Source organism: Cellulomonas jepli, assembly GCF_047229345.1.
GTDB lineage: Bacteria > Actinomycetota > Actinomycetes > Actinomycetales > Cellulomonadaceae > Cellulomonas_A.
Map to the genome: position 1 here is coordinate 1 of NZ_JBFTER010000027.1, position 49,029 is coordinate 49,029.

Here is a 49,029-nt window from a genome sequence, read left to right on the forward strand (position 1 = left end):
GTCCCCCGGCGACGTCCGGCGCCACGCGGTGCGCGCGCGGTGCGCGGCGGCGACGGCCGCGTCGACCTCGTCGGGCGTGGCGGGCACGAGCACGAGGCTCGGCTCCCCCGTCACCGGGCTCACGCGCTCGACCTCACGCTCCCCCGCACCGGTCACGAGGGCGCCGTCCACGTAGTGGGCCGTGAGCCGCGGGGTGGGCGCCCCGCCTGCGGTGGTCGTGGCGTCGGCGGCGGGTGCGGGCGAGGTCAGGGTCACGGAGGGCTCCGATCGGCTCGGGAGGGGCTCGGACCCGGCGCGTGTCCCGACCGGTCCGTGCGGTGCTGCTCGCACGAGCGTCGCCGAGACGGCCCCGCTCCGCCACCGCTGCACCCCGGACGAGCCGCACGGCGCCCCCGCGTGGGGCGAGCGGGCGTGAGCGGCGCGGACCTCAGCGCGCCGCCAGCACGTCCGCGAGCGCGAACCGCACCGGCTCCTCGAGCTGCGCGTACGTGCACGAGCCCGGGTCGCGGTCGGTGCGCCAGCGCCGGAACTGGGTCGTGTGCCGGAACCGGTCGCCCTCGAGGTGGTCGTAGGCGACCTCGACGACGCGCTCGGGTCGCAGCGGGACGAACGACAGGTCCTTGCCGCTGTTCCACCGGCTCGTCTCCCCATTGCGCGGCGTGCGCCCCGTGGGCTCCCCGCCCCAGGGGTGCGTCGCGAGGTCGGTGACGAGCGGCGCGAGCTCGGTCACGAGCTCCCTGCGGCGCGCCATCGTGAACGACGCCGCGACCCCGACGGACGCCAGCACCCCGTCGGGCCGGTACAGCCCGAGCAGCAGCGACCCGAGCGCGTCGTCGCCCGAGGTGTGCGGGCGGTACCCGGCGACGACGCAGTCGGCGGTGCGCTCGTGCTTGATCTTCTGCATGACGCGCTTGCCCGGCTGGTAGGTGGTGTCCGGGCCCTTGGCGACGACGCCGTCGAGCCCCGCGCCCTCGAACTGCTCGAACCAGTCCTGCGCGACGTCCGCGTCGTCGGTCGACGGCGTGACGTACACCGGGCCGCTCCCGCGCACGAGCCCCTCGAGGACCTGCCGCCGCTCGACGTACGGGCGGCCGGTGAGGTCGTCGTCCCCGAGCGCGAGCACGTCGAACAGCACGAGCATCGCGGGCGTCTCCTTCGCGAGGAGCTGCACGCGCGACGCCGCGGGGTGCACGCGCTGCTGGAGCGCGTCCCAGTCGAGCCCGCCGGTCGTCGCGGACGGCACGACGATCTCGCCGTCGACGACGCACCGCTCCGGGAGGTGGTCGAGCGCGTACTGCACGACCTCCGGGAAGTACCGCTGCATCGGCTTGGTGTTCCGGCTGCCGATCTCGACCTCGTCGCCGTCGCGGAACACGATCGCGCGGAAGCCGTCCCACTTGGGCTCGTACCATTGCCCCGCGGGGATCCTCGGGACGGACTTCGCGAGCATCGGGTCCACGGGCGGCATCACGGGCAGGCGCATAGCGGTCAGTCTGGCCCGCGGGTCGCCGGGCGGCCAGCGTCCGGAGCCGCCCGAGGGGGCGCGTCACCCGGGTCGCCCACCTCACGGGGGCCGGCGTCGTCGACCGGCCCCCGTGAGGTGCGCTCAGGCGACAGCGGTGCGGACCGTCCGCGCGGCCGTCGTCGTGCACGGGCCGAGGTCCCGCCACACGCCCCAGTCGGTGGCGCGCGGCGCCTCGCCCTGCGTCCACCACTGCGCCTGCCAGGTGCGGCCGGCGTAGGAGACGCGTGCGCCGCCCGTGTAGACCGCTGCGGCGGACCACGGCGTCGCGGCGCACGTGCCCGGGTCGGTGGGCGTGGGGGTGGGCGTCGGGCTCGTCGGGGTGGGGGTCGGCGTCGTCGGGGTGGGCGTCGGGGTGGGCGTCGGCGTGGGCGTCGTCGTGCCGCCGCCGACCTGGAGGTCGACGCAGCTGTAGAACGCCATCGCGGTGTTCGAGACGTTCCACCGCGCGAGCACGGTGTGCCGGCCGGTGGGCAGGTCCGTGAGCGTGTGGCTGATCGTCGCGGACGGCTGCGCGCCGCCCTGGTCGAACGTGCGGTGCAGCACGCCGTCGACGAAGTACTCCCAGGTGCTCGTGTTGTGCGCGGCGGTCAGCTTCCACTGGAACGTCGCCGAGCGCCCGACGGACGTCACGGGCCACGGCTTGCTCGCGTCGTCGAGGACGGCGAACTGGGCGTTCCCGCCGCTGCAGAGCTTCGAGCCCTTGGGCGCCTCGACGCTCTGCGGCTCGTACTTGACCTGACCGCAGTCGAACGGCGCCGCACCGGTCTTGCAGTGGTCCTGCCGGCTCGGGGGTGACGTGACCCAGCCGTGCGCACCGGCGCTGGTCGCGAGGCCGACGGGGACGGCCAGCGCCCCCACCACCCCACCCACCAGGACGGCACGCACACAACGTTCGCGGAATCGCTTCATCGGGACTCTCGCTCTCTGCTCGGGGGCGAACCAGGATGAGTCGGACGGGCCGATTTGTACGCACTGCTTACTAACCCGTCCCCTCCAGGGTCGCGCGCTCCGTCGCCGAACGCAAGCACCCGACGTTCGCCGACCGTTCACCGGAGGGGCCTTGACGGATACCTTGTGCACGATACAGTTGTGCTCGTTGCACCGGCTCGACCGGGGACGCAGCGGACCACCGATCACCACGAGGAGACGCACACCATGGGCTTCATCACCGTCGGCACCGAGAACTCCACGGACATCGAGCTGTACTACGAGGACCACGGCACCGGTCAGCCCGTCGTGCTCATCCACGGCTACCCGCTCGACGGGCACTCGTGGGAGAAGCAGACCGCCGCGCTCCTCGACAACGGTTTCCGCGTCATCACCTACGACCGCCGCGGCTTCGGGAAGTCGAGCAAGGTCGCGACCGGGTACGACTACGACACGTTCGCCGAGGACCTCAACACGGTCCTCGAGACGCTGAACCTCAACGATGTCGTGCTCGTCGGCTTCTCGATGGGCACCGGCGAGGTCGGGCGCTACCTCGGCACGTACGGCTCGGCGCGCGTCGCCAAGGCAGCGTTCCTCGCCTCGCTCGAGCCGTTCCTGCTGCAGACGGACGACAACCCGACGGGCGTCCCGGGGTCGGTGTTCGACGGCATCCGCGAGGCCGCGACGAAGGACCGCCACGCGTGGTTCGACAACTTCTTCGCCGACTTCTACAACCTCGACGAGAACCTGGGCTCGCGCCTGAGCGAGGCCGCCGTGCGCGGCAGCTGGAACGTCGCCGCGTCGTCCGCGCCGATCGCCGCCTACGCGGTCGTCTCCAGCTGGCTCACCGACTTCCGCGCAGACATCGAGAAGGTCGACGTGCCGTCGCTCATCCTGCACGGCACCGGCGACCGCATCCTCCCGATCGACGCGACGGCGCGGGAGTTCCGCAAGCGCCTCCCGGAGGCCACCTACGTCGAGATCGAGGGCGCGCCGCACGGCCTGCTCGCGACGCACCCCGACGAGGTCAACGAGGCTCTGCTCGCGTTCCTCGCGAGCTGACGCACCGCGGTGGCGGCCCGGGTTGACCGGGCCGCCACCGCGTCGGCCACCTACGATGGAGCTGCCATGACCACCACCCAGCCCTCCGGGGCGACCTCGCCGCGGCGCACGTGCGCCAGCGGCGTCCCGTCCGGCACGGTGCGGTCGTGAGCGCGACCACGGGGGGTGGGCGAGCGGTGAGCGACGACGCCACGACGCACGGCACGCGCGCGCGCCGGCCACGGGCCGAGGGCGTCCGCCCGGACGGACCGCGCCCCGACGGAGCCGCACCCGGGACGGACGGCGACGAGCCGGGCGCGCTCGAGGCGATGATCTGCTTCGACATCTACTCCGCGTCACGCAACCTCACCTCGGTGTACCGGCCGCTGCTCGACGATCTCGGCCTGACCTACCCGCAGTACCTCGTGATGCGCGTGCTCTGGTGCCAGGGCGAGCGCACGGTGCGCGAGCTCGTCGACGAGATCCAGCTCGACTACGGGACCCTGTCGCCGCTGCTCAAGCGGCTCGAGGCCGCCGGCCTCGTCGACCGCCGCCGCCGCGCCGACGACGAGCGCTCGGTGCTCGTCTCGCTCACCGCGAAGGGCGCCGAGCTGCAGCAGCGCAGCACCCCGGTGCCCGACGCGATCGGGGCCGCCCTCGACCTGACCCCCGAGGAGTCGGCCGACCTGCGCCGGCTGCTGCACAAGGTCAGCGCGAACACGCTCCGCGCCGCACGCTGACCCGCGCACGGCGGACGTGACCGGCCGCGGCCGCGGCCACGCCGCGCATGACCCCGTCACGGGAGGACCGGCGTCCGGCGAGGCGCCGGCAGCACCGCGCCCCTAGCGTGGCCTGACCACCCGTCGACGGAAGGCCCGGACATGGCCGCGCACCCCGCCCGCACGCACGCCGACCCGGTCACGCAGCGCGAGCCGTGGACCGCGCAGCCGGCGTCGACCCGCACGCGCCCCCGGACCGTGGGACGCCTGGCGCTCGGGGCATTCCTCGCCTTCGCGGGCGTCAGCCACCTCACCACGGCGCGTACGGAGTTCCAGGCGCAGGTGCCGACGTGGGTGCCGCTCGACCCGGACACCGTCGTCGTCGCCTCGGGGGTCGTCGAGGTCGCGCTCGGCGCCGCGCTGATCGCGGTCGGTGGCCGGCACCGCGCCCTCGTGGGCTGGGTCGTCGCCGCGTTCTTCGTCGCGATCTTCCCCGGCAACATCTCCCAGCTCGTGACGCGCACCGACGCGTTCGGCCTCGACTCCGACGCGGCGCGGGCGGTGCGGCTGCTCTTCCAGCCGCTCCTCGTGGTCTGGGCGCTGTGGTCGACGGGGGCGTGGCGCGCGTGGCGTGAGCACCGGGCCGGAGCCGCCGCCACCCGCTGACCCGGCGCCGGTCGGCCGGTGCCGCTGCGCACCCGTCGCCCGCGTGCGACGGTGGGACGGACCGGCCTGCACGGCGGACGACGACCTGAAGGACCCCCGTGGCGAACCGACTCGCAGCGAGCACGAGCCCCTACCTCCAGCAGCACCGGGACAACCCCGTCGACTGGTACGAGTGGGGCGAGGACGCGTTCGCCGAGGCCCGTCGCCGCGACGTGCCCCTGCTGATCTCGGTCGGCTACGCCGCGTGCCACTGGTGCCACGTCATGGCGCACGAGTCCTTCGAGGACGAGGCGACGGCGTTGCTCATGAACCGCGGGTTCGTGGCCGTCAAGGTCGATCGCGAGGAGCGCCCGGACGTCGACGCGGTCTACATGGCCGCGACGCAGGCGATGACCGGCCAGGGCGGCTGGCCCATGACCGTCTTCGCGACGCCCGACGGCGAGCCGTTCTTCTGCGGCACGTACTACCCGCCGCGTCCGGTCGGCGGGATGCCGTCGTTCCCCCAGCTGCTCCAGGCGATCGGGCAGGCGTGGGCCGAGCAGCGCCACGACGTCGAGCACAACGCGACCGCGCTGCGCCAGGCGCTCGCGTCGGCCACCCCGGCAGGCGCCGGCGTCCCCGCGCCGGTCGTGCACGAGGCCCTCGAGGCGCGCACCGCCGCGGCGCTCGACGCCCTCACGACCCAGTACGACGCCCGCTCGGGCGGGTTCGGCGGCGCGCCCAAGTTCCCGCCGTCCATGGTGCTCGAGTGGCTGCTGCGCCGGCACGCCCGCACCGGCGAGTCGCGCGCGCTCGCGATGGCCGAGGGCACGCTCGAGGCGATGGCGCGCGGTGGCATGGCCGACCAGCTCGGCGGCGGCTTCGCGCGGTACTCGGTCGACGCGACGTGGACGGTGCCGCACTTCGAGAAGATGCTCGACGACAACGCCGAGCTGCTGCGCGTCTACGCGCACTGGTGGCGCGCGACCGGCTCGGAGCTCGCCCGCCGCGTCGTCGAGGACAGCGCCGGGTGGCTGCTGCGCGAGATGCGCACGCCCGAGGGCGGGTTCGCCGCGTCGCTCGACGCGGACACCCGCGGTGTCGAGGGCCTGACGTACGTGTGGACGCCCCAGGACCTGGTGGACGTCCTGGGCCCGGAGGACGGCGCGTGGGCCGCCGAGCTGTTCGGCGTCACGCCGGCCGGCACGTTCGAGCACGGCACGTCGGTGCTCGAGCTGCGTGCGGACCCGGGGCCGGACGAGCGGGCACGGTTCGACGACGTGCGCACCCGCCTGCTCGCGGCCCGCGACCGGCGCCCGCAGCCGGGGCGGGACGACAAGGTCGTCGCCGCGTGGAACGGGCTCGCGATCGCCGGGCTCGCCGACGCGGGCGCCCTCCTCGACCGGCCCGAGTGGGTCGACGCCGCGGCGCGCGCCGCCGAGCTGCTGTGGTCCCTGCACGTCCGCGACGGGGAGACCGGGCCGCGCCTGACCCGCACGTCACGCGACGGCGTCGTCGGCCGCTCCCCCGGCGTGCTGGCCGACTACGCCGACGTCGCCGAGGGCTACCTCGCGCTCGTCTCGGCGACCGGTGACCCGGTGTGGTTCGAGCGCGCGGGCGCCCTGCTCGGGACGGTGCTCGCGCACTTCCGGGACGACGCCGGGAGCTTCTGGGACACCGCGGACGACGAGACCGACGCCGTGCTGGCCCGGCTGCAGCGACCGCAGGAGATCGCCGACGGACCGTCCCCCTCCGGGCCGTCCGCCGCCGCCGGCGCACTGCTCACGTACGCGATGCTCAGCGGGTCGAGCGAGCACCGTGAGGCCGCCGAGCACGCGCTCGACCGTCCGCTCGCCGTCTCGGGCAGGTTCCCGCGGGCGACGGGCTGGCCGCTCGCGCTCGCCGAGGCCGTGCTCGACGGACCGCGGGAGGTCGCCGTCGTCGGGCCCCCGGACGACCCCGCGACGCACGCCCTCGTCGCGGCCGCCCGCGCGGGGCTCGCGCCGGGAGCGGTCGTCGCCGTGGGCACCGGCACGGTCCCCGGGACCTCCGTCGGGGGCGCGGCGGGCCCGCTCGCCGTCGGCGACGCCTCCTCCGCTGCGGGCAGGTCTGCGCCCGCCGCAGGGTCCGAGGACGCGGTCCCGCTGCTGCGCGACCGTCCGCTGCGCGACGGCCGGCCCACCGCCTACGTGTGCCGCGGCTTCGTGTGCGACCTCCCGGTCACCGACCCCGCGGCCCTGCGCCGCTCGCTGGGGGCGCGGACGGACTGAGCCCCGGACGGCGCCGGCGGCGACGCCCGCGGCGCGGGGGGTCGGCCCGCTAGCGGTCGCGCTTCTCGCGCACCGCGCGCTGCGCCTCGAGGTTGTCCTGCCGCTCGCGCAGCGCCTGGCGCTTGTCGTACTCCTTCTTGCCGCGCGCGAGCGCGATCTCGACCTTCGCGCGCCCGTCGAGGAAGTACAGCGCGAGCGGGACGATCGTCTGGCCCTTCTCGCGCGTCTTCGACGAGAGCCGGTCGATCTCGGTGCGGTGCAGCAGGAGCTTGCGCTTGCGGCGCGGCGCGTGGTTGGTCCAGGTGCCCTGCGTGTACTCGGGGATGTGGACGCCCTCGAGCCACGCCTCGCCGTCGGTGATCTCGCACCAGCCGTCGATCAGCGACGCCCGACCGGCGCGCAGCGCCTTGACCTCGGTCCCGCTGAGCACGAGCCCCGCCTCGAAGACGTCCTCGATCAGGTAGTCGTGGCGCGCCTTCTTGTTGGACGCGACGAGCTTGCGCCCCGTGTCCTTCGCCATGACGGCACCCTCTCGTTCACGCACGTTCGGCGGATCTGCCGGTCGTCGAGCCTACCTCGCGCCCCGGGATCCGCCCGCAGGGATGACCGCGACCAGCGGGGCGTCCTCCGCCGGCGTCATGCTCGGGCCGGAGCCGGGCGTCACATCCCGAGCAGCGGCCGCGGGTTCGTCGTGTTGCCGTCGACGTAGACCTCGAGGTGCAGGTGGCACGCGGCGGACGTCCCGGTGTTGCCCGAGTACCCGATGAGCTGACCCTCGCTGACCTGCTGCCCACCGCCCACGACGAAGCGCGTCATGTGGTTGTAGCTCGACATGAGCGAGTTCCCGTTGACGAGCCCGTGGTCGATCATCACCTGGTTGCCGAACCCGAACCGGTACTGCGCCCACTGCACGGTCCCGGCGCGGCCCGCGTAGAGCGGGGTGCCGCAGTAGGTGCGCAGGTCGATGCCGGCGTGCAGGCGCACGTACCCGAGCGTCGGGTGCAGGCGCATGCCGTACTCCGACGTCACGTACGCGGGGCTGATCGACGTCGGGTTGCTGAACACCCCGCGCCCGATCGGTCCGCCCTGCGCGGGCGGCGCCGCGGGGGCCGGCTTCCCGGCGGCCTTCGCGGCGGCGGCGGCTGCCTCCGCCGCGGCCTTGGCGGCCGCCTTCTGCGCCGCGGCGATGCTCGCGAGCTCGGCGGAGATCGCGGCGGCCTCGGCGTCGATGCGCTGCTGCTCGGCCTCGGCCGCGGACTTCTGGGCCTCGATCGTCGCCTTCTTCGCGGCCTGCTCGACGATGAGCCGCTCGACCTCCGCCTTGCGCGCCTCGGCCTCGTCACGCGCCGCGTCGGCCTCGACGACCTTCTGGTCCGCCTCGGCCTTGAGCTCGGTGATGCGGGTCCGGACGGCCGTGAGGCGCGCCTGGCTGTTGCGGTTCTGCGCCTCGATCGCGCGCAGCTCGTCGAGCGCCTGCGTCTGCGTGCGCAGCGCGGTCGTCACGAGGCCGTACTGCGCGATGAAGTCCTCGGTGCTCTCGGCGTCGAGCACGATGTCCATGCTCGACGTGCCGCTGCCGCCCTTGTACGCCTCGCGGGCCATCTGGCCGATCGCGACACGGATCTTCTGCCCGCGCTCGGTGTCGGCGGCGATGGTCGCGCCGATCGTCGTCTCCTGCTCCTGCGCGTCGACGAGCCGCGCCGCGATGAGCTCGGCCTCGCGCTCGGTGCGCTGGAGCGTCTCCTCGGCGGTCGCGAGCTCGGCCTGCGCCACGGGCAGGCGCTGCTCGACGACCTGCAGGTCGAGGACGGCCTGCGCGAGCTCGGCGTTGATGCCCTCGAGGGACGCGGCGACGCGCTCGCGGGCGGCCTTGTTCTCGGCGGCCTTCTGCTCGGCGGCGCGGCGCTGGTCGGAGAGCGGGTCGGCGAACGCGGACCCGTGCACGGCCGCGAGCACGCCGAGCAGGCCGGCGACGCCGGCGGCGACCGCCCGGGTCACGAGGCGGCGCCGGGGACGCGCGTGCTGCAGGTCGGTCATGTCACACCCTCGTGTAGCGGCTGAGCGTCACGACGGACGAGATCGCGGCGAGGCCGATGGCGATCGCGACGAGGAACGGCGTCACGAACCAGACGTCCGCCGTCGAGACGTACGGGATCCACTCGACCGACGCGCCGAGCCAGTCCGTGACCAGATACTTCACGCCCACCCACAGCCCCGCGACCGCTAGGCCGGCGCCGATGGTCGCGGCGATCGCGCCCTCGAGCATGAACGGGAGCTGGATGAACAGGTTGGAGGCGCCGACGAGCCGCATGATCCCGGTCTCGCGGCGACGGCTCATCGCCGAGAGGCGGATCGTCGTCGTGATGAGCAGGACGGCCGCGAGCAGCATGACCGCGGCGAGGCCGGCGGAGAGCAGCGTCGCGCGGTTCAGCACGAGGAACAGCTTGTCGAACAGCGCGCGCTGGTCCTGGACCTCCTCGACGCCCTGCCGCCCGGTCAGCACGTCCGCGACGACCTGGTACTTCTCGGGGTCCGCGAGCTTGATCCGGTACGAGGTGTTCATGTCGTCGACGGTCGTCTCCGCCGCCCACCACTGGTCCGAGAACTGCTTCTCGAACGCCGCGAACGCCTCGTCCTTCGACTCGAAGTAGATCTTCTCGACGTACGGGTCGATGTCCGGGGAGTCGAGCGCGGCCTGGATCGCCGTCTTCTGCTCCTCGGTGACCTCACCGGCGGCGCACGTCGGCTCCGGCGAGTCCCGCGGGCACAGGAAGACCGACACCTCGACCTTGTCGTACCAGTCGCCCTTCATCGCGCCGATCTGCAGCTGCAGGAGCGCCGCGGCGCCGACGAACGTCAGCGACACGAAGGTCACGAGGATCACCGAGATGGACATCGACAGGTTCCGGCGCAGGCCGATGCCGATCTCGGAGAGGATGAACTGCAGTCTCACGGGGGTGCCCTCTCAGCGCGCCGAGCCGTACACACCGCGCGACTGGTCACGGACCAGCTCGCCGGAGGACAGCTCGATCACGCGCTTGCGCATCTGGTCGACGATCTCGTCGTCGTGCGTCGCCATGACCACGGTGGTGCCGGTCCGGTTGATCCGGTCGAGCAGCCGCATGATCCCGAGCGACGTGGTCGGGTCGAGGTTCCCCGTCGGCTCGTCGGCCAGCAGGATCGACGGGCGGTTGACGAACGCGCGGGCGATCGCGACGCGCTGCTGCTCACCGCCCGAGAGCTCGTGCGGGCGGCGCTTCTCCTTGCCCGCGAGCCCGACCATCTCGAGGGTGTCGGGGACGGTCGTGAGGATGTGGTGGCGCGGCTTGCCGATCACCTGGAGCGCGAACGCGACGTTCTCGAAGACTGTCTTGTTGGGCAGCAGGCGGAAGTCCTGGAACACCGCGCCGATCTGGCGGCGCAGGTGCGGGACCTTCCACGACGAGAGCGTCGTGAGGTCCTTGCCGGCGACGAAGACCTTGCCCGCGGACGGGCGCTCCTCGCGCAGCACGAGCCGCAGGAAGGTCGACTTGCCCGACCCGGAGGCCCCGACGAGGAAGACGAACTCCCCGCGCTCGACCTCGAGGTCGACCGCGTCGAGGGCAGGCCTCGCGCCGCGCGCGTAGACCTTGGTGACGTTCTCGAATCGGATCACGGCTCGGGGCCAGTCTCGGGGGCAGGGATGGGGTGCGTGCTCTGGCCTCGTCCACCGTAGGCAGGCCCGGCGTACGTTCGGCGCCAGACACGCCGCCGCCCCGGTGCCCCATCGAGCGCACCCGGGAACGTCACCCGGGGCGCGCGCCCGGTACGTCCCGGTCCGTGCAGGTACGTCACAGCGATGAGCCCATCCCCCTGTTCGTGCTCCCCTGCCGGTCGAGGTCTCTCCCCCTGTCGACCGGCGCACGCCCGTTCTGAGCGGTTCGCCCCTACGCGTCGGGCTGCTGCCCCCGGCGCCAGCGGATGCCGGCCTCGAGGAACCCGTCGATGTCGCCGTCGAACACCGCGGAGGTGTTGCCGACCTCGTACTCCGTGCGCAGGTCCTTGACCATCTGGTACGGGTGCAGCACGTAGGAGCGCATCTGGTCGCCCCAGCTCGCCTTGATGTCGCCGGCGAGGGCCTTCTTCGCGGCGTTCTCCTCGGCCTGGCGCACCAGGAGGAGGCGCGACTGCAGGACGCGCAGCGCGGCGGCCCGGTTCTGGATCTGCGACTTCTCGTTCTGCATCGACACGACGATCCCGGTGGGGACGTGCGTCATGCGGACCGCGGAGTCGGTCGTGTTGACGGACTGGCCGCCCGGGCCCGACGAGCGGAACACGTCGACCTTGATCTCCGACTCGGGGATCTCGATCGAGTCGGTCTGCTCGATGAGCGGGATGACCTCGACGGCCGCGAAGGACGTCTGGCGGCGGCCCTGGTTGTCGAACGGCGAGATGCGCACGAGGCGGTGCGTGCCGGCCTCGACGGACAGGTGCCCGAACGCGTACGGCACCTTGACCTCGAACGTCGCGGACTTGAGGCCCGCCTCCTCGGCGTACGACGTGTCGAGCACCGACGTCGGGTAGTTGTGGCGCTCGGCCCAGCGCAGGTACATGCGCATGAGCATCTCGGCGAAGTCGGCGGCGTCGACGCCACCGGCCCCGGCGCGGATCGTGACGACGGCCTCGCGCTGGTCGTACTCCCCCGCGAGCAGCGTGCGGACCTCGAGCTCCCCGAGGTCCTTGCGGATCCCGAGCAGCTCCGACTCGGCCTCGGCGAGCGTGTCGGCGTCCCCGCCGTCCTCGGTCGCCATCTCGACGAGCGTCTCCAGGTCGTCGATGCGCCCGCGCAGCTTCTGCACCCGGTCGAGCTCGGCCTGCGCCGCGGACAGCGCCGACGTGACCTTCTGCGCGGCGTCCGGGTCGTCCCACAGGTCCGGGGCCGACGCCTTCTCGGACAGGTCGGCGATCTTGACCTTCAGCGCCGTCGGGTCGCTCACGGCCTGGATGGAGTCGAGCGTCGTACGCAGGTCGCGGAGCTCAGCGGTGAAGTCGGTGGTGGCCACGGGTGTCGAGGTTACCCGCTCGGCCCGGGCTCACCACGCGCGGGCCGTGGACTCGGCCTCCAGCACGATGCCGTCGGACCACGGCGCCGTGACCCAGCTGACCAGCGCCGGCCGGACGAGGGCCCGGAGCCGGACCTGCGCCGACCTCCCGTCGACGGCCGCCGTGTCGACGAGCTCGAGGCGCACGAACCGGTCGCTGATCTCGGGGTTCTCCGCCAGGTAGGCCCGGGCAGCGCCCTCGACCGCGCGGTCCGTCAGGAGGATCTGCCCGCCGGACGTCGTCCCGCCGGAGGTCGACGGGTCGAAGTAGGAACCCGTCGAGAGCGCGTCGGCCGCCTCGAGCGCGGTCGCGTCGGCGGTGGCGAGCAGCCGTTTGCGGTCGAGGTGCACCCCGGTCGCCGAGACCACGACCGTGACGAGCAGGAGCGCGACGACGACGAGGCCGAGCGTGAGGATCGTCGTCTGGCCGTCGTCCGCACCGGCGCACCCCACCCAGCGCCTGCGCCGTGTCCGCGCCGTCACGACGACGCCCGGAAGGTGTCGACCGCCGCGACGTGGTGCCCGACGACGGGGACGGACAACGGGACCACCGACTGCACCAACGGCGGGACGAACGGGAGTGCGACGTCCACGGCGACCGACGTCGCGACGTCGCTGCCCGGCGCGAGGCACGGGCGGCTCGAGCAGGTGAGGGTCAGCGCACCGGCGGGGTCGACCTCGTCGAACCCCTGGTCACGCAGCGCGAGGCCCACCGACGCCAGCGCACGCTGCTGCCCGAGCAAGGCGTCGTCGGCCCGGACGTAGCTGCGGGCCGCCTCGCGCGCCGCGCCCTCGGCGGCGAACGTCGCCGCCTGCACCCGTCCGAGCACGAGCACCAGGTAGAGCACCGGCAGCAGGAGGACGAGGGTGAGGGCCAGGAACTCCACGACGGCGCTGCCCTCCTCGGACACCACGTGCGCGGGCTCGTCCGCGACGGCTGCGGCCCGCGCGGGCTCGGCCGCCTCGGTGGGCGTCGCGAGTCCAGCCACGGCGGCAGGCACCGCGGGGCCTGCCCAGACTGCGGACGTCACGGCGCCCGCCCCGACCGCAGACATCACGACGCCCGCCCCGACCGCAGACATCGCGGCGCCCGCCCCGGCTGGGGTCGTCACGGCGCTCGCCCCGGCCGCGGACGTCGCCGGGCCGGCTGGGGCTAGTGCCGGCGCAACCGGCCGTGGCGCAGCGACGGGAGCGGCACCGTGGCGGCGGGCCCGCCTCACGGTGCCGCGTCCTCGGCGAGCGCGTGCCCCCGGACGGTCAGAGCCCCTCCGGGCCCCAGGAGTCCCGCGACCGGCAGCGGTGCCGTCACCGTCACCTCGACGACGTCGAGCCCGTCCCACCGGGTCCGGACCGCCGAGACGTCCTGCGCGTACGCGTCCGACAGCGCGCTCTCGATCAGCGCACGGGTCCGTGCGACCCCATCCTGGGGTGCCCGGTCCGCGAGCGCCGCGTACCGGGCGCCCTCGGCCGCGCAGTCGACGAGCGTGCTGCGCACGTGCTGCACGAGCGTGAGCTGCACGACGCCGGCGAACAGCAGCGTGACGAGCCCGCCGACGAGCGCGAAGTCGACGACGGCGGACCCCCGCTCGTCGTCGCCTGACGCCGCGCGCACGCCCGCGCACCGCACCGTGCCGGGCACCCGGCTCACCGACCCCGTCACGACCTCAGGTACCCGGGCCCTGCACGCTCGACAGGGAGTCCTCGAAGACCTCCGCGAGCCGCGGCCCGGCGACCGCCCACAGCGTCACGACCAGACCGGCGGTCATGAGGGTCACGAGCACCCAGCCCGGGACGTCACCGCGGTCGTCCGCACCGGCGACGAAGCGCGCCCGGAGGCGCCGCAGCCCGCCGGTCCCCCGGTGCCCCTCAGGTGCCGTGGCGAGAGCTGCCGTCGCGGTGGGGCCGGACGGTGCGGCCGGCGGGCCTGTCCGGTCGAGCGCGCGGGTCGGTCTCATGGTTCTCCTCCAGGGTGCGCCGGTACGGGACCGGGGTGGCACGTGCACGTCGGCGCGGCTCATCGCCCGACGTTCAGGACGGTCATGCTCGGGAAGACCGCGAAGAGCACGGTCACGGGCAGGATGAGGAAGACCACCGGCACCATCATCAGGACCTCCTTGCGCCCGCCGGACTCCATGAGGACCCGGCGCCCGTGCTCACGGACGTCCTGCGCCTGGGCGCGCAGCACCTCGGCCAGGGGCGTGCCGCGCTCGACCGCGACCGCGACGCCGTCCGCGAACCGCGCGAGCGCAGGCAGGCCGGTGCGGTGCGCGAGCCGTTCCAGCGCGACGGTCAGCGGGGTGCCCGAGCGGGCGTCGGCCAGGGTCCGCGCGAGCTCTCCCGAGAGCTCGCCGCGGGTGGTCCGCACCACGCGCTCGAGCGCCCCGACCGCACCCTCGCCCGCGCTGACGGACAGGGCGAGCAGCTCGGCGACGGTCGGCAGCTCCGCGAGCAGCCGCGTCTCCCGCGCCGCGACCTGACGGGAGAGCTGGTAGTCGCGGGCCAGCGCACCGGTGGACCCGGCGAGCGCGACGAGGACGACGAGGGGCACGAGCTGCGCCCCGCGGGTGGCGGCGAGCAGCAGCGCGGCGAAGAGCCCACCGGCGAGCCCGAGCACGCCCCACACGACCTGGCCGGCCCGGAACTCCTCGACCGACTCGCGCCGACCGGCACGCTCGAGGCGCCGCCGGACGTCCGCCGTCGGGGAGCCGAACCGCGCGACCACGCGCACGCCGTCGGCCATCACGGGAGCGATGAGTCGCTCGAGCGTCGGGAACGGCGAGCGGACGACGGGAGTGCGCAGGAGCGTCGAGGACGACCGCCGCGGGCGAAGGTACGGCGCGAGCCGGTCGTCCAGCCGGATCCGGCGGGCCGCGAGCCGCGACCACACGAGCGCTGCTCCCGCGCCCCCGACCAGGCCGATCCAGGCGCCGAGCAGAGCGCCGCTCACCGCAGCACCCGCGGGTCCTCGGGCAGCCGCCCGATGCGGACCATGACGGCGTACGCGACGACCGAGCACGCCGCGCCGACCAGCAGCACGATCCCCCCGGTCACCGAGTTGTACGCGTGCGCGGCTTCCGGCCGCGTCCCGAGCAGCGCCAGGATCAGCCACGGCGCCGCGACCGCGAGCCGGGCGGCGTACACCGTCCAGCTCTGGCGCGCCTCGAGCTCGCCGCGCGTGCGAGCGTCCTCGCGCAGGAAGCCGGACAGGGTCCGCAGGAGCCGGCCGAGATCCGTCCCGCCGACGTCCCGCGTGAGGCGCAGCGCCTCGACGATCCGGTCGGCCACGGGGTCGGCGAGGCGGACCTTGAGCGCGTCGAGACACTCCCCGAACCGGCCGGTCGCGCGGTAGTCCTCGGCGAACGCCGCGAACGGCTCCCGGAGCTCGACGGGCCCGCGGTCGCCGAGCTGGCCCAGCGCCTCGGGGAGCGAGAGCCCCGCGCGGATGCCGGACCCCAGGTGGTCGACGATCTCCGGCCACACGTCCCGCAGCTGGGTGCGCCGCCGCCGCGCGCGCCCGCGGACGAGTGCGGAGGGCGCTGCGCACGCCATGAGGGCGAAGCAGGTCGCGATCGCGGGTGCCCGCGTCAGCGCCGACCCGGCCACCAGCACGACGATCCCGAGAGCCGCGCTCGTGGCCGCCAGCGCACCGGGCGTGACCTGACCTGCCCCCGCCTGCACGAGCAGGTCCTGCGTCCGGGCGTGCCAGCCGTCGCTCCGCCGCGTCCGACGCACGGGCGCCGCCCACAGCGACCACCACACGCAGCACAGCCCTGCGCCGAGCACGAGCCCCAGCACCACTCCCACGGCGCGCCTCAGCGCCCGGCGCGCAGCAGCGCGGGGAGGTCGATGCCGGCGCGCGCGAACCGCTCGACGTGCGGCGGGTACCCCTCGCCGCGCACGAGGGTCTCGCCCTGGCGGTGGAACAGGTCGGCGAGCTCGACCACCCCGTTCTCGACGCGGCCGGGGACCCCGACGACCTCGAGCACGCGGCGCCGGCCGCGCGCGTCCAGGCCGAGGTGGACGACCACGTCGATCGATCCCGCGACCGTCGGGACGACGAAGCGGTCCGAGACGTTCTCGCCGGCGAGGAGCGGGAGCGTGCAGAGCTTCGTGATGGCCTCGCGCGCGGAGTTGGCGTGCAACGTGCACATCCCGGGGACGCCGGCGTTCAGCGCCACGAGGAGGTCGAGCGCCTCCGCCTCGCGGACCTCACCGACCACGATCCGGTCGGGGCGCATGCGCAGCGCCTCCTTGACGAGCCGGCGCAGCGGGATCTCGCCCGTGCCCTCGAGGCTGGGCTGACGGCACTGCAGGCCGACGACGTCGCGGTGCAGGAGGCGCAGCTCGAAGACCTCCTCGCACGTGACGATCCGCTCGCGTGCGGGGATCGAGCCTGCGAGCGCACCGAGCATGGTCGTCTTGCCGGCCTGCGTGGACCCTGCGACGAGCACGTTCAGGCCGACCCGCACCGCGGCGTCGAGGAAGCTCGCGGCCGCGGGCGTCAGCGAGCCCAGCGTCACCATGTCGTCGAGGTCGCGCGCGCGGGCGACGTACTTGCGGATGTTGACGGCCCAGTGCTTGCGGGTGACGTCGGGGATGACCACGTGCAGGCGCTCGCCGCCCGGCAGGCTCGCGTCCACGAACGGGCTCGACAGGTCGAGCACGTATAATCGACACTATGCGAGTCGCCATCTACGCTCGAATGTCCGCGGACCGAGAGGGCCGAGAACTCGCTGTCGCACGCCAAGAGGAGGACTGCCGCGCCCTGGTCGACCGGGAGGGTTGGCACGTCACCGCTGTCTACATCGACAACGACATCAGCGCTTCGACAAACGGCACCAAGCCACGACCGCAGTACGCCGAGATGCTTCGCCGAGCGGATGCCGGCGAGTTCGATGTCATCGCGGCCTACAGCAACAGCCGGCTCACCCGGCGGCCCAGGGAGTTCGAAGACCTCATCGAACTCCACCTGCGCCGCCGCATCAGGTTCGCCACCGTCGTTTCCGGAGAGGACGATCTCGCTACAGCCGATGGGCGGATGACGGCCCGCCTCAAGGCCAGCATCGACGCCGCCGAAGCTGAGCGAACATCCGAGCGCGCGAGGCGAGCAAAAGCGCAGGCTGCCGCGGACGGTCGCCACCGGGGCGGTCCGCGCCCGTTTGGCTGGGAAGCCGACGGCATGACGGTCAAGCCCGAGGAGGCCGCGGCACTGCTCCAGGCAGCCCGCCATGTGCTGGCCGGACGGACGCTCGCCGCCATCGCGCGCGAACTAAACGACGCCGGTGTCCTGACGACGACGGGTCGGACCTGGACGTACTCAGCACTGCGGACCGCCCTATGCCGCCCGCGTAACGCCGGGCTCGTCTCGCGCGGCCGGGGCGATCGCCCCGGCATGGAGCTCGTCGGGGCGGCTCAGTGGCCAGCAATCATCCCTGCTGAGGTATGGCGCGCCACTCGGGATGTCCTCCTAAACCCTTCGCGGCGCCTTCAGCGGGGCAACGAGCGGAAGTGGCTGGGGTCCGGGTTGTACCGGTGCGGGCTGTGCCCGATGGAACTCGGGAGCACGCTTCGCGTCGCGCCGTACAAGAGTGCCAGCGGTAGGCGGTGGCTTTACAGGTGCACCACGTCCGCGCACCTCACTGTGTCGCAAGACTTAGCCGATGACGTCGTGGTTGAGACGGTGCGTGCAAGGCTTGGACGGCCCGACGTAGCCGCGGTGCTTGCATCACCGGCTGGCGAGAGTGCGGCAACTCCACTACGCCATGAGCGCGCGGCCCTCTTGGCGCGGCTCGCGAACTTCGAGACGGACTACGCCGCCGGACTGATCGACGGTCGGCAGTTGGCCGCGGCGTCGAGCACCGTCCGGAGCCGAGTTGACGATCTGGAGCGCGAGCTCTCCAGACTCGTCGATGGGGGACCCCTCTCGGCTCTCCAGGCGTCGCCCGACCCGGTCGCACTCTTCGACAGCGCGACCCTCGACACGCAGAGGGCGATCATCGATTCCTTGCTTGTTGTCACGGTGAGGCCGGCGGGGCGCGGGCAGAAGCTCGGGCCGGAGCGGATCTCGATCAGTTGGAGGTCATGACGGGACACCGTCAGCGCTCGTCCGGTGCGCCGGTCGAGCGCAATATCGTCCGCCATGCGAGAAGTTCTGTACTGACATCTGGATGCCGCGCCTCTGACCTGCGTGTATGCATGCCACTTTACACGGTGAACGGTTTGCGGATACTATGCGCGCCGCTTCGGCTCCGTTAGCGTCTTCGGTGTACCCACTCGCCGCACGTGCCGGAGCCACAATGACCACCCCCACCCCCTCTTCGCCCGCCTGGTTGTCCGTGGCTGAAGTCGCCCGGACCTACCGATTGCCGCCGCGTACCGTCCACGACCTCGTCGCTGCGGGCACCCTGCCCGGTTTCAAGGTTGGCCGCGGTATCCGTATCCCCGTCGCACAGCTCGACGAGCGCATCCGCGGCGCAAAGGTCATTCACCGAATGAGCTACGCCGCTTCCGCTGCGGAGGCTCCGCCCTTGACTGCCGCTCAGCGCGACCGTTTGCGGACCCTGCTCCGGCCCGACAACACCCTGTGAACCGAAGCTCGCTGCGGTGCGGCCACCGCCAGCGTCAGGCAGACGCCAGGACCACGGCGACCCTCGCCGGGGAGCCGGGCGACGAGTCTGCGACCGTTCACGCCGTGGTGCGCGGCGGCGCGGTTGTCGCCAACGTTGACGGCGCTCTCCACGCCTGGGCCACGACATCCGACCCAGCGCACGACGTCGTACTTCTCCTGCGGGCGAAGGGCTTACGCCCTCTCGAACCGGTAGTTCTGAGCGGAGACGCCTCTTTCACTTGCCGACTGAGCCCGGTGTGCGCGCGCTCCGTGCGCGCGGAGTACCGGCGCCGATCTGCAGCCCGGCGGCGCATCCCCGTTGGCGCATTGATCCCGATCAGGCTGGCAACGTGACGCCCCGCACTTCCACTGTCCGCAGCGCAACCAGTTGGCGCGTCGATCTGGGCGCAAGTCTGAACGCACCGTCCCATGAGGAGAACTTCTTGATGACGCCCATCCCCTCGCTTGCCAGCCTTGATCACTCGGTCGGTGACCACCAGTGAGCGTCGAAGCGATGTCCGCTGTCCTGCACCACTCCCGGGCAACTCGCACCGCCAAAGTCGTCCTGCTGGGGATCGCAAATCACGCTGGCGATGGCGGCGCATGGCCGTCCATCGCGACGCTCGCCAAGTATGCGAATGCTGACGAGCGAACCATCCGGCGGGCGCTCCGAAGCCTTGAGGCGTCCGGCGAGGTAGTCACCCGTATCAAGGCCGGAGGCACTCCCGGCTTCTCGGACTACTGGCGAACCAACCTCTACGAGGTCACCGTGACCTGTCCCCCGTGCTGCGACCACACTACTGCGCACCGGTGCACAGCCGGCGCGACATGCACCACGCACAGCACTGCACGTCGCGCTGACGCAGGGGGCTATGCGGAGGGAGGGGTCACTAGTGACCCCAGCTCAGGGGGCGCGTCGACCCCTACCCCGGGGGTCCTGACGCCCGCTAAACCGTCCGATGAATCACACAATGAACCGTCATCCGCTCCGGTCGGGCATCACGCTGGCCCGTCGGGCGATCGTCGCGCCGCCGCGAAGGCCCATGTGACGCGCTTCGTTCAGGCCGCCCATGACTTGGGCTTCACCCGGAATGAGATCGAGCGAGAGATCGGTCTCCTCGGTCGGTGCGCCAGAGTTGCGATCGACGCTGGAGCGACGGACGAGCAGGTTGCGGACGCCGTAAGCGCGACACTCGCGTACCTCGCCGAGGACCGACACGCGGACGTGCTCACCGCTTTTAGCGGCCTGATTGAAGCGTGGCGCCTGGCACCGTGACGATCGCGTACGGCCTGGACTGTCGTGCACCCGCGCTCACCTTCCGACTCGTTAGCGCAGGAGCTACGCTCACGTCAGTCCAGTGAGAGGGGTCGATAGGTGAGCGAGCAGCCCGGGAACGTGGGGATGGAGCCGCCGCCCGACACGTCGTGGATGGCCAGCGAAGAAGTTCGCGAGGCGCCGCGTGACGCAGTGGCGTCCAAGGCGCTGAGGGAGCCGAACGCCGGCACGTGAGCACTCAGGGCCAGACCTACTACGAGTACGTGCTCGCCGAGTTGGCTCGAGAGCATGAGAGGCGCTCATCGGCGCAGTCTCGCGCTTCTTCACTAGGAAGTTTCGGCAGCGGTGCGGTCGCTCTAGCGACCGCGGCCCTGACGCTCAGCCTCGGTAACGACTACCGCGTCTCCGCGTGGGGTTCGGCCCTGCTCGCTCTAGCGCTTGGTGCGTTCCTCGCCTCCACGGTGATGGCCGTGCATGTCTTCGCCGTGGGGCAGCGCTACGAGGTGTCGAACGAGTGGACCCTGCGAGAGTTGCTGACGTCCCACTGGACAGACAGCGAGCCGGCGGCGCGCAATCACGTCGCCAGCGCCGCGGTGTCGACCCTCATTGCGCTCCGCAGCGGCAACAACGGTGGGGCGGACCGCCTGGCCGTCGCTGGCTACCTCCAGGCGGGCGGCTTAGGGCTACTGACTGCCGTTGTCGTCGTCGAGTACGCCCACATGCTGAGCCAGTAGCCCTCCAACCCGATCGGGAGCGTTCCGCTCCGCGACGCTAGCGACCGACTCGAACAGGATGAGGTCGTGAGCACCGCACAGCCGACCAGAGTCGACCTTCACGCAGCGAAAGCAATGCTCGAGGAGCTCATCGCTCAACTCGAACCTCGGGCAGCCGAGCGCGCGTACCTGACAGGCGCAGTGGACGCGCTCGCCCTGCTACTTCGGGGCACGCCGCAGGAGAACTCCGGCCAGATCGACTGACCTGGCGTACACCAAGGGTTCCCTTGTTGTATGCTCGACGCATGGCAAGACGCCCCAACACCGGACGAACCCGCGCGCTGGCACTGGCATACCTCCGGGTCTCGACAACCGAGCAGGCCGATCTCGGGGCATCGCTCGACGCGCAGCGGACGGTTCTCGCAGCTGAGGCCAGACGTCGAGACTGGGACATCGAGTTTGTCAGCGACGCAGGCACTTCCGGAAAGGTCGCCCCGGCGAAGCGCGACGGCTTAGGCCCAGCGCTCGAAAGACTCGACCGCGGCGAAGCTGATGCCTTGCTCGCCGTCCGTCTCGACCGAGTCTCGCGCTCGGTTGCGGACTTCGCGGCGCTCCTCGACCGGGCGCAGAGGCGCGGTTGGGGCGTTGTCCTTCTGTCGCCTGCGCTCGACCTTGCGGACCCGTCTGGGCGGTTCGTGGCCAATGTCCTTGCGAGCGCGGCGCAGTACGAGCGAGACCTGATCGCCGCCCGAACCCGCGAGGGCATGGCGCAACGGCGCGCCGAGGGCGTCCACCTGGGGCGCAGGTCTGCTGTGCCCGAGGACGTGAGGCGCAGAATCATCGCTGCGCGCGCGGCGGGCACCGCGTACGCGAAGATCGCCGATCAACTAAATGCCGACGGGGTGTCCACCGGTCAGGGGGCGCGACACTGGTACCCGTCTTCGGTGCGCGCGGTGGCGCTCGCACAGGCGCGATGAGGGCGTAGGTGCCATTTCTGCCATGCTCTACGCGCACACGCGCGAAGTAGGGGCGCACAACGTACGTGAATGGCAGGCGATTTGCAGCGCCGGCAGCAAGTCACCTCGACGCTTCACGCGGTGAGGTCAATCTGCGAGCCAGCTGCGACCATGCGCGGAGTACTGGAGGTGGCCGTTGGAACTGCCGACTACAGCAACAGACATTTCGATCGCGCAGCATGGACACGCGGGGCTGCCCACGCGACAGCCCCCTCCCGGGTCGTTCCCCGCGCCCCCGCAATCAAGCCTCTATCTTCCGCTTCGTCCGGCGACAGAATGCCGACTCAGTAAATGCTGCGCGGTGAACCCGAAGTGATCTAGCAACTGAGCAGTGCGCGCTGGATCGCGAAAAGCATCGTCCTGCGCCAGCGCCGTTGCCAATTTCGCTAGCGCGTCCCTCGTCGCAGTGAGCGTTTCCAACGTTATCACGCGGCATCTCTGCGGCATGGCGGCTTTGCTGTCAAACGTGGACCACGGGTGAACCAAGACAGGCGTTCCTGTCGCCAACGCATACTGCTCCTTGAACCAATCCATGGAGTTCGAGAGCTGCTTAGCATCATCCTTATAGACGGGGTGCTCCTTTGCGCCGCTCTTGTCTTCGATCACGAGGAAAGATCCGTCATTAAGTGCCCATAGGTTGTCGGGGCCGCGACCGATCTCCCGCTCCGGCCGCTGACCAGCGAAACCGAGGTGGAAAGCGAGGTCCTGCATCGCGGCTTCGAACTGCTCGGTACGCGGTCCCCAATTCAGGTCGCTGAGGAGGGCATTGAACCCCAGCCGGAGCTCTCCGCCACTTGAGTAGCGCCCCTGCAACCAGGAAGATGCTGCAGCACCCTGCTCATGAGTAGGTGTTCCCAACTTGGCATAAGAGACACCAGTTGCCGGACGCAACAGCGCCCGGTTGTTCTCGTTCGCGGCTCTCTGCGTCGACTGGGCTGCGATGGGATCTACGGAGTGCTCGTACATCGCCAACTCCTGCAAGAGCTGCCCCCGCAACACCTTATCCGCATTGGTCGCTGTCAGCGCCGGCTGAAGCTTGTCAGGCGCCTCGTCGAGCCGGCCACTGGCGGCGGCATCAAAAGCCGCTCGTCGGGCGATCGTTACCTGGTCGACACTCGAGGTGGTGTAGCGCAACGTGGACAGGCGCGACCGAGTCGCTGCCAGCCAGCCCGTGTCGCGCCCCAAAACTTGGTCGATCACCGCCCGGAGCTCCTCCAACCCTTTCCCTCGGATCGCCGCCGCGACTTCGCGGGACAACTGCATTTGCGCCCGGGTGGCGGGAGACAGGGCTTCCTCCGCTCCAGCACGCAGCAGGCGCTCCGTCAGCCGCGAGCCGAGGAGCAATACAACACAATGGTCGTCATTCGACCGGACCGCCCGGCCCATCCCCTGTTCGATGCGCTGAATCTGTCGACGTAGAAGCGCGATTGACCCTGTGAGTTGCGCCTCGTCGAGTCGATCGAGCCCACCTAGCGCCTCAGGCAGCCCATCGACCACAAGAACGTGACAAGCGTCGTCCGGAAGGTCCACGCCGTCGTAGCGATTTACTAAAACCACGAGACCGATCCGCGGGTTTGCCCGTAGCCTCTCGATCCCCGCTTTGATCGAATCCTTGTCTAGAACTTCCGCCCCAAGCTTCTCCCACACCTCGGCGCGGTTCTTGCTGGGAACGATCACGACGACGTTGCGCTGCTGAGCGATCTCCGCGACGAGCCCCCTGACCTCATCCGCCGTCGCATCTGGTACCACCTCCTCAGGCATGAGTATCAGACGGTCCCCGATGTCGCCCGCGTTCGCAGGGGCGACCGGCGAGATAATCGTCGCCGGGTCGGCGTCAAAATCTTTCACCAACACACCGTCGTCCGCCAGCGTCGCTGTGAGATACACGCGCCGCCTCGCCTTCGCAAAGCCGGTGACCACATCGATCGGGAGGTGGTCGGGAGCAATCTCGACACCGTCTGCGGTGAAGACGGCTCGGCACCACGGGAGAACGTCGACAATCAGTGGCCACGAGAAGCAGTACGGCGCCGCGTCGGTGATCGGGTGAACGATCTCGAGGACCTCACGCTGGCGGTCCTGCCAGACCCAGTACGGCACTTGTAATAGCGCGGACCGCCGGCCAGCGGCGAGATCAAGCATGCCATTTTGGCTCTGCTGCTCGAGAGTTCCGCTGAACAAGTCAAGAAGCTGCTTGTGAGCGGGGCTATCGGCAGGGATCTGCAATCGGAAGACCTCTTCGGCCCTAGCGATGCACGTGTGAGCATCGTCGATGACCACGGTGCCCAGCTCGAACCGCGGCGCCTTCGGGGAGGACCCGCCAACCCCAAAGACAGACTGACCGTTCACCAGCTTTTGAAATACGTCCACCAGGATCGCGCGCTTGGCTTTGAAATCGTAACTGTCCGCGTCTGCCGTGACGTTAATTCCCAGCGCGGCGGCTTCTGACCTTACTTGTTCAGCGAGGTAGTGATCTGGCACCAAGTACGCAACCGGGCCTTGCCCTTCTTCCAAAGAACATTGGGCAATGAGGAGACCCACCACCGTCTTGCCGCCGCCGGTGTTCAGCTTCACGACCAGGTCACGCTCGGCCCGCCGTGCTGACCACTGATCGAGGATTTGGTCCTGCGGTCCGCGCAAGTATTCGTATCCGCGGCGACGCGGAAGGGCCGCGAACACGTCCCGTGGATGACGGGGTTGCTCATCTGACGGTCCCGCTTGCTCGAACCTCGAGAAGTCAATACCCATGATCCCCCCCCGCTGCGGCTTCACTGCCGGACGCTCGGAGTGTATGAGCATCGGCGTCGTCGTGAGTGAGTAGTGCGCGACCATCTTCAGCCCGGCAGGGTGAAATTCGTGGCGCCAGACCTCTCTAGCCCGTCGGGACAGCAGCAGCCACGCACCGACCGTGCGGGTACGAGAACGACGGGCTGGCGCTGAACGACCAAGGGGCTGCGGCGATTCGGCGCGGCTACGAGGTGGTGACGGAGGTAGTGCGGCCCCACTTGCCGCGGAAGGGCCACCAAGGCACGGCTGAGCAACCCTCACTGAGCGTTGCTGTGGGTGGTTCGGTGCATAGTCCGGGGCCATGAGCACACCCGCCCCGCCGACCCCGGATCCTCCGGCCGCCCTCGCACTGGCCATCGCGCTCGCTGACCTCCAGTACTTGCACAGTGCGCTCATACGACCGAACGACCCGACGAGCGGCTGGCTGTTCGTCCAGTGGGCTGTGATGACCTCCTACGAGGCGCGGCCCCACATCGCCGCAGCAATCGGGGTCAAGCAGAGCGCCGCCGCGTGGGACGTCGACATGGCGACCGCTGCCCGCATGGCGGGGAAGTTCTTCGACGACAAGAAGCGCACTATCGAGGATCTGGCCGACTACTTCGACCGCCTGCGCGCTAGGAACCGTGAGCAGTTCTTCCCGGCCGATCGCCCCTTCGGCCGAACATTCGACTTCCTGCGCACCGACCTAAGCGTTCTGCTCTACGACGACATCCCGATAACGACCTCGATCGGTGGGTTCTTCTCCATCGGCGCCAGCCCCGACGAGTCTCTCGCGTCCACTGCGCTGGGTCCCCGGCTGGCGAAGTTGACCGAGGAGGTCGGCAGACTGATGCGCCAGCTCAACGCCGAATTGACGCATGCCGGACCGGTGCCGTTCGAGGCAAGTCGCTTCGCAGCGAGAGATGTCAACACCGGCAAGCTCAGCGACACGGTCTTCGAGGGCATGTTCGACACCGCGATGGCCCTGGCGATGCTGACGATCCAGGGTTCGGCCCGCGCGGCTCACCACCTGTCGCACAGCACGTGCTGTGCGCTGTGTGTCTTCGCGGCGCTGAAGCACCGCTACGTCGTGGCGTACCAGGCCCTGGTCTCGCTGCGCCGCTTGCGTACGGACTCCGCACTGCCGCCGTCCGCCCGCACGATCATCGACGCCGTGCTCGACACCCCCGAGTGCGCTCACATGCTCACGGACGGATACCGGCGCCTGCGCAACGGCTGGCTACACCTCGGGTTGAGCGACGTCCCGCACGACGGCAACACGCTCTACCTGTCACAGATGATCGAGCACTACACCGGCGGCGAATCCGTCGCTCGAGTGGTCGCAGTCACCGACACGGCGCTCGGCGTCGTCGCAACCGCACTCGACGAATGGTGCATGCGCCCTAAGATCGCGTCAAAGCCCTTGGCATCGATCCTGCACGTGCCCCACTGAGCACTGATTCGACCGCGCGAGCAGGCCCGACTGACGCTCATTCAGTCACCGGATCGTGGTCCCCAGGGCGTCGACCGCCTCCATCCAATCTGGCGGCTCTTCGTCAAGAGTCCGGCCCGTGCTGGACATCCTGATGGCGACGTCTCGCGGCTCGGGCAGCCTCTCCGGGATCAGCGTCGCGTCGTCGGGGTGATGGAACAGCCACTCGGTTGAGTTGCGGATGGTGCCTTCGTTGAGCGAGCGTGCAATGGCTGTCGTGCCGACCTGCTGCGAATCGCAGGCTCCCGAACGGATCTTCTGGACAGGGACGTTGTTGTCCATGAAGGGCTCTGGGTCACCCATCACGAGGGCGACCTTCCGGGTCAGGGCGATCGTGATGCCCTTAGCGTTAAGGAAGCCGACTCCCATCGAGGACGGGGCCTCGGGGTCTCGCACGAGGCACACCGGGGAGTCGGAGGTGATCAGCGAGCGGCGATCGAACGTCACTAGGCACCAGGGTCGCCCGACGATGTACGGCAGGAGCGAGATCGCGTCCTCGAACATTTGCTCGATGTGCGCCGCCTTCGCCCACGGAAACGGCGGGCCGTCGGGGCTTGTCGCCCGCTTCCAGACAGCGTTCAACTCCACGTCCGTGAGCTTGCTTGCCGTGTGGCTCTCCAGGGCCTCGCGCAGCGCCGGCTTACCGTTCAGTGCGATCTCCATCCGGCGCATCTGGCGAGCGAGGTACTCGACGGTCCGACGCTGGATGGGCGTGCGCACCATCTGCACCGCGAGGTAGAACCCGAGCCAGGTGCGGTCCTCCTGCCCGAGCGGCCATGACCCGCTGGCGGCCTGCCTGATGGCTTCGGCAGCGGCGCCTTCGATCTCGCCGAGCGCCTTCTCGACGACGTCCTCGCCGTCCGGGTGCCCCTCCACGCTGTAGAAGTCCGTCACGACCGATGCGTGCCTGACCGACTGTGTGAAGCGTCGCGATCCCGGGAGACGCACAGTGGTGATGCGCTCACCGTCCGCGAATCCCCGTAGGAAGAACCGCGGCACCGTGTGGTGCCGCCTCGCGATCTCCGCCGATCCGCCCTCGTTCACGGCACAGACGGTAGACGACGATTCCGACACCGCGGCTGAACTGGGCGTCCGCTACTGGGCCGCCGGCGTCGGTTCGTGTAGCCGAAGGTTGGCCAGCGCCGCACCGACATCCTCGGCATGCGGCAGGACAAGACCGTCATGGCCGCTGGGGAGGCCGCGCAATTCGGCGACCGCCTTGGCGCGGTCGGCGGCCAACTCGACGCCTCGGTCGCCGCTCTCTGCCCACCACCGATCCACGGCGTCGCTCTCTGCCCGATCCGCCCATTCCGAAGCGATCTTGGCGAGGTAGGCGTCAGCGGTAGCGACGCGGACGAGTGCGGGCCATACATCGCCCGGATCTGCGACGGCCAGCTTCTCGGCGCGGGAGCGGACCTGTAGCGCAAGCGGGTGGGCTGCACCGAGTTCGTTGGCCACGGCGGCCCACTGCGCAGCCACCGCACGCGTCACCGGTACCGCGTCGCCCTCCTGGGCCCGAACGCCGACTGCTACGGCGTCCTCTGCCGCGGAGTGCAGTTCACCAACCGCCGAACACCGGTCCTCGATCGCGCGGGCGTAACGATCGGCGGACTTGCTGGCGCGAACAGCTGCGAACGACTCCGTCGGATGCTCGCGCTGGTTCGTCGCGAGCGCAGCGAGCACATGCGTCAATAGACGGCGGTCGTCGTCCTGCGAAGAGATCTGCGCCATCGCTGTGTTCCTCCCTGAGCTGTCCTCGCGACGAACCCGCTCGCGGGTGGCGATCACGGTAGGCAGCGGCCCCCGACGGAGCCCGGTGTCGCGAGAGCGGTCAGTACATGTAGTCGTCGGGCACCGCTTCGAAGAGTCCTTCGACGTAGTCCTCCGTCACCGCAAGCATGTTGAGTTGCTCGTCGAGCAGTTTCGCGAGGGCCGGGAAGTCGGCGTTCTCCTGGGTGTCGGGCAGTTGGCGTGCGTAGCGAAAACTCATGCCGGTGCTGTCTGCTTCGTGCAGCAGCGCGATGGTCGAGATCACCTCGGCGGGGAACTCCTCCTCCAACTCCAGGGCGTTGAAGTGCTCCAGCAACTCGTCGAGAAGCGGTTGGAGCTTGTGGCCGTGTTCGAAGCGCAGGCGACGCGCGACCGTTTTCGCTGCGAGCTTGGGGTTGTCAGGTTCGCGGTACCGGCGTCGGGTGCGGGCGAGGTACTTGATCACGTGCTTGAGCCGAAGCTCATACGCGTGCCGGTAGAGCAGCAGGAACGGTAGAAGGATCGTGTCGTCGATTGGGTTTCCGCGGAACGTCGAGGCCAGCCTGTTCGCCGACTCGTGGTACGCCAACGCGTAGTCGTCGTCCCGCTGGTAGGGGTACCGCACGATCAAGTTGTCGTACGACGTCGAGGGCATCTCCAGCAGCAGACGAATCGGCTGCGATTCCTCTGCGTCGGCCTCGGGTTCGTCTGGAACTGCCATGCTGCGAAGGTACTCCGAGTGCCGGGTTCTGCGGGGCTCGCAACGCGTGCACCATGGCGCTGATTCGCGAGGTACGTCGTGACCTCGGTACCGCGCCCCCACCCAGCGACGTATCTCATCGACGACTGGCTCCCCTGCGACGACCCGGCGTGCGTGAACGGGAGCAACCCCGTGTGCGACGTCGACCACCGGCCCGCGTGCATACTGCGGCGGCTGCTCCTCTGCGACCCGTGATCGACCGTCGCGAGCCTCTGACGTGGCCAGACGTCAGCCCGTAGGCTCGGCAGCATGGATCGGCTTGGGCGGGGGTGGGGTGCCGGTGGTTGCGCAGACTGAGAGCCCCGTCACGCCTGACGTCGTCCGGTGGGCAATCACCGAGGACGGCCGCACCCGGGAGGCCCTCGCGGACGCGCTCCACGTCTCCATACACGAGCTCGACGCGTGGCTGATGGGGAACAGCTCGCCGTCGCGCGGACAGGTCTCCGACCTCGCGCGGGTGCTGCGTCGTCCCCGCGCACTGTTCTTCCTTCCGGCCGCTCCGGAGCAAGCGACGACCCCGCCCGCGTTCCGGCACCCGCCGGGCGACACCCGAGACGTGGGTACCCGCACGCTGCGCGCGTACCGGCGAGCGCGTCGAGTGCAACAGGCCGTGGCCTGGGCTCGCGGTGGACACACCATCGACATGCCCATGGCGTCCAAGTCGGCCCCACCCGAGCGCGCAGCCGCCCAGATCCGTGCGTGGCTCGGCGTCTCCAATGAAGACCAGTCCGGCTGGGGCGACGACCGCGCTGCCCTGGCCGCCTGGAGGGCGGCACTCGAAGAGCGCGACGTTCTGGTCTTCTCGCTGGAGATCGGAGAGGACGAGGTTCGCGGTTTCTCGTCGTGGGACGCCGTCGCCCCGATGCTCGCCGTCAACGTCAGCAGCGTCACGCCAGCGGCGCGCATCTTCACGCTAGGTCACGAGCTCGCGCATCTCGTGTTGAGGAGCGACGCCGCGTGCATCGATCAGCCTCCGACCAACGGGAGCGCAACGAGACGCATGGATGATGCCGAACGGTGGTGCGAGGAGTTCGCGGCGGCGCTTCTCATGCCGCGGGACGCCGTCGCCAGCGTCGCACGGGAGCGTCGCTTCGCGTCGCCAGCGGGTATCGCGGAGGTCAAGGCCCTGATGTCAGCCTTCCGCGTCAGTGCTCGCGCAGCCGCTCTCCGGCTCATCGACTTGGGTCTCGCGGAGCGTTCTCTGTACGGGGCCGTCATCACTCAGTTCGCGCCGAAGAAGAAGGAGCCGGCCAAGACCACCAACTTCCGCCGCCCGTCCCGATCGACGAGCCGGATCCGCGAGTACGGCGGTCGCACCCTCGCCACGGTCCTGTCGTCAATCCCGGAGACGGACGCGATGTCTGTGCTGCGAGTGGACTGGGACGACGTCCGTAAACTTGCCGACGAGGTTCCTGGTGTCCGCGCATCCTGACTCGGCGCTCAGCCGAGTCTGCGTGATCGACTCAAGCGCGATCATCGAGGCCAAGAAGTTGGTCCCTCTTGCTCGCCAGTGGGAGTTCTTCGAGGGCCTGACGACGCTCCTGCGCGCCGGCGTGATCGCGTTCCCAGCACAGGTGCGGTCCGAACTGGTGGCTGTGAAGTACCCGGACGCACCGGGCGCATGGATCGCCGGGCACCGTGGAGACCTGCGGCATCCCCAGCCCGGGGATGCCTTGCTTACACAGGTCCTCGGCGTCGCCCCAAAGCTCGTCGACGTGTTGAGCGAAGACGAGGCCGCCGATCCGTACGTGCTCGCCATGGCTCTCGCGATCCGAGAGCGGCATGCTGGTGTCGACGTCGTCGTCGCCACCAGCGACTATGTCGATCGCCTGCCGCTGAAGTCGTCGCTCGCGTCGGCCTGCGACCTGATGGACGTCGAGTGGATGAAGCCGGCGGAGTTCTTCGAGTGGGCCTGGGACGAGATCGAGTGGCGGACGGCCGCGACTGAGATCGACGTCGAGAACGAGATGCCCGACGAATACGACGATGCGTTCGCCGAGACGTCACCGGGCGACCCCCTCTGACCTTCGGGCAGCTGCGTGCCGAGTTCGCACGAGCGACCGTGAAGTGTCGCAGCGGCGCCGGGCCGCCTCCGGTCCGGGACGGTCATGCCCCATCCTGCATGTACGGCTCGTCACCACCTCTAGGCGGGGGCACCGGAGACGAGCGCAACCATGTCTCCCCGCAGTCGAAGCACTCGTAGTCCCCTGAGTCCTGACCGAGGAGGATCTCGCGCCGATAACGCGGGTGCGAGCAGAGCGGCTGCCCCTTGGCGATCCACTCATCCCGAGCCTTCTGGGCCTCGCTCCTCCACCTCATGTGGTGACGCTATCGATCGTGCCGAGGTGTCCGGATTACCCTCGCGTCGCCGACGCCTCGCTCCTCGGGGGCTGGTTTTGATGCTAGCACCGTCTGGATCGCGGCACGGCGGGCGCGGATACGCCGTGGCGCTTCCCGATCGGCGGTCCCGTTGGTGCGAACGCCCGCCTATCAGGCCCGGCGACGCGGAGCGTGTCGCGCTCGCGGAGCGCCTCAGAAGGTGCGAGCCCTGCAGCGTCACGTCCTGCGCACGGGTCGATCGTCGCCTGTCGGCGTCGGGTATCCGGAGGCGTCTCGTTGTTCGGTCGCGGCAACGTACGGCGCAGGCTCAACACCTTGTCGCCAGACGTCACCGCAATGGACCCATGCCGCACCCAACCGCCACCGGCTGTCGCGCATCTCGACCCGCACCAGCGTCCTGGTCCAGCCCAGCGCGACCGTGTCCACGAGCTCGACGCCGTCATGCTCCCACTCGAGCCGGACAGTGACGAGAATGGGCAGGTCGGCGTCTGTTTGGGCGCGCAGCGGCGGCACGTCGTAGCCGTTGGCGAGACCCTGCCAGCGCGGGGAGCGCCAGTGCTGCGCGACGCCGCGCGCCGCGGCGACGTCGGCGCTCGCGGTGCTCATGGGGTCATGGTGACTCTCGGGTACGACCGCTAGGCCGTTTGGGTGCTCCCCGTGGGCGGCCGATGAGACGGTGCCCGCGGCGCAGCCGGCACCGGGTCGGCTTGCACCCCAGGAGGTGGGTTGGATGTTTCGGACGATCGTTGCCGGTGTGGTGGGATTGGTTGCTCGCGTAGCACTTGCGCTCCTTGCCGCCGTGCTGACGGCATGGGTAGCGATGGCGGTGCTGCACTACACCGCCGGAGCACTGATCGCACGGCCGTGACCGTCGCATCGCGGGCGGCGTTCCCAACGACGGGCGCTGCACGCGACCCCGGTGGACGGTCGAGGGGACCTGCGAAGTCAGCATGACCTCGTATCAGGGCCCTCTCGCCATTGGACAGCCCTCCCGGTGACCTGGCCACGGATCTTCACCTCGAGATCGAGATAGTCCCGTGCCGGCCACGCACTTGAGTGATCCGGTCACCCCGGCACGTCGGTGTACCGTCTCCGTCGAGCGTCCGCCGCGACGCGCGGCGGGAGGGGGACGACGATGACGTCGTCAGATGAAGGAGCGGGCACTTGGGAGCGCGCCGCCTGGGCGCTCCGCCTCGATGCCGACGATCGGCCGGAGATTGCACCGCTGCCGAACGACTGCTGGCTGACCCAGCTCGGACTGAAGGGGCGTTTCGCTGACACGCCCAAGTTCGATGACGTCCGGGAGGGCCGACCGCCGGAGTACGACGTGTCGACGATCCGAGGCCAGCTCACCATCGAGGAGGCTGCGATGTGGGTTGTGGCCCGACCGGCACAACGGAAGGACGCCGTTCGTTCCTTCCATGGGGAGCGTCTGACTGAGGCCGAGTACGTGTACTGGTCCTCACCAACCGAGGCCATCCCTGGACATGCGAGCGTCGGTAGCCCCGTACCAGGGGCAACTCAACCGGTCGAGTGCCGACGATGGTGGTCCAGAGAGGGGCATGTAACACTGACAGAAGTTGCCGCACGTAGTAGCACAGAGGCGCAAGGAGGAGAGTAGATGAGACCTCGGTCGACCCGACGCGCCTTCGAGCAAGCGTACTCATGGATGAATCAGCCGCTCGGCAAGGTGCACATCCTCCGCTACATCGGCTCACAGCCGCTACAGGCGCTGATCGAGAGCCCTGGTGGCGCCGTGCTCGTCTGGTGTTTTGACTACGACCTCGACACAGGTGTCAGGCGCGAGCTCATCGTCTTCCTCACGGACGACGAGGTAGAAGCTGTCCTCGCGCGCGACGCGACCCGCGTGGGGATGCTCGAGCCGATCCGTCACAAGATGCGGTTCCGACATGGGTACGTGGCGCTTCGCGCTGGCGACAACGAGCAACGCGACGATGCCATCACTGAGTTCATGGTTCCTCTTCGGGGTTCCGAACATGACTTCTTCAGTGAACTGATGCGAGCGACTCGCGACCGAGCTGCCAGCGCGACTTCTCGACGGCGACCTCGAATGGATCACGCGTGGCGGAGCGGCGGCGAAGTGGTCGTCGTGGCGACCGCCGCTGGACTCCGGCCAGAGCGTGGGCGCCGTGGGCTCGAGCCCGCGGTCCTACGCCACAGCGAGCGGGTTGAGCGCGAGTTGCAAGACGCCTGACCGCCTCACTCGGCGCGCTTGCTGACGCCTGATCTAGTCGCGCGCCGCGTCGCTCAGCACTGGGCGTCGCAGTTGTGGAAGTCGATCCTCGACGCGCATGAGATTCCCCTCGTTGAGCGCGCAGGGATGCGGATCCGACGATCGCGGGTCCGGGCGCGACCTGACGGCTCAACTCTGGCACGTGGACCCCGACCGCCGCATCGGACGCAAAAGTGTCAGGTGTACTCGACAGGTCCGGCGTGTCTCATCCATGGCCTGCGGCGTGTCGGCCCCTCGGCCCACCGTCCCCGGGCATGGCACCTCACGCGGTCGACTGGTCCCGCTGGCGGCCGGCGCGCGGCGGTTGGGTGCCTGTCGGCCCAGACGCCTGTCCGCGCGGTCACGTGTGGGCGCAGGACGGCCCCACGCGGCCTCGGCAGGGCTGGGGTCGCGTGCACGTGCAGCCCTGCCCGGGGTCACACCCCGTGGAAGTGCCCAGGGTGCGGGGCGATGAGCGCGGCGGGGTGCCGGGACGTAACCCAGTGGTTAGCGCACGGCGTGCCGGCCGGCACCACCCTGACTGACCGGGGGGCGTGCTAACGCTGCTCACGACGACGAGCAGGATCACCCTCGGCGTCGCCGCAGGGTGTCGGAGCCGTCGAGTAGGTTCCGAGCCGGTTCGTACATCGGTCGTAAGAGGGTGAAGCTCAGTGGCGCGTTACTGGTGGGTCAATCAGGGGCAGTCGTTCAAACCCGAGCGCGCTCAGGGCATCCTTTGGGCTCCCCTGAGGACTGCGAGCGGTAGGACGCAACCGCACTGGGAAAGCATGGATCATGTTGCCGTCGGCGACGCGGTGCTCCATTACGCCGGGCAGACCGTGCTTGCCGTCAGCACCGTAACCACGGCCGCCGTGCCGAGCAGGCGTCCAGACGCTCTACCGTCCGAGATGTGGGAGCAGGACGGTCGTCTGGTTCGGGTCGACTACCGCGACGCAATCCGTCCCGTCCATCGCAACGAGCTGCCCCCGGGCTGGCGCACCCGTGAGCCTTCTGATGGGCCTTTCAAAGTCGACGGGGAAGTCAAGGTCGGGTACCTCTGGCCGCTTTCGGACACGTTCTTGCAGGACTTCCAGCGGCAGTTCGGTGACCGATTCCCGGTTGAGAACCATCCGCTGGCCCCCGACGCGTTCGTCCCTGCCGAGGCTCGCGAGTCGGCAGGGGACCTTCTTCGACGGCTCATCGGCGTCCCGCTCAGGACTGTGGCCGGGGCAACGAACACCGTCCTGGGTGTGCGGGGGGACAGTGCGATCGTCGCCACGGGCCGGTCGCCGAAGGGGCAACCAGTGCCGGTTCGAGATGTGCAGCGGGCCCTTGACCTCCTAGTGGAAGCTGGCTCAATCACGATCCACCCCGAAGACGTCGGCTACCGCAGCGCGTTCATCGGGGCCGCGCTCTCGACACTGCCGGGTGCTCGCATCTCGGGCGACTCGCCTCCCGAGCTCCGGCTCGTCGGCAATTTCTCTTCGGGTGTCGACGCTGCAACAGAAGCCACGCGAAGTTTAGGGGACTTCACTTTTCAGGGAGACCTTTCCGTGCCGGTCCTCGGTGTGGCGCGTGGAGAGCAGGGCAAGCTCCGCCAGAGGCTGTTCGGGAGCGCCACGAGCGCGAACTGCGCCGTGTGCGGTGAGCGGTTCCCCGTGCGCTTTCTCTGGGCGGCGCATATCAAGAAGCGCTCCGTGTGCAGTGACGACGAGCGCAGAGACCTCGGCAACATCGGGATGCCGGCGTGCGTCTTCGGGTGCGACGCGCTCTATGAGAGCGGCTACGTGGGTGTCGACGAGAGCGGGCATGTACGGGTCTCGTACGCCGACGAGCCGGCGGTGGCCGAACGCCTGGCCGGCCTCGAAGGGCGCGGCTGCCTGGCCTTCTCCGCGAAAAGTTCGGCGTACTTTGCCTGGCACAGAACGAACGTATGGCGGGGGCTTCCCTGACACAGGTCAGCGCCTCGGCGCGTTCCGGCACCGGTCGACGCTCGGCCGGTGCCATGCTCGGGTCATCACCGCCACGCGGCGGCGCGAGGGAAAAAATGGAGCGGCCACCCCGATGAACACACCGAGTCAGCCCGCACAGCGGCGGTCCATGTCTGAATTCCTAATGGCGCATTATGTGCAAGCCGCAGTCAGTGTCTCATTCGGACTTGCAGCCATCAAACTTCTCGCAGTATCGAACTACGACGTGACTGTTGCTGGGACCATCTTGTCCACTCGCGGCTGGGTGGTGACAACCTTCGCGGTGTGGATTCTTGTCCTACCGTCATTGCTTGTGCTTGGAGCGGCCAACGCGTGGGCATATCGGGCTGCATTTCTGGAAGCGAAGATCCCGCTAGGACCGATGCTCACTCATCTACCGAGCCTGATTCCTGCACTCTTTTTAGGATTGATGTTCATACAAGACTGGCTGGCTTTTGTTTTTAACGTCGTTACCTTTATTGCGTTCGTTTGGGTGGACACTTTGTTTCGGCGCAGGGCTAGGAAAAGTAGCGACGCCCAGGCATTGCCGCCTAAAGAGTTCGTGTCGCACCGTGGGAATGAAATCGCCGTGTCACTGCTGCCGGTTATGCTCGTGACGCTCCTTAATGCCACCGCAAGCGACAGGATGTGGCTGCCACTGGAGTCAGTTGACACATCGGCTAGCAAGGCTATGGCGGGCTACGTGCTCCAGATTGATGACACGTGGACGACACTTCTGCAGGAAGACACGCGAGCACTGCTCGTCGTGAAGTCAGACACGGTGCTGACTCGAACGGTTTGTCAAAGCAAGACCACTCCCCTGCCAGTGCTGCGGGCCATCGCTGAGCGGGCGCGCCCCCCTGCACCGACCCCCGATCCGTGCGAAAAGATTGCAGCACCATCCGGCGGCAGTTCTTCGTCATGACGCCACCCGCCGGGCAAACTTCCATCGCATCGGCTCTCATGCTCAGGCGAAGTAGCGGGTACAGCGTGGCGACACACCCTGCGTTGGGGAGGCGTGCCGGCCCTTCTACTACTCAAGCACCCGCGCGGCCCGTCCACCCGTCCCCCGGTCCTGGTCCCGGGTGATGCCTTGAGGGCCGCCAGCTCCGTCTGTGGGGCGTCGTGCGGCGTTCGTGTTCGATCCAGGACCTCGTCGCGCTGGAACACGGGCCACTGCCGCGCTGGGGCACCTTTAGTGTCAGGCTCCCGTACTCGACAGGTCGAGGCGTCGCCCCGAGGTCTTGAGCATCTGCTCGACGAGGTCGCGGACCTGCCCCTCGGTCAGGATCGTCGTGGTGAGCTCGGGCTCCCCGCGGCGTGCCACGAACACCTGCTCCGGGGAGTTGATCCAGATCTCCTCGACCTCCGGGTCGTCGAGGTAGCGCTGCAGCGGGCCGAGGCCGGCGACCGCGTCGAGCACCGCCTTGAGCGCCGCTGGCGGGTCGGCGAGCACCGGGACCGAGCCGAGCAGGCTGCGCTCGTCGTAGTCCGCGAGGACGTCGGCCACGAGCGCCTGGACGCCGCGCCGGTCCCGCAGCGGGTCCAGCCCACGACGGCGGATGAGCGCGCGCACCTCGGTCTCGAGGATCTCGACCCCGTCCACCTCGCCACCCCCTGCCGTCGCCGCGCTGCGCCGCCTCGACAATAGGGAGGATCCGGACACGCTGTCGCCGGTTGTCCACACCCCGGATCGCACGCTCGGGTGCGCCGGCGCGGACGCCGCGACAGCGGAGCGCCCGCACCCGCCCGGCCCGCTAGCGTGGTGACGTGAACATCCCAGCCCCGTCCGGACGTCAGTACCACCTCGCGCGCGGTGACCAGCACGCCACGATCGCGGAGGTGGGCGCCAGCATCCGCGAGTACTCGGTGGGTGGCCGCGACGTCGCGCTCCCGTTCGACAAGGAGCAGATCGCGCCCGCGTACTCGGGTGCCGTCCTCGCGCCGTGGCCCAACCGCCTGACCGACGGGCAGTACACGTTCGACGGCGTCGAGCACCAGGTCCCCGTCAACGAGCCGGGGCGCATGACGGCGCTGCACGGGCTCGTCTCGCACGCGCGGTTCACGCCCAGCAGCCCCGTCTCGGACACGTCCGTGACGCTCGAGCACGAGATCGTCCCGACGCTCGGTTACCCGTTCCCGGTGCGCGTGCGCGCGACGTACGCACTGACCGACGAGGGGCTCGAGGTGCTGGTCACCGCGACGAACCTCGGGCAGCAGGCCGCGCCGTACGGCGTCGGGTTCCACCCGTGGCTCTCCCCCGGCGAGGCGTCGGTCGACGACTGCACGATCCAGGTGGACGCCGCGACGCGCGTGCTCGTCGACGACCGCCTCCTGCCCACGGGCACCGCGCCGCTCGGCGCCGACGACGACATGCGCACGCCCCGCCCGCTCGCCGGCTTCGCGCTCGACGACGCGTTCGTGGACGTCGTCCGCGACGACGACGGCCTCGCCTGGATCAAGCTCGCCTCGCCCGACGGCCGCGCGTCCGCGGTCTGGATGGACGACACGATGGACACGTGGCAGGTCTGCACGGGCAACGACATCCCCGGGATCATGCGCCGCGGCGTCGCGTGCGAGCCCATGAGCTGCATCGCGGACGCCTTCCGGACCGGCGAGCGCCTCGTGCGCCTCGAGCCGGGCGCGAGCCACACCGTCCGCTGGGGCATGCGCCTGCTCTGAGCGCCGAGCCGCGCAGCACCTGATACGGCAGGGACGCGGGGACGGGACGATCCCCGACCCGCCCCGCCCCCGCCTCCCCCGACGCGTCGCATGTCCGGACGCCGCTCCTCTCGACCCGTCGGACGGCAGGATGCGCGCATGACACGAGGCACGCTCCACCACGTCGAGCTGTGGGTCACCGACCTCGGGGCCGCGGAGGCGAGCCTCGGCCGCCTCCTGCTGCGGCTCGGGTACACCGAGGCGCAGCGGTGGCCGACCGGCGTGCGGTACGAGCTCGGCGAGACCTACCTCGTCCTCGACGCCGGCCCCGACGTCACGGGGCCGCACGAGCGCACGCGTGCCGGCCTGAACCACCTCGCGTTCCACGCGGGGAGCGCCGAGGACGTCGACGCACTCACCGAGGCCTCGCTCGCGGACGGCTGGACGCTGCTGTTCGCCGACCACCACCCGTTCGCGGGCGGCCCGCAGCACCGCGCCGCCTACCTCACGGACCTCGCCGGCTTCGAGGTCGAGCTCGTGGTGAGCGACGGGACGACGCCGGCGTGACACCGCCCGTCCGCTGCGCCCGCGCGGGTCGTCGGACGCCGGCGGGCCGGCGTCAAAAGCCGAGCCCGGTGTCGAGTGCCGCCTGCCCCTGCTCGGGCGAGGCGAAGGTGTCGCTCTCCACGGTGATGTTCGACTGGACGGGCTCGCCCGCGAGCACCTGGTCGACGACGTCCACCACGACGTCGCCGAAGAACGGGTTGTACTGGGCGACGAAGCTCAGGTCGCCCGCAGCCAGAGCCTGGAGCGCGCCGGTCGTGCCGTCGATCGTGGCGATCTTCACGTCGGTGCCCGGGTCCAGGCCGGCGGCGGCGACGGCCTGGACCGCGCCGATCCCCATCTCGTCGTTCTGGGCGAAGATGAGCTGGAGGTCGTTCTCGTGGGCCTGGAGGACCGCCTCGATGACGGACCTCGCCTCGTCGGTCTTCCAGCTGGCCGTCTGCGCACCCACCTTGGTCAGGCCCGGAGCGGTGCTCACGATGGCGTCGAAACCGTCGTTGCGCTCCTGGACGACCGACAGGCCGGGCACCCCCTCGAGCACGAAGTAGTTCCCGCCGTCGGCGAAGGTCTCGACAGCCCACAACCCCACGGCGAGCGCGACCTTGAAGTTGTCGGGCGCGACGCGGGCGGCATAGAGGTCCTCGCTCGCGTCGACGCCGCGGTCGACCAGGACGACCGGGATCTCCGCCTCCCGGGCGCGCCCGAGCGAGGCCTCCCAGCCCGACGCCTCCGTGGCGGTGAGCAGGATGACGTCCACCCCGTCGTCGACGAACGTGGCGAACGCGTCCAGCTGCGACGCCTGGTCGCTGGGGCTGGCGGCGGGCGCGTACCTGAGCTCGAAGCCCGCTCCCGCGGTGAAGGCGTCCTTGACCGCCTGCTCGTTGGCGTTGCGCCACCCGCCCTCCGGACCGACGGCGACGAACCCGACCGTCGTCAGCCCGTCCCCGCCGGCGTCGCCGAGCGTCTCGTCGTCCGCGCCGTCACCGCCGGCGCAGGCGGCGAGAGCGAGGACGACCGCCCCCGCCACGACGGCGCCGAGCGCGCACCGGACCCGCTCCCTGCCTGCCACATCTCCTCCTCGAGACCGCACGGCGTCCCACGCCGGTCGTGCGCCGGCGGCGTCCCCGCGGGCACCGGTGAGTGTGAGCGCTCACAAACGGACAGAGGCGGACAAAACCGTTTCACTCGCCGAACGGGCCACAGCGTGAGACTCCAGGGACGGGTTCGCGCCCGAGCGCCGTCGGCCGCGCGATGATCCGCCGGCTCGGTCTCGCGACTGGCCCGCGCCGTGACGCCCGGTCGTGAGGTCGTGCTCGGCCTCACCGGCGCGTCTCGCCGACACGGCGGCTCGCAGCGACGTGTGCGGCTCGAGCCGCGCGACGATCAGGTGCTCCTCACACGAGGTGAGGCGCGACGCGTCGTGCTCGACGGCTCACCCCGGCAGGGCGCGCGGCCCCGCGGCGTCTGCGGCGAGGCTCGATCCGGCGCCCGGTGCGCTCACGGGCGCGGGCGGCGACGCGGCTCAGCTCGAGCGACGCGACCGCGTCGGACGACGGCGGGCGTCAGCCGTAGAACTCGCCGTCCTCCTGGACGCCCTTCGTGTACTCCCAGTGCCAGCGCTCGTACGGGCCGCTGCCGCCGGGGCGGGCCCACGCGGGGTTGTCCCAGCCGAAGGACGGGGCGTTCTCGTTGAGCCACGTCCACTTGGCGCCCGTGGTCTCCGAGGAGCACAGGTCGACGGCGAGGCCCCAGCCGTGGTTGCTCTTGCCGGGGGCCGCCGCGAGGCCGCCCTTCTGCGCCTTGACGGACCGCTGCTGCGCGAGCGTCCGGTAGCCGCTCGAGATGCACATGTCGACGCCGAAGCGGGCGATGAACGCCTGGTTGAGGACCGCGAGCGACACCGCGGCGTCCGCGCGCAGCTGGGTCTTGCCCTCCCACAGCGTGCACAGGTCCCCGGTCGCGAGCAGGCCGTTGGCGCCGGCTGCGCGGGTCGCGCCGTCGCAGCCCGGCAGCGGCTCGCGCTCCTCGCTGCGGCTCGCGGTGAGGTCCGAGCGCATCGGGCTCGCGTCCGCCGAGACGAGGGACGCCGGCGGCAGCCCCGACGCGCTCGACGCGGTGAGAGCCTCGACGGTGTCGGGGAGCTGGGCCTCGACGACCGCGGGGTCACCGAAGTCCCCGCCACCCGGGAGCGCGTTCTCGACGACGGGGACGACGACCGTGACGCCGAGCAGCGCAGCGACCACGCCGGTCCGTGCGGCCCAGGTGCCGCCCCGCGGGCCGTGCGCGATGCCCTTCGGCGGGGCGCTGCTCGCCGAGCGTGCGACCCGCGGCGACGTCGAGCCGGACGACGCGCGCGCGGCGCGGCGGGAGGCGACGGCGCGGGAGTCGGCCGCGTGCCCTGCATTCGCGTCCGTCGCGGCGGGGATCACGTGGGTCGTGTCCGCGCCGGGTGTCGCGGGGATCAGGTGCGTCGTGTCGGCGTCGGCAACCGGCGCCAGGACGTGGGTCGAGTCGACGTCCGGCGTCGCCGTCATGACGTGGGTCGAGTCGATGTCCGGGGTGCGCGGGGCGACGCGGTTCTCCTCGACCGCCGGGGTGCGCGCGACGACGCGCGTCTCCTCGACCGCCCGGGCCCGCGGGACGACGCGCGTCTCCTCGACCGCCGGGGGGCGCGGGGCGACGCGGGGCTCGTGCAGCGCACCGCCGCGCTGCGGGGCGACGGGCGCCTCGGGTGCGCTCCCACGGCGGACGATCCTGGTCTCGTCGGCGGCGCCCGGGCGGCTGACCTCGGTGGGCGCGTCGGCCACGGCGCGGCGGGCGGCGCGCGTCTCGCCGGCACCTGCGGACCACGTGGCGGTACGCGTCTCGCCCGCTGTCCCGGCACGTGACGCGGTGCGCGTCTCTGCCGCAGCCTCGCCGGCGCGGGTCGCGGCGGATGCTCCGCCGACGTTCGTCCAGCGCAGGGGCCGCGGCTCCGTGGCGGCGCCGTCCCGCGGGACCACGCGGGTCTCGTCGACCGCACCGGCGTCCCGGAGCCTGGCCCGCGACGCCACGCGCGACGGTCCCTGCGGCGCAGCACCGGCGGTTCCGGCGGTGCTGCCACGCACGTCGGACGCCGGGGCGCCGGGACCGCGGTGCAGGACGCGCGTCGTCTCGGGAGACGTCGAGCGCGACAGGACGCGGGTCTCGTCAGGGGTAGTGCCGCGCGGGACGGCGAGCGTCGCGACGGGTGCTGCCGTGGCCGCCCCCTCGCGCACCCGCGCCGTGGGCTCGGCGCCGCGCGGGACCCGGCTGGGCTCCGGGGCGAGGGTCGGCACGGGGGCTGCTGCAGCCGCAGCGTCGAGAGCGGCCTGCCGGGCCTTCTCGGCCTCGCGGAGCTGACGACGCGAGACGGGGGCTGCGGGAGCGGACTCGAGCGGGTCGGACCTCACGGAACCTCCGCTCACGACTGGTCGGGACAGGACGTCACCCGCACTCTCGCACGTCCGGGCACCGGTTCAGGCGCCCTTCCGCGGGGTGCGGTCACGAAACCATAACGGACGGTCGGGGGCGAACCAACCCCGTTGGACGGGCGTCCAGGACCGAGTCCTGGCGACCGGCGCGCGTGAACAACGCCCGAACAACGTGCGAACCACCCGGTCAGAGCTGCTGGCGCTGCATCGCGTCACGGACCTCGCCGACGAGCTCCTCGAGGATGTCCTCGAGGAACACCACGCCGACGGCCCGGCCGTCGACGTCGACCCGCGCGAGGTGCGAGCCCGAGCGCTGCATGGCGCCGAGCGCCGTCTCGACCTCGTCGTCCGGCCCGACGACCGCGAGCGCCCGCACCCGCCACGCCGGGACCGCCATGGTGCGGTTCGTCGCGTCGGCGTACAGGACGTCCTTGAGGTGCAGGTACCCGCTGATGACGCCGCTCTGGCTGCCGACGGGGAACCGGCTGTAGCCGGTGCGGGCCACGAGGCGCTCGACCTCGTCGGGCGTCGCACCCTCGGGGGCCATGACGAGGTCGTCGACCGGGATCATGACCTCGGCGGCGGTCTTGTCGGAGAACTCGATCGCGCCGGACAGCAGGCCCTGCGCGTCGTCGAGCAGCCCCTCGGCCTGCGAGCGCTCGACGATCGACTGCACCTCCTCGGCGGTGAACGCGGAGGCGACCTCGTCCTTGGGCTCGACGCCGAACGCGCGGAGCACGTGGTTGGCGAGCCAGTTGAGCGCGTGGATGAGCGGGCGCACGACGCGCCCGAGCCACACGAGCGGCGGCCCGAACCACAGGACGGCCTTGTCGGGGCTCGACACGGCCAGGTTCTTGGGCACCATCTCGCCGAGGACGACGTGCAGGTAGACGACGATCAGCAGCGCGACGACGAACGCGATCGGGTGCGCGAGGTCCGTGCTCACGCCGAGCGCGTGCAGCGGGTCCTCGATGAGGTGCGCGATCGCGGGCTCGGCGACGACGCCGAGGCTCGTCGAGCAGACCGTCACGCCGAGCTGCGCGCACGCGAGCATGAGCGAGACGTGCTCCATGGCCCACAGCACGGTCTTCGCGCGGCGGTCACCGGCGGCCGCGAGCGGCTCGATCGCGCTGCGACGGGCGGACAGGATGGCGAACTCGGCGCCGACGAAGAACGCGTTGCCGGCGAGCAGCAGCACGCCGAGGAGGAGCGCGACCTCGGAGCTCATGCGCGCTCACCCCCGCGGGCGCCGGACGTGCGCGGAGCGTCGGCGGTCTCGCCGTCGTCCTCGTCGGGTGCGGCCTGCACGACGAGGCGCTCGACGCGCCGGCCCTGCATCTGCTCGACCCGCAGCCGCACGCCGTCGACGACGACCTCGTCACCGAGCTGCGGCACGCGGCCGAGCGCGGCCATGACGAGCCCGCCGAGCGTCTCGTAGGGGCCGTCGTCGGGCACGGTGAGGCCGGTGACCTCGGTGAGCTCGTCGGGGCGCAGCAGCCCGGGCAGCGCCCACGAGCCGTCGATGCGCCGCGCGCTCGTCGCGCGCCGGCGGTCGTGCTCGTCGGCGACGTCCCCGACGAGCTCCTCGATGACGTCCTCGAGCGTGACGACGCCCGACGTGCCGCCGTACTCGTCGACGACGACGGCCATCTGCAGGCCGAGGTCCCGCAGCTCGACGAGCAGCGGTCCGAGCCGGACGGTCTCGGGGACGCGCGGCGTCTCGACCATGAGCGCGGCGACGGGGACCTCGGGCCGCTTCTCGAAGGGCACGCCGATCGCGCGGCGCAGGTGCACGACACCGACGATGTCGTCGCGGCTCTCCCCGATCACCGGGAACCGGGAGTGACCGGTCTCGCGCGCACGGGTCATGACGTCGGCGGCGGTGTGCTCGCGGCGGAGCACGACCATGCGCTGCCGGTCGGTCATGACGTCGACGGCGGTGAGCTCCTCGAAGTCGATCGAGTTCGTCAGCAGCGTCGCGGTCGACTCGTCGAGCGTCCCGACGGCCGCCGAGCGACGCACGAGCGAGGCGAGCTCCTGCGGCGAGCGCCCGCCGGAGAGCTCCTCGCGCGGCTCGACGCCGACGCGGCGCAGGATCGCGTTGGCGCTGCCGTTGAAGAACGCGATGACCGGGCTCAGGGCGGTCGTGAACGCCCGCTGGAGGGGCGCGACCGCGCGCGCGGTGCCGAGCGGGTGGCTCAGCGCGAAGTTCTTGGGGACGAGCTCGCCGAACAGCATCGAGAAGCCGTTGACGAGGATGATCGCGAGGAGCACGGCCACCGCTCCCCCGACGGCCGCGCCGAGGAACGAGTCCTCGAGCGCCCCGCCGAACATCCGGGCGACCGCGGGCTGCGTCGTGTAGCCCAGCAGGATCGTCGTCACGGTGATGCCGACCTGCGCGCCCGAGAGCTCGGTCGACAGCCGGCGCAGGGCCTTGACGACGGACTGGCCGCGCTTGTCGTCGGGGCGGGTGTCCTTCTCGACGAGGCCGGGGTCGAGGGTCACGAGCGCGAACTCGCTCGCGACGAAGACGGCGGTCCCCGCGGTGAGGAGCACGCCGAGACCGACGAGGAGCCACTCGGTCAGCACGCGGACCTCCCGGCGCCGGCGACGCTGCGGTCACCGTCGGGGCGGCGCGCGGCCGACGGACCGCACGGCACGGCGGCGGTCGTCAGGGCACGGGGGACGAGGGCAGTGGAGGGGCCGGCATGGTCGCTCCCGGGCTCGGAGGCCCGGGCAGCACGCCGGCAGCTACTTGAGCTGCTCATGGTCGGACCATCGTACGGAACGCCGGACCACGCGGCATCCGGCACGCGACCGCCCGGACGGTGCAAGCGCGCGGGCGGCGCGGCTCCGGATGAGGAGCCGGCGGGCGTCGGTCCGGGACCCGGCACGGCGGGGGTGCGTCCCGCGCCCACGCGCCTGTGCCACCCTGGGCCCATGGCGATCTCGAGCACCCCCGGCGCCGGCGGCGCGGCGCAGAAGACCGGCGCGACCACCACCGTCCTCGTCGTCGAGGACGAGCCGGCGATCGCGCAGGCGATCAGCCAGCGCCTGTCCGCGGAGGGCTGGCGCGTCGAGACGGTCGGCGACGGCCACGCGGGCGTCGAGGCGGCGGCCCGGCTGCAGCCCGACGTCGTCGTCCTCGACGTGATGCTGCCCGGGATCGACGGGCTCGAGGTGTGCCGGCGCGTCCAGGCCGAGCGGCCCGTGCCCGTCCTGATGCTCACGGCGCGCGACGACGAGACCGACATGCTCATCGGGCTGGGCGTCGGGGCCGACGACTACATGACGAAGCCGTTCTCGATGCGTGAGCTCGTCGCCCGGACGAAGGCGCTGCTGCGCAGGACCGAGCGCGCGGCCCAGGCTGCCGTGCAGCAGGCGAGCCAGCCCGACGCGACCCCGCCGCTGACCGTCGGGGACGTCGTCGTGGACCGCGCGCAGCGCCGCGTGCACCGCGCCGGCGAGGAGGTCCACCTCACGCCGACCGAGTTCGACCTGCTGCTGACCCTCGCGGCGACGCCCCGCACCGTCCTCACGCGCGAGCGCCTGCTCGCCGAGGTGTGGGACTGGGTCGACGCGAGCGGCACGCGCACCGTCGACTCCCACGTCAAGGCCCTGCGCCGCAAGCTCGGCGCGGACCTGATCCGCACGGTGCACGGCGTCGGTTACGCGTTCGAGCCGGCGACAGCACCCTCGGGCTCGCCGACCCCGTGAGCGCGGGGGTCCCCCGGCACTCGCGGTCGGACGGGCGCCGGCCGCTGCTGCCCGACGTCCGCCCGCTCGACAGCTTCCGCTCGATCAAGATCAAGCTCGGCATCCTGGTCGCGGCGACCGTGACCCTCGCGGCGTTCGTCACGTGGCTGGGCCTGCACAACTCGCTGGGGCCGAGCCGGACGCTGCCGCTCGCCGTCGCGTTCTCGCTCGTCGTCACGCAGGTCCTCGCGCGGGGCATGACGTCGCCGCTGCGCGAGATGACGGCGGCCGCGCGGGCCATGGCGAGCGGCGACTACTCCCAGCGCGTGCAGGCCACGAGCCACGACGAGGTCGGTCAGCTCGCGGCGGCGTTCAACACGATGGCCGAGGACCTGGAGTCGGCGGACACGCTGCGTCGCGAGCTCGTCGCGAACGTCTCGCACGAGCTCCGCACCCCGGTCACGGCGCTGCAGGCCCAGCTCGAGAACATCGTCGACGGCGTGAGCGAGGCCGACCCCGCGACGATGCGCGCGGCCCTCGCGCAGACCGAGCGGCTCGGACGGCTCGTCGCGTACCTGCTCGACCTCTCGCGCGTCGAGGCCGGTGCGGTCGGCCTCGACATCACCGACCTGCCGCTGCGCGAGTTCCTCCAGGAGGCCGCCGACCAGGCCGCGCTCGTCGGCGCCGAGCGGGGGCTGCGCTTCCCGGTCGTCGTCGAGCCGCCCGACCTGACCGTGCCCGCCGACCGCGAGCGCCTGCACCAGGTCGTGGCGAACCTCCTGCACAACGCCGTCCGGCACTCCCCGACGGGTGCGGAGGTGCGGCTCGAGGCGCGCCGGGCCGGCGGGGACGTGCGCATCGACGTCGTGGACCACGGGCCCGGCATCGCGCGCGACCAGCGCCAGCAGGTGTTCGAGCGGTTCGTGCGCGGCAACACCCCGGCGATCACAGGGCAGAGCTCGACGGGCGGCACGGGCCTCGGCCTCGCGATCGTGCGCTGGGCCGTGGACCTGCACGGGGGCTCGATCGTCGTCGCGGACACGGGCGCCGAGACCGGCTGCACGATGCGCGTCACGCTCCCCGCGCGGCGCTGAGCCCGGGCGCCCCGGGGCGTCCGCCCGACGCCCGGTCCGGGACACGCCGGGCTGCTCGTGCCCCGGGCGGCACGCTCAGTAGGGTGCCGCCATGACTCCGACCGCCGTCGAGGACGGCATCAGCGTCCGCAACCTCTCCAAGACCTTCGGCGCCGTGCGCGCGGTCGACGACCTGTCGTTCGACGTCCGCCCGGGCCGGGTCACCGGCTTCCTGGGCCCCAACGGCGCCGGGAAGACGACGACGCTGCGCATGCTGCTCGGTCTCGTCGAGCCGACCTCCGGGACCGCGACGATCAGCGGCCGTCGGTACGCCGACATCGAGCGTCCGCAGCGCGTCGTCGGCGCCGCGCTCGAGGCCGCGAGCTTCCACCCGGGCCGCACGGCGCTCGACCACCTGCGCGTGTACGCGCCCCAGGCGGGGGTGCCGGACGCCCGCGCCCGCGAGGTGCTCGACCTCGTCGGGCTCTCGGACGCGGCGCGGCGGCGCGTGGGCGGGTTCTCGCTCGGCATGCGCCAGCGGCTCGCGCTGGCCACGACGCTGCTCGCCGACCCGCGCGTGCTGCTGCTCGACGAGCCGGCGAACGGGCTCGACCCCGAGGGGATCCGCTGGCTGCGCGTGTTCCTGCGCGCGCTCGCCGCCGAGGGTCGCACGGTGCTGGTGTCGAGCCACGTGCTCTCCGAGGTCGAGCAGACGGTCGACGACGTCGTCATCATCGCCCGCGGCCGGCTCGTGCACGCCTCGACGCTCGCGGGTCTCGAGCAGCTCGCGGCGCCGGGCGTCCGCATCACCTCCCCGGACGTCGCCGGGCTGCACGCCCTCGTCGAGCGCGAGGGCTGGTCCCTCGCCCCCGTGGCCGCGACCACCGACGGCGCCCCCGGCGCTCGTCCCGCCGCGGGTGCGCCGACCGTCCCGGGTGCCAGGACCGCGACCCTCGAGCTCCGGGACGTCGACGCCGCGACCGTGGGCGCCGCGGCGCACCGCGCCGGCCTCGAGCTGCACGGGCTCGCCGCGCGCGACACCGGGCTCGAGTCGATCTTCCTCGGCCTGACCGGCGGCGGGGCCGCGCCGCCCGCAGCGCCCGCAGCACCCGCAGTGCCCGCAGCACCCGCCGCCCCCACGACCCCGACCGGAGGTGCCCGATGAGGGCCGCGCTCGTCACCGAGTACCGCAAGATCGTCACGACGCGGCTCTGGTGGGTCCTGCTGCTCGTCATGGTCGGTTACATGATGTTCATCGCCGGGTTCATGGCGTGGGCGTTCACGCAGGGCGGCGGCATGGGCGGCGGCCCGAGCGCGGGCGGCGGGGGCGAGGCGCCGGAGCTGACCCCGGAGGCGGTCGTGCGCACGGTCTACACGATCGCCGTGACGTTCGGGTACGTGTTCCCCGTCGTCGTCGGCGCCCTCTCGGTCACGACCGAGTTCCGGCACCAGACCATCACCCCGACGCTGCTCGCCGAGCCCCGCCGGAACGTGGTCCTCGGCGCGAAGCTCGTCGCCGGCCTGGTCATCGGCCTCGTGTTCGGGGTCGTCGCGACGCTCGTCACGGCGGGCACCGGGGCGGGCGTGCTCGCGGCGCTCGGCGAGCCGACGTTCCTGGGCGAGGTCGAGACGTGGCGCACGCTCGCGCTCTCGGCGCTCGCGCTCGCCATGTGGTCGGTCGTGGGCGTCGCGCTCGGCACCGTGCTGACGAACCAGGTCGCGGCGATCGTCGTGCTCATCGCGTTCACCCAGTTCGTCGAGCCGGTGCTGCGCGTCGTCCTCGGCCTCACGTCGTGGGGCAAGGACGTGGCGTCGTTCCTGCCGGGGGCGGCCGGCGAGGCCGTCTCGGGCGGGTCGTTCTACGCGGAGTCCGGCATGGGGGCGCTGCTCGACTGGTGGCAGGGCATGCTCGTCCTCGCGGCGTACGCGCTGGTGCTCGCAGTGATCGGGCGCGCGACGACGTTCCGGCGCGACATCACATGACCTTGCCGACCCGGTCAGCACCGGGTCTTGGGACCCGGGAGACAGCCCCGTGACCCCCGGTTGACCGCGCCGGACGGACTTCGCCGAAGTCCGATGGAAAGCGCTTTCTGAGCGCGCGCGGAGTGCTCGTCCGTGACCGTGCTGACGTAGGGTTGTCGTCAAACAGATCCGGCGATGACGCGGCGCGGCCGCGGCGGAAGTGGGCGATCCTCGCGTGTCCCAGAAGGCAGAGCCAGTCTCGAGCAAGGCCGATTTCGGCGCCAACGAGTGGCTCGTCGACGAGCTGTACGAGCAGTACCTCAAGGACAAGAACGCGGTCGACCCCGCGTGGTGGGAGTTCTTCGAGGGCTACAAGCCGGGCGAGGGCGGTGACGGCAGCGGCGCCGGCGCACCCGACGCCGCAGCGACGCCGGCCACCGCACCCGCCCCCACCGGCGCCCCCACCGGCGCGCCGAGCCTGGTCGTGAGCCGCA

General features: G+C 71.2%; 47 protein-coding genes and 4 pseudogenes. 25 read left to right on the forward strand and 26 right to left on the reverse strand.

All coding sequences use genetic code 11. The features are described 5' to 3' along the window. From AB6N24_RS08535 to AB6N24_RS08545, 3 genes and pseudogenes are all read right to left on the reverse strand, one after another. Nucleotides 1-255, reverse strand: a pseudogene (locus AB6N24_RS08535) (hypothetical protein); the annotation flags it as partial. A gap of 172 nt (nt 256-427) precedes the next feature. Next, entirely contained in the window at nt 428-1,483 is a 1,056-nt protein-coding gene (locus AB6N24_RS08540) for an ATP-dependent DNA ligase (RefSeq protein ID WP_412868977.1), read from the reverse strand. A 123-nt stretch (nt 1,484-1,606) separates the two neighbouring features. Further along, the gene (locus tag AB6N24_RS08545; protein ID WP_412868978.1) at nt 1,607-2,434 is read right to left on the reverse strand and encodes a lytic polysaccharide monooxygenase; all 828 of its coding nucleotides are present in this window, start codon (nt 2,432-2,434) and stop codon (nt 1,607-1,609) included. Between the two features lie 246 nt (nt 2,435-2,680). On the opposite strand from AB6N24_RS08545, the gene AB6N24_RS08550 reads away from it, so the two are divergent. From AB6N24_RS08550 to AB6N24_RS08565, 4 genes are all read left to right on the forward strand, one after another. Continuing rightward, the gene (locus AB6N24_RS08550; RefSeq protein ID WP_412868979.1) at nt 2,681-3,514 is read left to right on the forward strand and encodes an alpha/beta fold hydrolase; all 834 of its coding nucleotides are present in this window, start codon (nt 2,681-2,683) and stop codon (nt 3,512-3,514) included. 146 nt (nt 3,515-3,660) lie between these two features. Beyond that, entirely contained in the window at nt 3,661-4,233 is a 573-nt protein-coding gene (locus AB6N24_RS08555; RefSeq protein ID WP_412868980.1) for a MarR family winged helix-turn-helix transcriptional regulator, read from the forward strand. 141 nt (nt 4,234-4,374) lie between these two features. Further along, the gene (locus AB6N24_RS08560; protein ID WP_412868981.1) at nt 4,375-4,878 is read left to right on the forward strand and encodes a DoxX family protein; all 504 of its coding nucleotides are present in this window, start codon (nt 4,375-4,377) and stop codon (nt 4,876-4,878) included. Nucleotides 4,879-4,976: 98 nt separating this feature from the next. Then, a complete protein-coding gene (locus AB6N24_RS08565) occupies nt 4,977-7,127 on the forward strand; it encodes a thioredoxin domain-containing protein (protein WP_412868982.1) in 2,151 nt (716 codons plus the stop codon). A 49-nt stretch (nt 7,128-7,176) separates the two neighbouring features. Here AB6N24_RS08565 and smpB read toward each other — a convergent pair whose 3' ends face one another. The 12 genes and pseudogenes from smpB to AB6N24_RS08625 form a co-directional block, all read right to left on the reverse strand. Beyond that, nucleotides 7,177-7,647, reverse strand: coding sequence for an SsrA-binding protein SmpB (gene smpB, locus AB6N24_RS08570; protein ID WP_034624648.1), 471 nt, complete (start codon nt 7,645-7,647; stop codon nt 7,177-7,179). Nucleotides 7,648-7,787: 140 nt separating this feature from the next. After that, nucleotides 7,788-9,164 carry a peptidoglycan DD-metalloendopeptidase family protein gene (locus tag AB6N24_RS08575; RefSeq protein WP_412868983.1) on the reverse strand — a complete coding sequence of 459 codons (1,377 nt, stop codon included), beginning with the start codon at nt 9,162-9,164 and terminating at the stop codon, nt 7,788-7,790. Between the two features lies 1 nt (nt 9,165). Continuing rightward, nucleotides 9,166-10,080 carry a permease-like cell division protein FtsX gene (gene ftsX, locus AB6N24_RS08580; RefSeq protein ID WP_412868984.1) on the reverse strand — a complete coding sequence of 305 codons (915 nt, stop codon included), beginning with the start codon at nt 10,078-10,080 and terminating at the stop codon, nt 9,166-9,168. Nucleotides 10,081-10,092: 12 nt separating this feature from the next. After that, on the reverse strand, nt 10,093-10,782 hold the full coding sequence (ftsE, locus tag AB6N24_RS08585) for a cell division ATP-binding protein FtsE (RefSeq protein WP_034624646.1): 690 nt from the start codon (nt 10,780-10,782) through the stop codon (nt 10,093-10,095). A gap of 271 nt (nt 10,783-11,053) precedes the next feature. Then, nucleotides 11,054-12,169, reverse strand: a complete 1,116-nt coding sequence (gene prfB / locus AB6N24_RS08590; protein WP_412868985.1) for a peptide chain release factor 2 — start codon at nt 12,167-12,169, stop codon at nt 11,054-11,056. A 30-nt stretch (nt 12,170-12,199) separates the two neighbouring features. Next, the gene (locus AB6N24_RS08595) at nt 12,200-12,661 is read right to left on the reverse strand and encodes a pilus assembly protein TadG-related protein (protein WP_412868986.1); all 462 of its coding nucleotides are present in this window, start codon (nt 12,659-12,661) and stop codon (nt 12,200-12,202) included. 26 nt (nt 12,662-12,687) lie between these two features. Continuing rightward, complete coding sequence (locus AB6N24_RS08600) at nt 12,688-13,320, reverse strand: pilus assembly protein (RefSeq protein WP_412868987.1); 633 nt, start codon at nt 13,318-13,320, stop codon at nt 12,688-12,690. Between the two features lie 104 nt (nt 13,321-13,424). Beyond that, a complete protein-coding gene (locus AB6N24_RS08605) occupies nt 13,425-13,820 on the reverse strand; it encodes a TadE/TadG family type IV pilus assembly protein (protein WP_412868988.1) in 396 nt (131 codons plus the stop codon). 52 nt (nt 13,821-13,872) lie between these two features. Next, nucleotides 13,873-14,163 carry a hypothetical protein gene (locus AB6N24_RS08610; protein WP_412868989.1) on the reverse strand — a complete coding sequence of 97 codons (291 nt, stop codon included), beginning with the start codon at nt 14,161-14,163 and terminating at the stop codon, nt 13,873-13,875. Between the two features lie 59 nt (nt 14,164-14,222). Next, the gene (locus AB6N24_RS08615; protein ID WP_412868990.1) at nt 14,223-15,155 is read right to left on the reverse strand and encodes a type II secretion system F family protein; all 933 of its coding nucleotides are present in this window, start codon (nt 15,153-15,155) and stop codon (nt 14,223-14,225) included. Continuing rightward, entirely contained in the window at nt 15,152-16,012 is an 861-nt protein-coding gene (locus AB6N24_RS08620; protein WP_412868991.1) for a type II secretion system F family protein, read from the reverse strand. Before AB6N24_RS08620 ends, AB6N24_RS08615 begins: the two co-directional genes overlap by 4 nt. 8 nt (nt 16,013-16,020) lie before the next feature. Further along, nucleotides 16,021-16,869 (reverse strand): annotated as a pseudogene (locus AB6N24_RS08625) (TadA family conjugal transfer-associated ATPase); the annotation flags it as partial. Nucleotides 16,870-16,886: 17 nt separating this feature from the next. Between AB6N24_RS08625 and AB6N24_RS08630 the strand changes: the two are divergent. The 3 genes and pseudogenes from AB6N24_RS08630 to AB6N24_RS08640 form a co-directional block, all read left to right on the forward strand. Further along, complete coding sequence (locus tag AB6N24_RS08630; RefSeq protein ID WP_412868992.1) at nt 16,887-18,293, forward strand: recombinase family protein; 1,407 nt, start codon at nt 16,887-16,889, stop codon at nt 18,291-18,293. A 211-nt stretch (nt 18,294-18,504) separates the two neighbouring features. After that, nucleotides 18,505-18,795, forward strand: coding sequence for a helix-turn-helix domain-containing protein (locus tag AB6N24_RS08635; protein WP_412868993.1), 291 nt, complete (start codon nt 18,505-18,507; stop codon nt 18,793-18,795). 534 nt (nt 18,796-19,329) lie between these two features. Beyond that, nucleotides 19,330-19,494 (forward strand): annotated as a pseudogene (locus tag AB6N24_RS08640) (helix-turn-helix domain-containing protein); the annotation flags it as partial. A gap of 300 nt (nt 19,495-19,794) precedes the next feature. Here AB6N24_RS08640 and AB6N24_RS08645 read toward each other — a convergent pair. Further along, nucleotides 19,795-20,034, reverse strand: a complete 240-nt coding sequence (locus AB6N24_RS08645; RefSeq protein WP_412869020.1) for a hypothetical protein — start codon at nt 20,032-20,034, stop codon at nt 19,795-19,797. A gap of 156 nt (nt 20,035-20,190) precedes the next feature. Here AB6N24_RS08645 and AB6N24_RS08650 point away from each other — a divergent pair, with 156 nt between their 5' ends. The 4 genes from AB6N24_RS08650 to AB6N24_RS08665 all read left to right on the forward strand — a co-directional run bounded on the left by AB6N24_RS08650 (nt 20,191) and on the right by AB6N24_RS08665 (nt 21,781). Continuing rightward, the gene (locus tag AB6N24_RS08650; RefSeq protein WP_412868994.1) at nt 20,191-20,325 is read left to right on the forward strand and encodes a hypothetical protein; all 135 of its coding nucleotides are present in this window, start codon (nt 20,191-20,193) and stop codon (nt 20,323-20,325) included. Beyond that, a complete protein-coding gene (locus tag AB6N24_RS08655; RefSeq protein ID WP_412868995.1) occupies nt 20,322-20,825 on the forward strand; it encodes a hypothetical protein in 504 nt (167 codons plus the stop codon). The genes AB6N24_RS08650 and AB6N24_RS08655 overlap by 4 nt, the downstream gene beginning before the upstream one ends. 66 nt (nt 20,826-20,891) lie before the next feature. After that, nucleotides 20,892-21,068, forward strand: a complete 177-nt coding sequence (locus tag AB6N24_RS08660; protein WP_412868996.1) for a hypothetical protein — start codon at nt 20,892-20,894, stop codon at nt 21,066-21,068. Between the two features lie 41 nt (nt 21,069-21,109). Continuing rightward, nucleotides 21,110-21,781 (forward strand): recombinase family protein, encoded by a 672-nt coding sequence (locus tag AB6N24_RS08665; RefSeq protein WP_412868997.1) that lies wholly within the window; start codon nt 21,110-21,112, stop codon nt 21,779-21,781. Nucleotides 21,782-22,069: 288 nt separating this feature from the next. Here AB6N24_RS08665 and AB6N24_RS08670 read toward each other — a convergent pair whose 3' ends face one another. Continuing rightward, a complete protein-coding gene (locus AB6N24_RS08670) occupies nt 22,070-25,000 on the reverse strand; it encodes a DEAD/DEAH box helicase (protein WP_412868998.1) in 2,931 nt (976 codons plus the stop codon). Between AB6N24_RS08670 and AB6N24_RS08675 the strand changes: the two genes are divergently transcribed. After that, on the forward strand, nt 24,906-26,036 hold the full coding sequence (locus AB6N24_RS08675) for a hypothetical protein (RefSeq protein ID WP_412869021.1): 1,131 nt from the start codon (nt 24,906-24,908) through the stop codon (nt 26,034-26,036). The genes AB6N24_RS08670 and AB6N24_RS08675 overlap by 95 nt on opposite strands. Nucleotides 26,037-26,081: 45 nt before the next feature. Here the strand turns inward: AB6N24_RS08675 and AB6N24_RS08680 are convergent, their stop codons facing one another. The 3 genes from AB6N24_RS08680 to AB6N24_RS08690 all read right to left on the reverse strand — a co-directional run bounded on the left by AB6N24_RS08680 (nt 26,082) and on the right by AB6N24_RS08690 (nt 28,545). Continuing rightward, the gene (locus AB6N24_RS08680) at nt 26,082-27,149 is read right to left on the reverse strand and encodes a DUF4238 domain-containing protein (RefSeq protein WP_412868999.1); all 1,068 of its coding nucleotides are present in this window, start codon (nt 27,147-27,149) and stop codon (nt 26,082-26,084) included. Between the two features lie 21 nt (nt 27,150-27,170). After that, on the reverse strand, nt 27,171-27,806 hold the full coding sequence (locus AB6N24_RS08685; protein ID WP_412869000.1) for a hypothetical protein: 636 nt from the start codon (nt 27,804-27,806) through the stop codon (nt 27,171-27,173). 100 nt (nt 27,807-27,906) lie between these two features. Then, nucleotides 27,907-28,545: a hypothetical protein gene (locus AB6N24_RS08690; RefSeq protein ID WP_412869001.1), complete on the reverse strand. Its 639-nt coding sequence runs from the start codon at nt 28,543-28,545 to the stop codon at nt 27,907-27,909. Between the two features lie 319 nt (nt 28,546-28,864). On the opposite strand from AB6N24_RS08690, the gene AB6N24_RS08695 reads away from it, so the two are divergent. Beyond that, nucleotides 28,865-30,016 (forward strand): ImmA/IrrE family metallo-endopeptidase, encoded by a 1,152-nt coding sequence (locus tag AB6N24_RS08695; RefSeq protein ID WP_412869002.1) that lies wholly within the window; start codon nt 28,865-28,867, stop codon nt 30,014-30,016. Between the two features lie 22 nt (nt 30,017-30,038). After that, complete coding sequence (locus tag AB6N24_RS08700; protein ID WP_412869003.1) at nt 30,039-30,608, forward strand: DUF4411 family protein; 570 nt, start codon at nt 30,039-30,041, stop codon at nt 30,606-30,608. Nucleotides 30,609-31,140: 532 nt separating this feature from the next. On the opposite strand, the gene AB6N24_RS08705 is transcribed toward AB6N24_RS08700, so the two are convergent. Further along, nucleotides 31,141-31,530 carry a hypothetical protein gene (locus AB6N24_RS08705; protein ID WP_412869004.1) on the reverse strand — a complete coding sequence of 130 codons (390 nt, stop codon included), beginning with the start codon at nt 31,528-31,530 and terminating at the stop codon, nt 31,141-31,143. A 124-nt stretch (nt 31,531-31,654) separates the two neighbouring features. Between AB6N24_RS08705 and AB6N24_RS08710 the strand changes: the two genes are divergently transcribed. The 4 genes from AB6N24_RS08710 (at nt 31,655) to AB6N24_RS08725 (ending at nt 36,052) form a co-directional block, all read left to right on the forward strand. Beyond that, entirely contained in the window at nt 31,655-31,792 is a 138-nt protein-coding gene (locus AB6N24_RS08710; RefSeq protein WP_412869005.1) for a hypothetical protein, read from the forward strand. An 801-nt stretch (nt 31,793-32,593) separates the two neighbouring features. Beyond that, a complete protein-coding gene (locus AB6N24_RS08715) occupies nt 32,594-33,139 on the forward strand; it encodes a hypothetical protein (RefSeq protein WP_412869006.1) in 546 nt (181 codons plus the stop codon). Between the two features lie 806 nt (nt 33,140-33,945). Beyond that, the gene (locus tag AB6N24_RS08720; RefSeq protein ID WP_412869007.1) at nt 33,946-35,109 is read left to right on the forward strand and encodes a hypothetical protein; all 1,164 of its coding nucleotides are present in this window, start codon (nt 33,946-33,948) and stop codon (nt 35,107-35,109) included. A 148-nt stretch (nt 35,110-35,257) separates the two neighbouring features. Continuing rightward, nucleotides 35,258-36,052, forward strand: coding sequence for a hypothetical protein (locus AB6N24_RS08725; protein ID WP_412869008.1), 795 nt, complete (start codon nt 35,258-35,260; stop codon nt 36,050-36,052). A 288-nt stretch (nt 36,053-36,340) separates the two neighbouring features. Here the strand turns inward: AB6N24_RS08725 and AB6N24_RS08730 are convergent. After that, a pseudogene (locus tag AB6N24_RS08730) lies at nt 36,341-36,733 on the reverse strand (CpaF family protein); the annotation flags it as partial. A 164-nt stretch (nt 36,734-36,897) separates the two neighbouring features. Here AB6N24_RS08730 and AB6N24_RS08735 point away from each other — a divergent pair. Beyond that, nucleotides 36,898-37,809, forward strand: a complete 912-nt coding sequence (locus AB6N24_RS08735; RefSeq protein ID WP_412869009.1) for an aldose 1-epimerase family protein — start codon at nt 36,898-36,900, stop codon at nt 37,807-37,809. A 138-nt stretch (nt 37,810-37,947) separates the two neighbouring features. Further along, nucleotides 37,948-38,355 (forward strand): VOC family protein, encoded by a 408-nt coding sequence (locus AB6N24_RS08740; protein WP_412869010.1) that lies wholly within the window; start codon nt 37,948-37,950, stop codon nt 38,353-38,355. Nucleotides 38,356-38,407: 52 nt separating this feature from the next. Here the strand turns inward: AB6N24_RS08740 and AB6N24_RS08745 are convergent, their stop codons facing one another. From AB6N24_RS08745 to AB6N24_RS08760, 4 genes are all read right to left on the reverse strand, one after another. Then, nucleotides 38,408-39,421, reverse strand: coding sequence for a substrate-binding domain-containing protein (locus AB6N24_RS08745; protein ID WP_412869011.1), 1,014 nt, complete (start codon nt 39,419-39,421; stop codon nt 38,408-38,410). A gap of 493 nt (nt 39,422-39,914) precedes the next feature. Continuing rightward, on the reverse strand, nt 39,915-41,783 hold the full coding sequence (locus tag AB6N24_RS08750) for a D-alanyl-D-alanine carboxypeptidase family protein (RefSeq protein ID WP_412869012.1): 1,869 nt from the start codon (nt 41,781-41,783) through the stop codon (nt 39,915-39,917). A gap of 208 nt (nt 41,784-41,991) precedes the next feature. Then, a complete protein-coding gene (locus AB6N24_RS08755; protein WP_412869013.1) occupies nt 41,992-43,032 on the reverse strand; it encodes a hemolysin family protein in 1,041 nt (346 codons plus the stop codon). Next, nucleotides 43,029-44,393: a hemolysin family protein gene (locus tag AB6N24_RS08760; RefSeq protein WP_412869014.1), complete on the reverse strand. Its 1,365-nt coding sequence runs from the start codon at nt 44,391-44,393 to the stop codon at nt 43,029-43,031. The genes AB6N24_RS08755 and AB6N24_RS08760 overlap by 4 nt, the downstream gene beginning before the upstream one ends. Before the next feature lie 351 nt (nt 44,394-44,744). Here AB6N24_RS08760 and AB6N24_RS08765 point away from each other — a divergent pair, with 351 nt between their 5' ends. The 5 genes from AB6N24_RS08765 to AB6N24_RS08785 form a co-directional block, all read left to right on the forward strand. Further along, on the forward strand, nt 44,745-45,521 hold the full coding sequence (locus tag AB6N24_RS08765; protein WP_412869015.1) for a response regulator transcription factor: 777 nt from the start codon (nt 44,745-44,747) through the stop codon (nt 45,519-45,521). Next, nucleotides 45,518-46,594 carry a HAMP domain-containing sensor histidine kinase gene (locus AB6N24_RS08770; RefSeq protein ID WP_412869016.1) on the forward strand — a complete coding sequence of 359 codons (1,077 nt, stop codon included), beginning with the start codon at nt 45,518-45,520 and terminating at the stop codon, nt 46,592-46,594. Before AB6N24_RS08765 ends, AB6N24_RS08770 begins: the two co-directional genes overlap by 4 nt. 91 nt (nt 46,595-46,685) lie before the next feature. Then, a complete protein-coding gene (locus AB6N24_RS08775) occupies nt 46,686-47,738 on the forward strand; it encodes an ABC transporter ATP-binding protein (RefSeq protein WP_412869017.1) in 1,053 nt (350 codons plus the stop codon). After that, nucleotides 47,735-48,556, forward strand: a complete 822-nt coding sequence (locus AB6N24_RS08780; RefSeq protein WP_412869018.1) for an ABC transporter permease — start codon at nt 47,735-47,737, stop codon at nt 48,554-48,556. Before AB6N24_RS08775 ends, AB6N24_RS08780 begins: the two co-directional genes overlap by 4 nt. Nucleotides 48,557-48,770: 214 nt before the next feature. Next, nucleotides 48,771-49,029, forward strand: a 259-nt coding sequence (locus tag AB6N24_RS08785) for a 2-oxoglutarate dehydrogenase E1 subunit family protein (protein ID WP_412869019.1), incomplete at its 3' end; no start/stop codon positions are given.

Bases quoted from the DNA above. Each gene is read 5' to 3' on its own strand.
- AB6N24_RS08725 (WP_412869008.1), top strand. From the start codon at position 35,258: ATGTCTGAATTCCTAATGGCGCATTATGTGCAAGCCGCAGTCAGTGTC.
- AB6N24_RS08755 (WP_412869013.1), bottom strand. From the start codon at position 43,032: ATGAGCTCCGAGGTCGCGCTCCTCCTCGGCGTGCTGCTGCTCGCCGGC.
- AB6N24_RS08635 (WP_412868993.1), top strand. From the start codon at position 18,505: ATGACCACCCCCACCCCCTCTTCGCCCGCCTGGTTGTCCGTGGCTGAA.
- AB6N24_RS08540 (WP_412868977.1), bottom strand. From the start codon at position 1,483: ATGCGCCTGCCCGTGATGCCGCCCGTGGACCCGATGCTCGCGAAGTCC.
- AB6N24_RS08550 (WP_412868979.1), top strand. From the start codon at position 2,681: ATGGGCTTCATCACCGTCGGCACCGAGAACTCCACGGACATCGAGCTG.
- AB6N24_RS08670 (WP_412868998.1), bottom strand. From the start codon at position 25,000: ATGAGCGCACTGTGCAAGTACTGGAGGTCAGCGAGCGCGATGGCCAGT.
- AB6N24_RS08675 (WP_412869021.1), top strand. From the start codon at position 24,906: ATGAGCACACCCGCCCCGCCGACCCCGGATCCTCCGGCCGCCCTCGCA.
- AB6N24_RS08685 (WP_412869000.1), bottom strand. From the start codon at position 27,806: ATGGCGCAGATCTCTTCGCAGGACGACGACCGCCGTCTATTGACGCAT.
- AB6N24_RS08690 (WP_412869001.1), bottom strand. From the start codon at position 28,545: ATGGCAGTTCCAGACGAACCCGAGGCCGACGCAGAGGAATCGCAGCCG.
- AB6N24_RS08665 (WP_412868997.1), top strand. From the start codon at position 21,110: ATGGCAAGACGCCCCAACACCGGACGAACCCGCGCGCTGGCACTGGCA.
- AB6N24_RS08740 (WP_412869010.1), top strand. From the start codon at position 37,948: ATGACACGAGGCACGCTCCACCACGTCGAGCTGTGGGTCACCGACCTC.
- AB6N24_RS08575 (WP_412868983.1), bottom strand. From the start codon at position 9,164: ATGACCGACCTGCAGCACGCGCGTCCCCGGCGCCGCCTCGTGACCCGG.
- AB6N24_RS08610 (WP_412868989.1), bottom strand. From the start codon at position 14,163: ATGAGACCGACCCGCGCGCTCGACCGGACAGGCCCGCCGGCCGCACCG.
- AB6N24_RS08775 (WP_412869017.1), top strand. From the start codon at position 46,686: ATGACTCCGACCGCCGTCGAGGACGGCATCAGCGTCCGCAACCTCTCC.
- AB6N24_RS08705 (WP_412869004.1), bottom strand. From the start codon at position 31,530: ATGAGCACCGCGAGCGCCGACGTCGCCGCGGCGCGCGGCGTCGCGCAG.
- AB6N24_RS08560 (WP_412868981.1), top strand. From the start codon at position 4,375: ATGGCCGCGCACCCCGCCCGCACGCACGCCGACCCGGTCACGCAGCGC.
- AB6N24_RS08780 (WP_412869018.1), top strand. From the start codon at position 47,735: ATGAGGGCCGCGCTCGTCACCGAGTACCGCAAGATCGTCACGACGCGG.
- AB6N24_RS08710 (WP_412869005.1), top strand. From the start codon at position 31,655: ATGTTTCGGACGATCGTTGCCGGTGTGGTGGGATTGGTTGCTCGCGTA.
- AB6N24_RS08545 (WP_412868978.1), bottom strand. From the start codon at position 2,434: ATGAAGCGATTCCGCGAACGTTGTGTGCGTGCCGTCCTGGTGGGTGGG.
- AB6N24_RS08715 (WP_412869006.1), top strand. From the start codon at position 32,594: ATGAATCAGCCGCTCGGCAAGGTGCACATCCTCCGCTACATCGGCTCA.
- smpB (WP_034624648.1), bottom strand. From the start codon at position 7,647: ATGGCGAAGGACACGGGGCGCAAGCTCGTCGCGTCCAACAAGAAGGCG.
- AB6N24_RS08630 (WP_412868992.1), top strand. From the start codon at position 16,887: ATGCGAGTCGCCATCTACGCTCGAATGTCCGCGGACCGAGAGGGCCGA.
- AB6N24_RS08765 (WP_412869015.1), top strand. From the start codon at position 44,745: ATGGCGATCTCGAGCACCCCCGGCGCCGGCGGCGCGGCGCAGAAGACC.
- AB6N24_RS08720 (WP_412869007.1), top strand. From the start codon at position 33,946: ATGGATCATGTTGCCGTCGGCGACGCGGTGCTCCATTACGCCGGGCAG.